We start from the raw sequence: 55,626 nt of genomic DNA, 5'->3' as shown, positions 1-55,626 counted from the left end.
GCTGTGGCGCGACATTCGCGACGGCGCGGTGGACCTGCTCTATATCGCGCCCGAGACGCTGCTGCGGCCGGAAATCCTCCAGCGTCTCGAAGACACGCGCCTGTCGCTGATTGCCATCGACGAAGCGCATTGCCTGTCGCAATGGGGGCACGATTTCCGCCCCGCCTACCGTCAACTCGACGCGCTGGTGCGTCAGTTTCTGGGCACGCCGCGCATGGCGCTGACGGCGACGGCCGACGAACCGACGCGCGCGGAGATCCTCGCCCATCTCGACATCGCCGAGGCCAACGCCTTCATCGCCGGCTTCGACCGGCCCAATATCCGCTACGCCATCGAGGAGAAGGACAATCCGCGCGCGCAGCTGAAGGATTTTCTCAAGCGCCACGCCGGCGAGAGCGGCATCGTCTACTGCCTGTCCAAGCGCAAGACCGACGAGACCGCCGCCTGGCTCAGGGACCAGGGCCATGACGCGCTCGCCTATCACGCCGGCATGGACAAGGCGGCGCGCGAGGCAAACCAGGCGCGCTTTCAGCACGGCGAGGCGGTGATCATGGTCGCCACCATCGCCTTCGGCATGGGCATCGACAAGCCCGACGTGCGTTTCGTCGCTCATATCGACCTGCCGGGCAGTATCGAGGCCTATTATCAGGAGACCGGCCGCGCCGGCCGCGACGGCCTGCCCGCCGAGGCGCTGATGCTCTACGGGTCCGACGACATCGCGCTGCGCAGCCGCTTCATCGAAGGCTCGGACGCGCCCGAACCACGCAAGCGCGTTGAGCGCGGCAAGCTGGACGCGCTGCTCGGCCTGACGGAAACCGCCGGCTGCCGCCGACAGGCGCTTCTGGCCTATTTCGGCGACACGGGCGCGCCGTGCGGCAATTGCGACACCTGCGCCGAGCCGCCAAAACTGTTCGACGGCACCATCGCCGCGCAGAAGGCGCTGTCGTGCATCTACCGCACCGGCGAACGGTTCGGGCAGGCCTATGTCGTCGACGTGCTGCTGGGGACGGAGAGCGATCGCATCGCCCAGTTCGGCCACGACCGCATCTCCACCTTCGGGATCGGCACCGAACACGACAAGCGCACATGGCGGGCGGTCCTGCGCCAGCTGATCGCCTTGCGCCTGGTCGACGTCGACCTTGCCGGTCACGGCGGCCTGTCGATCGCCCCGGCCGGCCGCGATTTTCTGCGCGACAAGCCCACGCTGATGCTGCGCGTGCCCGCCCCGCCGCGCGCGCGGCGCCGCGGCGCTGTTGGTGGTGCCGCCCGGCCGGCGATCTCCGAAGCCGACCAGGCGCTGTTCGAGGCGCTGCGGAAAAAGCGCATGGAGATCGCGCGCACGCAGAACGTGCCGCCCTATGTGATCTTCCACGACAAGACGCTGATCGAGCTCGCGGCCGCAAAGCCGTCGTCGCGCACGGAAATGGCGAGCGTGCCCGGCGTCGGCGAAGCCAAGCTCGACCGCTACGGCCCGGCCTTTCTGAGCGTCATCGCACAGCACGGTTGACCGGGGCCGCCGCACGCGGTTCAGCCCGTCCTGCGCGACGCCGTCCAGCGCGCCTAGCCGGCGGCCTTTCTTGGACGTGCCGGCTCCCTTCGTGCGATCCGCCTTGCGCCTTCCAGCGCAAGGCCCGCCATCAGCCCCCAGAAGGCGGCGCCGATGCCCAGCAGTGTCAGTCCCGATGCCGTCACGACGAAGGTCACGATGGCGGCAAAGGCGTCGTCGGTGGTCGAGACGGCCGCCGACAGCGCGCCGATGAACGGCCCCGTCAGGGCAAGGCCGGCAAGGATCAGGATCAGTTCGGCCGGAAACGCGGCGAAGAGCGCGACCACCGACGCGGCAACGGCCGCCAGCACGATGTAACCGCCGGCATAGACGAGCCCGCCCAGCCAGCGGCGGGCGGGATCGGGATGGGCGTCGGGCCCTGTGCAGATCGAGGCGGTGATGGCGGCAAGCGACGTGGTATGGGCGCCGAACGGAGCGCTCACAAGCGAGGCCAGCCCGGTGACGCCCAGGATCGACCGGACGGGCGGATCGTAGCCGTCGGCGCGCAGCACCGCGAAGCCCGGCAGGTTCTGCGAGGCCATGGTGACGATGTAGAGCGGAAGCGCCAGCCCGATCAGCGCCGCGGCATCGAAGCGCGGCGTGGTCCAGACGAACTCCGACAGCACCGGCGCCGGCAGCGGATCGTTCAGACCGAAGGCGAGCGCCGTGCCGAAGCCGGCGACAAGCGCGCCGATCACCGCCCAGCTCGGCGACCACAGCCGGACCGTCACGAAGATCGCGATCATCGGCACGCCGATCAGCGGCAGCGTGGCCGAGCGGGTCACCGCGCCAAGAACGAAGTCGAACAGCACGCCCGCCAAGACGGCGGTCGCGAGCGAGGTCGGGATGCGGCGCACCAGGTCGCCCAGCGGGCGGACCAGCGCTGTCAGCAGGATCAGAATTGCGCAGGCTGCAAACGCGCCGACGGCCTCGGCGAAGCCGATGCCCGACGAGGTGGCGACCAGCGCCGCGCCCGGGGTCGACCAGGCCAGCACGATCGGCATTCGGTGGCGCGTGCTGAGATAGCCCGATGCGATCGCCTTCGCCAGACAGACCGCCGCGAGCCAGGACGAGGTGGCGGCGGGCGACGCGCCGACCGCCTCGGCGGCGGCGATGACGATGGCGACCGAACCGCCGAAACCGACGATGACGGCCACCAGGGCCGAGACTATGAGGGACAGGCGCATGGCGCTCCTTCGCGTCCATTTTCGTAATGTTGGATACAATTTTATGATCTGGATATTAAGTCAACTGTGGATTATGTGTACCGAGGCGGGTCGAAGGGCGGAGCACGCCATGAGGGACGGACAGCAGCGCGGCGCACAGGCCGGCGAGATCGCGGCAAGGCTGCGCGACGAGATCGTCTCGGGCGCGATCGAGGGCGGCGCGCGGCTCGGTCAGGACGCGCTCGCCGCGCGGTTCGGCGTCAGCCGCATGCCCGTACGCGAGGCCTTGCGCCTTCTGGAAGCGCAGGGGCTGGTCGATGTGCCGCCCAACCGCTCGGCCATCGTCGCGCGGCTGAGCAGGGACGATCTTCTCGACATTTTCGACATGCGTGCCAGCGCCGAGCCGCTGGCTCTCGGGCTCGCCCTGCCGCACCTGACCAACGCGCAGATCGACCGCGCCGCCGGGATCCAGCGCGACATCGAGGCGGCGCCGCTCGACCGGTTCGGCGACCTCAATGCCGAATTCCACCGAACGCTGCATGCGCCCTGCGGCCGGCCGCGTCTGCTCGCCCATATCGACAGCCTGAACGCGCTCGCCGACCGCTATCTGCGGCTCGCCATCGGCACGATGGACCATCAGGGCCCGTCCGACGCCGAACACCGGGAACTGCTGGACGCCTGCCGCGCCCGCGACGAGGCCAGCGCCCGCGCGGTCCTGATGGCCCATATCGTCCGAGCGCGCGATACGCTCGCGGCGGCTTTCGAAAATCGAACGCCGCAATCCGGCAAGCCCGGCAAAGGAACGTGAATGGCGAACGCAAAGAGCACCGACGCCTGGCATCAGCACCGCAGGCGGCGCCGATGAACGCACCGTCGGTCCCTGCATTGGGCAGCGTGTTGCTGGTTGCCATAGCGGCCGCGCTTTGGGGCACGGTCGGCGTCGCCTCGAAGCTTCTTTACGGCACGGTCGAGATTTCGCCGGTCTTCGTCGGCTTCGTGCGGCTGGCGCTTGCCGCGCCGCTGCTGCTGGTCCTGTCGCTGGCCACGGTCGGCCGGCGCACCTTCGCCTTCGCCGGCCGCGAACTGGGCGCCATCCTGATGATCGGCGTCTCGATGGCGCTCTACCAGCTTTTTTACTTCACCGCCGTCGCCACCACCGGGGTCGCCATCGCCACGCTGGTAACGATCTGCACCGCGCCCTTGATGGTGGCGCTGCTCGCCGGCGGTTTTCTGGGCGAGCGTCTGACCGCGCCGATCATCGGTGCGCTGGCCATCGGCATCGCCGGCACCGCCATGCTCGTCGGTGTGCCCTCCGACGTCGGGGTGACGCAGGCCGCCGTCCTGGCCGGCACGGCCTGGGCGCTCGGTTCGGCGGCGAGCTTCGCCGTCTTCACCCTGTTCAGCCGCGTGCTGGCGCCGCGCCATCACCCGTTCACGCTGATCGGCATCGGCCTTGGCGCCGGCGCGCTGATGCTGCTGCCCGTCGCCCTGCTCACTATACCCGCGTCGGTCTCGACAGACGGAATGTGGCTGTTGCTCTATATCGGGCTGGTGCCGACCGGGTTTGCCTATATCGTCTTCTTTGCCGGCATGAAGCGTGCCGGCGCAACAGTCGCCAGCATCGCCGCGCTGACCGAGCCGCTGACGGCGACGCTGCTGGCCTGGCTCATGTTCGACGAGCGGCTCGGCGCCCTCGGTCTCTTGGGCGCGGCCCTGCTCGTTGCCGCGATGGTGTTGCTGACGCGCGCATCGCGCTGAGGCCCTGCCCACAGGGCGAAATCTTAGCGCCGTTCGTGCCGGCCCGCCTGCGCGATCAGCCAATCGCGCACACGGCGCACCGGCTGCGAAAGATGCCGCGTGTCGGGCACCAGCATGAAATAGCGCTCGCGGCTGGCCATCACCGGTTCGGGCAGGCGCACGAGCGTACCAGATCGAAGCGCCTCGTGGCAGATCACATCATCGCCGATGGCAATCCCGATGCCGCGCATCGCCGCATCGACGCACAGGTGCGAGCGGTTGAAGTAAAGGTGTCCGGCCGCGTCGTCGAGCGACAGGCCGAGTGCCTCGAAACAGCGCCGCCACCAGAAGATACCGCGCTCGTGGATCAGCCGATGCACCAGGAAGAAGGCCGGATCGTCGAGCGCCGGGCCTTTTTCGATCAGCGCCGGCGCGGCGACCGGAAAGCCGTCGAAATCCAGAAACGGCTCGGTGCGAAAGCCCGTGCACTGCGCCGGCCCCCAGGTCAACGCCAGATCGGCGTCGCCAAGCACCGCGCGCGGCGGGTCGGGCCGCACGCGGATGTCGAGATGAACGTTGAGTTCGACCAGCGCCGCCTCCGTCAGCAGCGGCATCAGCCAGCGTGTGGCAAGATCGGACTCGATATCGAGCACCACCGTGCGACGACCGACGCGGCGGCGCAGACGCCCGGTGTCGATCTCCAGCGCCGACAGCGAATCGGCCACGGTGCGGGCAAGCAGGCTGCCCTCGCCGGTCAGCACGACATGGCGGGCATGGCGCTCGAACAGGGCGACGCCCAGTTCACTCTCCAGGTTGCGCACCTGTCGGCTGACGGCGGCATGGCTGACGCCGAGCTCGTCGGCGGCGCGGGCGAAGCTGCCCTGTCGGGCGGCGGCGTCGAAGGCGCGCAGGGCGTTGAGATTGGGAAGTTTGCGCATGCCCCAGCGTAACAAAAACGTACGCTGGAGCAAGAATCCATCGCTTGAGCTTTATCCCTGCTTTCTCTTGTGTGCATGCACACAATCGGAGCGCCGCGGACATGACGTCATCCAGGATCGAAGCCACCAGCATCATCGCCGCCCTTGTTTTCGGCGTGCTGATCTACGGGCTGGCCATGGGCACGACCTATCCGCTGCTCGGCGTCGTCTTGTCCGGTCAGGTTTCGGACGCCCTCAACGGCCTCAATGCGTCCGCCACGGGCCTCGGCCTGGTCGCGGGGGTTCTTGTCATGCCGCCGGTGGCCCGCCGCGTCGGCGCCGGCACGACCGCGATGGTCGGCGTGGGCGTGATGACGGCCGCACTCGTGGTGCTCGCCTGTGTCCGGGATTTCTGGACCGTCTTTTTCGCCCGCATGGTGCTCGGGATCGGCGCCAATCTGATGTTCATCGTCGCCGAAGCCGCGCTCAATACCTTTGCCGACCCGGCACGTCGCGGCCGGGTCATGGGGCTTTACAGCACGGCCGTGGCGGTTGGCTTCGTGCTCGGTCCGGCGGTCGTCGCCGCCCTGCCCGACCGGCCGCTGCCGATCCTGGCCGCCTGCGCCCTCATCACCGCGCTCGCGGCACTGCCGTTCGCCCGCGCGCGGCAACCGGTCGATATGGCGGTCCGGCCCGCTTCGGCGCGCGGCATCCTGCCGGCGGTCATCGGCTATCCGTCCGCTTTCGCCTTCGTCTTCATCGGCTCGTCAATCGACGCGGTGGCGATCAGCCTTTTGCCGGTGATCACGCTCGGTCAGGGATTTTCGCTGCAACAGGGGGCGCTGTTCGTCACCGTTTTCCATGTCGGCCTTCTGGTCGGACAGCCGGTCGTCGGCTTCGCGCTCGACCGTATCGGCCGGCGCCGCAGCGTGCTTGTCTGCGGCGCGCTGTCGCTTGCCTGCACGCTTGCCATCGCAATCGGCGGACCACTCGGCTTCTGGCCCGTCGCCGCGTTGATGCTGATCTGGGGCGGCGCCAATTACGGGCTCTACACGGCGGGGCTCGCGCTGATCGGCGACCGGTTCGCCGGCGAGGCGCTGACGGCAGCCACGATCGCCTTCGCCGCCGTCTATGCCATCGCCTCGACGATCGCTCCCGCGCTCGCCGGCGGGACGACGACATTGCTGGGCGCAGCCGGTTTTTACGCCCTCGTCGCAGGCATCTATCTTACGGCGACGCTTATCGGCGCCATCGCCTTCCGGCCCGCCGAGCCGACCCTTGCCGGCCAAGAGGCCGAAGCGCAGTGCGATTGAGCGGTCTATCGGTGCGGGCCGTCACGACAGGGCCTTTTTGCCCTGACGGTGCCGCGCATCGGCGATGGCGGGCGAGACGAACCGGATCATCGCCACCAGGCCGACCAGCGCCAGCGGCAGGCTGCCAAAAAACACCCAGCGGGCCGGCGGCAGGAACGCTTCAGCCGTGTCCGCCTGCGCGAAGCCGGTCGCATTGGCGATGATGCCGATATAGGCCGCGCCGAGCGCATAGCCGAGTCGCTGCACCGTGGGGATCGCACCGGAGATGCGTTCGGTCTCGGCGGGGTCGGAAAGCGTCGTCACCCGGCGCAGGACGAAGGTCCAGGCGATACCGAATCCGCCGCCCTCAAGGATCGCGACGAGCGCGATCAACCAGACCGGGCCGGCCGGCACGGCGAGCGCGAACCCGGCGATGCTCGCCACCACCATCGCCATGCCCACGGCTATGTATTTGGGGTCGTGGCGCGGATCGGCACCAGACACGAGGATCGCGAACACCGTCCAGCCGACCGCCGAACAGGCGACCAGATAGCCGGCGACGATCGCCGACGCCCCATGGATGGCGACGACCAGCAAAGGGCCGTAGGCGGTAATCGCGATGGTCGCCGCCGACATCGCCAACACCATGGTGAGCGCGCTGGCATGAGCCGTTCCGAGACCGAACGGCACCGACGGCAGCAGCCGGTCGGGTCCGGCGCGCCCGTCGAGGACGAGAAAGACGATCAGCAAAGCCGTGCCGGCGGCGATGAAGGTCGGCGTCGCCACCGGATCGATATCGATGCCGGCATAGGCAACGGCGACCACGCCGGCTGCCAGAACGGCAAGCCGGAGCAGTGGCACATTATTCGACAGCTCCGCCGCCGGCGGCCGTGCCCCGAGCCTGGCCACCAGTCCGATCCACAGCGCAAGCGCCAGCGCCTGCGCGGCGAAAAAGACGAACCCGGCCCGCCAACTGGCATATTCGACGAACAGTCCGCCGATCAGGGGACCGAGAAAGGACGATACGCCCCACAGCGCCGAGATCGCCGCCATGGCCCGCGCCATCAGCCGCTTGGGGAACAGGATGGAGACAGCGACGAAGGACAGCGCCATCAAACCGCCGCCGCCGAGCCCTTGCAGGAGACGGCCGGCGAGCAGCGCCGGCATGGTCGGCGCAAACGCGCTGACAAGGCAGCCGATGGCGAACAGGAGGCCGGCAAGCGTCATCGGCAGGCGCAAGCCGGAGCGCAGGACCAGGAAACCGCCGGTGGCGCCGGCAACGATGGAGCCGATCTCGTAAAGCGCCACCGACCAGGCGACCAGCGCCCCGCCACCGATCTCGGCGACGATCGCCGGCAGCATGGTCGCCACGATCAGCCCGTCGGCGGCGTGCAGCCAGACGCCGAGGCACACCAGCGCCAGCGCCGGCGCATGATCGCGCGTCAGGACCTCGGACCAGGTGACGCGGCTGTGGGAGGCGTGTTCGGCCATTGACGGCGGCCTTTCGGTCGATATTATATAAAGTGATTACTTTCTAAAAAGAGACCGATGTCAAGGCCGACCGACGAACGACTGCTCTATCTGATCAAGAGTCGGGGTCCGGTGACCGCCCGGGATGCCGGGGCGGCGCTCGCCATGACGCCGGCCGGCGCGCAGCAATGGTTCGCCAAACTGGCCGAGGCCGGCCTTGTCGCGCCGGAGGATCGCCGGCACGGGCGCGGCCGCCCCCTGCGCTACTGGGCGCTGACGGAACACGGCCATCGACGCTTCCCAGACCGCCATTCGGACCTGACGCTGGATATGCTGGCCTCGACCAGGGCCGTGTTCGGTGCCGACGGGCTCGAGCGGCTGATCGCCCATCGCGAGGCGCAAACGCTTTCCAAGTACGAAGCGGCGATGGCCGGCTGCGCGACGCTTCAAGCGCGCGTGGCGAAACTCGCCGCGTTGCGCAGCGCCGAGGGCTACATGGCCGACTGGCAGCGGACGGACGATGGCGGCTTCGTGCTGGTCGAAAACCATTGCCCGATCTGCGCGGCGGCCGCCGCCTGTCAGGGCCTGTGCCGATCGGAACTGGCGATCTTCCGCGCCGTTCTCGGCCCCGGCGCCACGGTAGAGCGCACCGAGCACGTGCTCGACGGCGCCCGCCGCTGCGCCTATGCGATCGGCCACGCCAGCCAACCCGCCGAAGTGTAAGCAAGACTGTCCGGCGCGGCCGTGCATTCGTCCCGTCCCGGGCCTGATGGAAGCGGCTATCCTCATGCGGCGACCAGCGCCAGCCCGACCGAGGCGAGCAGCATCAGCGCGAACGCGATATTGGCCGCGCGGCCGATTCTCGGATGGCGCAGGAGCCGCGAGAAACTCGCGCCGAAGGCCAGCCAGGCGGTGTTCACGATGACGATGACGAGGGCGAGCGCCACGAGCTTTGCGCCCGTATCCGCGCCGAGATGGCCCGGAACCAGCGTTTGGCTGGCATAGACCGCGCCGATGGCGGCAAAGGCCTTCGGATTGGCGAGCGCCAGCAGAAAGCCCGGCACGAAGGCGGGTGCGCTGGCGCCGTCAAGGGCTGCCCGTCCGACCGGGGCCGTCGCGATCTTCCAGGCGAGATAGACGATATAGGCCGCCGCGATCCCGGTCAGCACCACCACGAACTCCGGCCGCGCCAGGATCAGCGCGGTGACGCCGGTTGCGATCATCAAGAGCACCCCGGTCGTGCCGGCGACGATGCCGGCGAGATAGGGCAGGCCCGGCCGGAAGCCGTAGGCGGTGCCGATCCCGGCAAGACTGAGCGTTGCCGGGCCAGGGCTGCCCATCAGCGGGAAAGCGGCGAGCCAGAGCAGGCCGAGCGCGTTTGCAAGATGCGGCAGATCCTCCATCATCGGACCATGATCGCCGCCGCGCTTCCCCCTGTCTTGAACGATCGTGCGCCATGACCGGCCCCGGCGCCGGCCTGATCCGCTCCCGCCCCGTCGCGACCGGTCTGGAGATCGTCGAGACGGCGGGCCTGAGAACCGGCTACCGCCCCCACCGCCATGACAGCTACGTCATCGGCACGACGGCGCACGGCGTGCAACGCTTCCGCTACCGGGGCGAAGAGCGCCACGCTTTGGCCGGCCAGGCCTTCATCCTCCATCCCGACGAGAGGCATGACGGGCGGCCCGGAACGGAGGACGGCTATGGCTATCGCGCGCTCCACATCGCGCCCCGGCTTATCGCGGAGGCCAGCGGGCTGGGCCCGCTGCCCTTCGTCGCCAGCCCCGTCCTGACCGATGCCGGGTTGATCCAAGCGATCGGCGCCCTGATCGAGGCGCGTGTTGATGCACCATCGGACACGGCCCTCGTCAGCGCGCTCGCCGATCTCACCGCCGCTCTGGAGCGCCTTGCCGGCCGGCCGCGACGCAAGACGCCCATCGCCAAGGAGACGCTGCGCCGCATCAAGGTCGAGCTCGACGACACGCCCGGCGCCGCCGTCTCCATGTCGGCGCTCGAGGCCGCATACGGTCTCAGCCGTTTTGCGATCGCGCGCCAGTTCCGCCGGGTCTACGGCGTCAGCCCGATGCGTTACGGCCTGATGCGGCGGCTCGATGTGGCGAAACGGCGGATCCTTGCGGGCGAAAGCCTGGCCGATGCGGCGCTCGCCGCCGGGTTCAGCGACCAGAGCCACATGACGCGGCACTTCCTGCGGGCCTTCGGCATGACGCCCGGACGCTGGCAGGCGCTCCACGAGAGCCGGTGAGCCCAGGGCCTCTGCCCGGTTGGCCGGCCTGCACCACGGCCGGCAGCGAGGTTCCAGCCCGTCGCCATGAAAAAACTTAGCTAATCGACAAAGTGTTCGTTGTGCGCCGAAGCAATCGATGATAGTTAGCATCATGGCTAAGCATCATCAGGAACTCTCGCTGCTCTTCCATGCGCTGAGCGATCCGACCCGTCGATCGATCCTGACCCGACTGGCCGAAGGGCCCGCCCGGGTCACGGATTTGTCAGAACCCACGGGCCTGCGCCTGCCCACGGTGATGCGGCACATTTCGGTGCTCGAGGAGGCCGGACTGATCACCACCGCCAAGGACGGGCGGATACGCACCTGCGCCATCGTGCCGGAAGCGCTCGACCCGGTTCGCTCCTGGCTCGACCAGCAGCGGGCCATGTGGGAAGCCCGGCTCGACCGGCTGGAGGCATTTGCGATCAAGGCAATGAAGGACCGTACGCAATGACATCGAAACCGAACCCTCACGGCATGATCCCAGCGCGCGATCCCCTGCCGGGCCGCTTCGCGACACTCACTTTCGAGCGGGACGTGGCCGCGCCCTTGTCCGTGCTGTGGCAGGCCTGGACGGTTCCGGCGGCGCGGGCGATCTGGGCCGCCCCCACGCCCGCCGTCACCGTGGAATTCCTGGAAGCCGACACCCGGGTGGGCGGACGCGAAGTTTCGCTGTGCAAGGTCGCGGGCGAGCCCGACATACGCTGTGAATGCGGCTGGCTGGATCTGGAGCCGGCGGTGCGCAGCGTGAACTACGAGGTGATCTCATCACGCGGCGTGACGCAATCGGTGGCTTTGGTGACGGCCGATTTTTCCGGCACCGACGAGGGCAGCCGTGTGGTCGTTACCGTGCAGCTTTCCGCCCTCGCAGAGGATATCGAAGCGGGGTACCGGCAGGGTTTCGATGCGGCCCTTGCCAATCTCGACGGCGTGGCCGGGCGCACCATGGTGCTGCAGCGCACGATCGAGGCGCCGCGAGCCGTCGTCTGGAACAGCTGGATGCACCCCGATGCGCTGCCGCAATGGTGGGGTCCGGACGGGTTTTCCTGCCGCACGCGGAGGATCGATCTGCGAACCGGCGGCGACTGGGTTTTTGACATGATCGCGCCGGATGGAACGGTTTTTCCCAACCATCATCGTTATGGCGAGGTGCGACCGGAGGAAAGGATCGGCTACACACTGTTGTGGGGCGAGAACGGGCCGAAACACGCCGACGCCTGGGTCGCGTTCGAAGACCAGGACGGGGCGACCGCGGTGACCCTCGGCATGGTGTTCTCCACCGAGGCGGAATTTCAGCAAGCAAAAGGCTTCGGCGCCATCGAACTTGGCCTGCAGACGCTGGGCAAGCTGGAGCGCTTCATCGCGTCCCGACCGGGCACTGCGGCCTAGCACATACGATCGGGGTTCTCTTCCCGGAGCAGCGGCGGGACGTCGGTTCCTCCCTTCCGAACCGCCGGCCGCGGGCCGGAACGCCGGTTCGGCTCAGGTCGGCGAACCCTGTTTGGCGGCCTCCCGCAACCAGCCGGCCAATGAGGCGACATCCGGATTGGCGAGGCTGCCGGGCGGAAAAGCCAGATAATATCCGTACTCCTCGAGCATGTGCGGCGACAGGCGCTGCAACAGTCCCGCGGCCAATTCGGCCTCGACGAAGCGATCGAACAGGGCGATGCCCTGGCCGTCGATGACGGCCTGAACACGCACGTTCGGATCGCGGATCGTCAACGTCGTCGCCCTGTCGTCAAGCGAAAGCCCGGCAACCGCAAACCAGTCCCGCCAGGCGCGGCTGTCGTCGCGGTCGTGCAAAAGCGGCAACCGCGTCAGCACGCGCGCCGGCTCGTCGGTGCCGAGCGCGTCCAGGACCTTTGGCGCCACCGCCGGAAAGGCGGGACACGAAAACAGGCGCTCGCTGGCCATGTCGGTCCATTCCCCCCTGCCCCAGCGAATGGCAATGTCGATCCCATCGCGCTGGAGATGGTGGAGGTCGATCGTCGGCTGGAGACGCAGGCGGATCGCCGGATGGGTGTGCAGGAAATCCATCAGCCTGGACGACAGCCATCGCGACGCCAGATAGGTCGACAGGCCGAGCGTCACCGAGCGACGTCCGTCGGCGCGCAGGCCATCTATCTGCCGGTCGATGGCGCCGAAGGCCACGCGCGCCACGTCGAACAACGCCTCCCCCTTTTCCGTGAGCATGACGCCACGCGGCATACGTTCAAAGACTTTAAACCCGAGCTGATCTTCCAGCGTGCGCAATTGATGGCTGACCGCCCCCTTGGTCAGCCCCAGATCGGCGGCAGCGGATGTAAAAGAGCCTTCGATCGCCACCGTGACGAAGGTGCGCAGCGCGTCGTAGTGCCTGAACCGCATGGAACGAGTTTAACTTCATTAGACGGTCGGTGAAAAGAACTGGTTTGCGCGACGGCGCGTTGCGGTCAACTCTGCAGCCCGACCGATCAGGGCGCAAACACCATGGCAGCAGACGCGATCGCCACTCCCCACGCCTCACCGCGGGCCGACCGCCGCACCCGGCGGCAACCAAGAAACGGCGGCGAGGCCGTGTTGGAATGCGGTGCCGCGCTGCGGCGCATTCCGGCCTACGCGTTGCTCGACGACGACGCGCTTGCCGCCATCGAGGAACAGGCGGACTGGATCCTGTCGGAAATCGGCATCGAGTTTCGCGGCGACGAGGAGGCGCTGACGCTGTTTCGCCGGGCCGGCGCCACGGTGAACGATGCCCGGGTGCGTTTCGATCCCGGCCACACGCGCGCCCTGTGCGCCACGGCGCCGCGCACCTTCACTCTCAACGGGCGCGACCCGAAAAACAGCCTGGTGCTGGGCGGCGACCATCTGGTGTTCATGCCCGGCTACGGCTCGCCATTCGTCAGCGACCTCGACCGCGGACGCCGTTACGCCGAGCTCGAAGACTTTCGCAACTTCGTCAAACTGACCTTCATATCGCCTTATCTGCACCATTCCGGCGGCACGGTCTGCGAACCGACGGACATTCCGGTCAACAAGCGTCACCTCGACATGGTCGCGACGCATCTGACGCTTTCGACCAAGCCGTTCATGGGCAGTGTCACCGCGCCCGAAAGGGCCGCCGATTCCATCGCCATGGCCAGAATCGCGTTCGGCGCGGAGTTCATGGCGCAGAACGCCGTCATCCAGGCCAATATCAACGTCAATTCGCCGCTGGTCTTTGACGATACCATGTCCGGGGCGCTGCGCGCCTATGCGGCAGCCGGCCAGAGCGTGGCGGTGTCGCCGGCGATTTTCGGCGGCGCCATGGGGCCTGTCAGCCCGGCGGCGGTGGCTGCCCAGACGCTTGCGGAAGGCATGGCGGGCATCGCGCTCGCCCAGCTTGTGCGCCCCGGCTGCCCGTGCGTTCTCGGCAGTTTTCACTCGACGATGAACCTGAAGTCCGGCGCGCTGACCTTCGGCAGCCCGGAAGCCGGCCTCGCCACGCTGGCGCTCGGCCAGCTCGGCCGCCGCCTCGGCGTGCCGGTGCGCTCGGGCGGCGGCCAGATCACGGCCGCCAACGCACCCGACGGCCAGGCCATGGCCGACAGCGCCAGCGCGATGTGGGCCACCGTGCTCTCCGGCGCCAACATGGTCTGGCATGCGGCGGGCTGGCTCGAGGGCGGGCTGACCATGTCCTACGAAAAGTTCGTGATGGATCTCGATCAGTGCGGCGCGATGCTGCGGCTGATCCGGGGCTTTGCCACCGACGCCGAGGCGATGGGGCGCGACGCCTATCGCGAGACCGGGCCCGGACAGAATTTTCTGTCGACAAGCCACACGCTGCGCCACTTCCGAACCGCCAACCACCAGCCCGATATTCCCGAAGCCGGGCCTTACGAGACCTGGGTCGAGGCCGGACGACCGGACCTGGCGCAGCGCGCGAACCGGCGCTGGAAAGACATGCTCGCCGCCTACGAGGCCCCGCCCATGGATCCCGGCGCCGCCGAAGCGCTGGCCGATTTCGTCACACGCCGCAAGGCTGAAATGCCCGATGCCTGGTATTGAGGAGTGACCCGCAATGACCGATCCCCTGAGCCGCACCTCCGCCCTCGCCGACCGCCACAGAGCGCTCGGCTCCGGTCTGGAGGACTGGAACGGCATGGGCACCGCGTGGAGTTACGCGACCGATCCCAACGACGAGCACGACGCGGTGCGCGAAAAGGTCGGCATGTTCGACATGTCGCCGCTGAAGAAGATTTTGGTGCGCGGCCCCGACGCGATGGCGAGCCTCGATCACCTGACGACACGCGACCTGACCAGATTGGCGCCGGGCCAGGCAGCCTATCTGTCGGTGCTGACGGAAAAGGGCACGATGGCCGACGACGCGATCGTCTACAATCTCGGCGAGGACGAGTGGATGATCGTGCACGGCTCTGGCGACACGTCGGCGCTGCTGGACGCCTCCGCGAAAGGGCGCGACGTGACGGCCGTCTTCACCGACGCGCTGCACAACATCTCGGTGCAGGGACCGCTTTCGGCAACGCTGCTGCAAGCGGCCGGGGCCGACGACATCGCCTCCTTGGCTTATTTCCATCACCGCGCCTGCGAGCTGTTCGGATGCTCCATCCGCATTTCGCGCACCGGCTATTCCGGCGAGCGCGGTTACGAGCTGTTCGTCGACGAAGCCGATGCCGGCGCGGTCTGGGACGGGCTGGCGGCGGCCGGCGCGATGCCGTGTTCCTTCAGCGCGCTCGACATTTTGCGGATCGAGGCCGGATTGCTGTTTTACGGCTACGACATGAACGACACCCACACCCCATGGGAGGTCGGCCTGGGCTTTACCGTCAGCCGCAAGAAACCGGCTTTTCGCGGCCGATCCGCCCTGTTTGCGGCCGAAGGCAGCGAGGCGCTTCGCAATGTCGGCCTGCGCGTCGACATGGCCGAGGCCGCACCGGGCGGCGCACAACTCTATCAGGACGAGCGCCCGGTCGGCGTCGTCAACAGCCCCTGCTGGTCGCGCCGTCTCGGCCAATCGCTCGCGCTCGCCCATGTCACGCCCGGCATCGCCACAGGCGGGAGGCTTACTCTTCGCGGCGACGGGGTGGAGGCCAGCGCGACGGTCATTGCCCTGCCCCTTCACGATCCACAAAAATCGCGCACGCGCGGCTAGAGCCGGTCCTCGTGAGACGGGAAGGATTTGAGGCGCCCCCGCCTGCCCCTTGACCGCCACGGGCCGCGCATCGAAGGTTTCAACGACGGGACCGGTTGACACGCGGCCGCTCACACGTTGATATCAACTCATATCAAACCGTCGACCGGGCTTCGTCGCCGCCGCAATCGCAACGCCGCGCGGAAGCGACAAAGACGCGGACCAGGCGGCGCAGAGTATCCGACGCGGCATTGAAAACGCGAAACCGGCGCCGGCCAGCGTCGTGATCGGACCCGAAACCGGCCCGCCCCGCCATGACGGCGCCGTTTGCGGCGTCGCCTCCCACGCCCGAGAATGGAGTTGCCGAATGGCCGACCTGGTCCTGACCACCTTCGATTGGGTTCCCGAAACACCGCGCGGTTATGTGCGCGACCTGCGCCTGCGCTGGGCCCTCGAAGAGGCCGGCCTGCCCTATCGCGTCGACAGCACGCCGTTTCGCGAGCGCAAGCCCGCGCATTTTGACCACCAGCCCTTCGGCCAGGTGCCGTGGCTGACCGACGGAGATCTGTCGATCTTCGAGAGCGGCGCGATCCTGCATCACCTGGGCATGCGCAGCGAGAGAGTGTTGCCGACCGACCCGTACGGTCGCAACGAAGCGATAAAATGGCTGTTCGCCGCGCTCAATTCCGTCGAGGCGGCGAGCCTGCCCTGGTCGATATTCGTATTTTCCGGCTTGACCGGCGACACGCCGGGCTGGAAACGGCTGGACGAATTTCTCGAATCGCGCCTCCAGCACGTGGAGCCGGTCCTGGCGGCTCGCGAATGGCTGGCCGGAGATTTTTCCGTCGCCGACATCGCCATGGCCGACGTGCTGCGCCTCGTCGACCGGTTCGACAGGCTGGAAAACCATCCGGCCTGCCGCGCCTATGTCGCGCGCGCCACGACGCGCCCGGCCTTTGTCAGGGCGCATGCCGACCAGATGGCGCATTTTTCGGCGGCGGACTGATCGCGGCGAAACCGACTGCGGCCACAGATCTCGTCCCGCGCCGGCGCCCCGAGATCGGGCCGTCCGGCGCGTGACCCGACCTTACCGCACCACCACCCGCGCGCCGACCGGCACGCGCTGATAGAGATCAATCACGTGCGCGTTGATCATGCGGATGCAGCCGTTCGACACCGAACGGCCGATCGAGCCGGGCTGGTTGGTGCCGTGGATGCGATAAAGCGTGTCGCGCTGGCCGTGATAGAGATAAAGCGCCCGCGCGCCGAGCGGATTGCCGGGTCCGCCCGGCACCCCACCGGCGAAACGCGCATATTTGCCCGGTTCGCGGCGGATCATGTTCTTGGTCGGGGTCCAGCGGGGCCATTCCGCCTTGCGCCCGACCGTCGCTTCGCCGCGAAAGGCGAGTCCGGCCCGACCGACACCGACGCCATAGCGGCGCGCGCGCCCGCCGGGCAGTTGCAGGTAGAGATAATAGTTGCGCGGATCGACCACGATCGTGCCGGGCGCGTAACCGGAGAAGGAAACCGTTTGCGGCGCGAACCGCGGCTCCAGCGATATCTTGTTTGCGTTCGGATGCCCCCAAGCGGACGAAACCGGAACGAACAGGCCGGCGCACGCGCCGAACAGGAAACTGCGTCTTGAAAACATGAAACAACCTCGATCGATGATGAACCTGACGCCGCTCGGACGTCGTTGCGGTCCATTCAGATCGGAGGTCGATCGCGCCGCCGTGCCAGTTGGCGAGGCACGTCAGCGCCGCGCCCAGGCAGAAATCTGTCCCCCCGCACCGGCGCCACCGCGCCGGTGGCTTCGAAAAGCCCCTTGCAGTCGAGTGCGCAATGACTGGCGGCATCGATCGTATCGCCGCTTGCGGCGTCACAACAGTCCAGCCCCGCGGTCTCGGCCGCGACGCCGTCATCGCCGATGCCGGCCGCCGAAACCGGGCCATGCGGCGGCACGGTCGCCACCGCGAACATCAACGCCAGGATCCAGGTCGCCACCAGCCTCATGCAAAATTGGTACGTCAGCGCAGGCGGCAAATCCAGCCCCGCCCCGAACACGGGGGGCGCCCTTGCATTGCACCGGGCCGCCCGCCTGTCACGGCGTTCCCGACAGCCGCGTGTCACGAGCCATATGTCGGTCGAACGAAAAAGGGGCACCCTGCGGGCGCCCCTTTCGAATGCGTCGGCAAGGCCGATCTTACTGCGGCAGCTTGTCGTCAACGCCCTTGACGTAGAAATTCATGCCCAGAAGCACGCCTTCCTCGGCAACTTCGCCCTCCTTCAGCCATTCGCTGCCGTCCTGCTTCATGATCGGCCCGGTGAACGGGTCGAATTCGCCGGATTTGATCTTGGCCTCGGTCTCCTCGGCCGCCTTTTTCACCTCATCGGGCATGTTGGCGTAGGGAGCCATGACGACATGGCCCTCGGCCATGCCGTGCCAGACGTCGTGCTGCTCCCAGGTGCCGTCCATCACCGCCTTGACGCGCTCGATGTAATAGGGCGCCCAGTCGTCGATGATCGAGGTCAGCTGCGTCTCGGGGCCGAACTTGATCATGTCCGACGCCTGACCGAAGGCCTTGATGCCGCGCTCTGCGGCGACCTGCATCGGCGCGGTGGAATCGGTGTGCTGGGTGATGATGTCGACACCCTGGTCGATCAGTACCTTGGCCGCGTCGGCCTCCTTGCCCGGATCGAACCAGGTATTGGCCCACACCACCTTGACCTTGAAGTCGGGATTGACCGACTGCGCGCCGAGCACGAAGGCGTTGATGCCCATCACCACTTCCGGGATCGGGAAGGAGGCGATGTAACCGGCCACACCTTCCTTGGACAGGCTGGCGGCGATCACGCCCTGGACGTAGCGACCCTCGTGGAACTTGGAATTGTAGGTCGCGACATTGGGATGCTCGCGCTTGAAGCCCGTGGCGTGCTCGAACTTCACGTCCGGAAACTTGGCCGCCACCTTGTTGGTGGCGTCCATGTAGCCGAACGAGGTGGTGAAGACGATGTCGCAGCCGGACCGCGCGAAACGCTCGATGGCGCGTTCGGCATCGGCGCCCTCCGGCACGCTTTCCAGATAGGCGATCTCGACCTTGTCCTCGCCGCCGAGATTCTCTTGCATCTCGAGCACGCCCTGATGATGCTGATACGACCAACCGAAATCGCCGATCGGACCGACATAGATGAAACAGGCCTTGGTCTTGTCCTGGGCCATGGCGCCGGTGGCGACGAGCATCGCCGCCGAAGCCGTCAGTGCAAGCAGTACTCTTCTCATCACTGGATACCTCTCTGTTGAGTCCTCTGGAGGACGTTTCCGCCTAGTTGCCGTTTTCGGGTGTCAGCGGTCCGGCACGAAGGGTCTGCCCAATGAAGCCGGTGTGTTCATCATCGTCAATCGCCTGTTGCGCGAGATTAGGACGAGTACGACCACCGTGGCCAGATAGGGCAACGCGGACAAAAACTGCGACGGGATCGACTTGACCAGTTCGGCCAGCCAGTAGAGCGGGGCCGGCCAGGAGGCCAGGTCGCTCAGATTGGTCGCCTGAATATGGAGCTGGGCGATGGTTATGGCGCCGAACAGATAGGCGCCGGCAAGCACCCGCCACGGTCGCCAGGAGGCGAACACCACCAGCGCCAGTGCGATCCAGCCACGTCCGGCGGTCATGTTCTCGATCCATTGCGTTGTATAGACCAGCGAAAGCTGCGCCCCGGCGAGCCCCGCGCAGGCGCCGCCGAACATGACCGCCAGATAGCGGATCGCCACCACCTTGATGCCGAGCGCGTGCGCGGAGGAATGGCTGTCGCCGACCGAGCGCAGGGTCAGTCCGGCGCGGGTGTGGAACAGGAACCACATCACCCCGCCGGTCAGAAGCAGCGAGATGTAGAACATCGGATCCTGGCCGAACAGGAGCCGGCCGACCAGCGGCAGATCCGACAGAACCGGAATGTCGAGCGCGCCGAGCTTCACGCCCGGCTGGCCGACAAAGGCCTCGCCGATCATGCCCGACAGGCCGATGCCCAGCAGGGTCAGGGCCAGCCCGGTCGCCACCTGGTTGGTGACCAGGGTGAGCGCCAGAAAGCCGAACAGCAGCGAAAACAGCGTGCCGGCGAGCGCCCCGGCCAGGATGCCCAGCCAAGGCTGGCCGGTGGTGAGCGCCATGCCGAAGCCGGCGACCGCCCCCATCAGCATCATGCCCTCCACCCCCAGGTTGAGGACGCCAGAGCGCTCCACGACGAGTTCACCGATCGCCGCCAATAGCAGCGGCGTGGCCGCCGTGGCGATCGTCAGCAAGATGGCTTCAGTGATGCCCATGAGCGGCCTCCGTAGCGAGCGGTTTTGCGGCCGTCGCCGGCGCGGGGCGAACGAGGCGGACCCGATAGTGGATCAGCGTGTCGCAGGCGAGCACGAAGAACAACAACATGCCCTGGAAGGCGCGCACCGTCTTGTCGGTCACGCCGATTTCGATCTGCGCCGCCTCGCCGCCGAGATAAGACAAGGCCAGCACGAACCCGGCCGCGACGATGCCAAGCGGGTTCAACCGTCCCAGAAAGGCGACGATGATCGCGGCAAAACCGTAGCCGGGCGATATTTGCGGCTGCAGACGGCCGATCGCCCCGGAGACCTCGGTGATGCCGGCGAGACCGGCGAGCGCGCCCGACACCAGAAAGGCGAAGACAATGGTGCGGGCGGTCGAAAACCCGCCGAAGGCACCGGCGCGCGGGCTCTGGCCGACGACCTTGACCTCGAACCCCTTCAGTGTGCGCGCCAGCATGAACCAGACCGCGAACGCGGCAACGAGCGCGAACACGATCCCCCAATTGGCGCGGCCCGAGGCCGGCAGCAATTCGGGCAGCACCGCCCAGGAATGGAAGGCCGGCGCCTGGGGAAAGCTCATCGCGGCCGGATCGCGCCAGGGACCCCTGACCAGCCAGTCCAGGACGAGCTGGGCGACATAGACCAGCATCAGCGAGGTCAGTATCTCGTTGGTGTTGAAACGCGCCTTCAACAGGGCCGGGATCGCGGCGTAGAGCGCGCCGCCGGCGGCGCCGAACGCCAGCATCAGCGGCAGCACGGCCACGTTGTGCATGTCGGGAAAATAGAGCGGCAGCGCCGCGCCGGTGATCGCGCCGATGGTGAACTGGCCTTCCGCGCCGATGTTCCAGTTGTTGGACAAAAAGCACACGCACAGCCCGACCGCGATCAGGATCAGCGGCGCCGCCTTGATGGCCAGTTCATGCAGCGACCAGATCTCGGTGAGCGGCTGGACGAAATAGGCATAAAGCCCGGTGACCGGGTTCTTGCCGAGCGCCAGGAAGATGATCGCGCCTGCGATCACCATCAAGGCGAAGGCGATGAACGGCGACAGCGCCGAAAACAGCACCGATTGCTGTGGTCGCTTGACGAGTTCGACCCGCATCACGCCACCTCCATCCGCTGCTCGTGCGGCACGTGACCGGGCTCCGCGCCACCCATCAAAAGGCCGATCTTTTCGAACGTCGCGTCCGCGATCGGGATCGGCTTGGACAATTCGCCGTTATGCATGACCGCGATCGCATCGGAAATCTCGAACAGCTCATCGAGATCCTGGCTGATGACCAGCACCGCCGAACCGGCCCGCGCCAATTCGATCAAGGCCTGGCGGATATGCGCCGCCGCCCCCGCATCCACACCCCAGGTCGGCTGGTTGACGATCATCACCGCCGGCTTGCGGTCGAGCTCGCGCCCGATGATGAATTTTTGCAGGTTGCCGCCCGACAGCGCCGAAGCGGCCGGGTCCTCGGCGCTCTTGCGCACGTCCATCATCTCGTTGATGCGCCGCGCCGCCGTCGCCAGCGCACCGGTCAGCACCGTGCCGGCGCTGCCCAGAAAGGCTTTGTCGTCGGTGGCGTGCCGGGACAGAAGCAGGTTTTCCGACAAGGTCATCGCCGGCGCCGCGCCGTGGCCGAGTCGCTCCTCGGGCACGAAAGCGGCCCCCGTCAGCCTGCGCCCGGAGATGCCCATCAGGCCGACATTTTCGCCGCGGATGCGCACCGTGTCGGCGCGCGCCTGGGTCGCCTCGCCGGAGATCGCCTCGAAGAACTCGCCCTGGCCGTTGCCGGCCACGCCGGCGATGCCGATCACCTCGCCCGCCCGCACCGACAAAGAGACGTCGCGCAACGGGATCGAAAACGGTGTCGCCGGCGCCCGGTCGAGATGGTCGACCTCAAGCAGGACGGCGGCCGCTTCGGCGCCCTTGGCCGGCTCGCGGACGATCTCGTGAACCTCCGAGCCCACCATCATCCGCGCCAGCGAGGCGGCCGTCTCCTGTTGCGGATCGCAATGGCCGACCACCTTGCCGTGCCGCAGCACGGTGGCGCGGTCGCACATGCGTTTCACTTCCTCCAGACGGTGGGAGATATAGAGGATCGACTTGCCCTCGCCGCGCAGCCGCTCCAGGGTCTCGAACAGCCGGTCGGCCTCCTGCGGCGTCAGCACCGAGGTCGGCTCGTCGAGGATGATCAGGTCCGGCGTTTGCAGCAGGCAGCGAATGATTTCGATGCGCTGGCGCTCGCCCACAGACAGATCGCCCACCAGCGCATAGGGATCGAGCGGCAGACCATAGCTGTGCGACAGCGCCTGGGCCTTGGCCGCGATGGTGGAAATCGGCGTGTCGGAGGCCAGCGACAGAGCGATGTTTTCGGCCGCCGTCAGCGCCTCGAACAGCGAAAAATGCTGGAAGACCATGCCGATGCCGAGTTGGCGCGCGGCGTTCGGGCTGGTGATGCGCACCGGCTTTCCCCGCCACAGGATCTCGCCCGCATTCGGTTCCAGCGAGCCGAACAGCATTTTCACCAGCGTCGATTTGCCGGCACCGTTTTCGCCGAGAAGCGCGTGGATTTCACCTTTCGAGATCGTCAGGTCGACGCCGTCGCAAGCGCGCAGGGTCCCGAATATCTTGGTGAGACCGCGGACGTCGAGAAGGGCTTCGCCCAGCCGAGCGTGATCACCCGTCACAAGAATTCCCCTTAATGTGTTCTTTTGTTCCCGGCTTCGATCGTAGGCGCGCCTTTCGCCTCACGCAAAGTGTTTTGCGCCTTGAAAGTGCTTCAACAATTCAAGCGCAATCCAAAATCACGGCAGCAGAATACTTGTGCCCGTCGTCTTGCGACCTTCAAGGTCGGCATGCGCCTTGGCCGCGTCTTCCAGGGCATAGCGTTGATTGATCTCGATTTTTACCGCACCGCTGGCCACGATCGAAAACAGGTTGGCTGCCGCCGATTCAAGGTTCGCGCGCTCGGCGACGTAGGTGAACAAGGTCGGCCGGGTCGCAAACAATGATCCCTTTTGTGAAAGTATCGCGAGGTTAAACGGGGGAATCGGGCCCGACGACTGGCCGAAACTGACGAACATGCCCATCGGCCGCAGGCAATCGAGCGAGGCGGGAAACGTGTCCTTGCCCACCGAATCATAGACCACGTCGCACATGCGCCCGCCGGTGATTTCCTTCACCCGCTCGACGAAATCCTCCCTGGTATAGTCGATGACGTGGTCGTAGCCGTGCGCGCGCGCCAGCGCGATCTTTTCCGGCGTGCTCGCCGTGCCGATCACCGTCGCGCCCAGATGCTTGGCCCACTGGCCGACGATCAGGCCGACGCCGCCTGCCGCGGCGTGATAAAGAATGGTGTCGCCCGGCTTCACCTTGAAGGTCCGGCACAACAGATATTCCGCCGTCATGCCCTTCAGCATCATCGCAGCCGCCTGCTCGTCGGAGATCGCCTCCGGCGTCCTGACCAGCCGGTCGGCCGCGATCAGGCGCTCCTCGGCATAGGCGCCCAGCGTACCGGCATAGGCAACCCGGTCGCCCGGCCGCAAATCCTCCACACCCGCGCCGACGGCGACGACTTCGCCCGCCCCCTCGTTGCCCGGCGTGAACGGCAGACCGTTCGGTGCGGGATAAAGCCCGGTGCGAAAATAAACGTCGATGAAGTTCAGGCCCACGGCATGGTTGCGCACCCGCACCTCGCCCTTGCCGGGTTCGGCCGCGGCAACATCCTCGTAGGACAAGACCTCCGGCCCGCCATGGGCGTGGACCACGATCGCTTTAGGCATTTTCGATTTCCCTTGCGCCGAGTTTTGGAAAAAGCTGCATGACGCCGCCGACGAAGAACAGATAGATGCCGGTGGCCGCGATGCCGGCCTGGACCCAGAACTGGGCCTGCATGGCCTGCAGAAGCGCCACCGCGCCGAAAAAACACCAGGCCAGGAACACCGGCAGATTGATCTGCCGCAGCCGCTTCACCCGCACGGGGTGAAGGAAATTCATCGGCACGAAGGTCAGGACGCCGGAAATCACCACGACCGCGAAGGAAACCCATTCGCCCGGCTCGGTCACGAACAGGGTGAACACGATCATGTTCCAGACCACCGGAAATCCCTTGAAAAAGTTCTCCTTGGTCTTGATGCCGGTATCGGCGTAATAAATCGCGCTCGAAACCACGATGATTGCCGCCGACAGGAAGGACAGGCCCTCGCCCATGAAACCGCGCTGGTAAAGCGCAAAGGCCGGGATCAGCACGTAGGTGACATAGTCGATGATGTTGTCGAGCATGTCGCCGGACCAGGTCGGCAAGATCTCCTTGACCTGAAGCTTGCGGGCGATCGGCCCGTCAATGCCGTCGACCAAAAGCGCCAGGCCGAGCCACCAGAACATGGCCGTCCAGCGCTGCTCGCTGGCCGCCACCAGCGACAAGAAGGCCAAGAACGAGCCCGACGCCGTCAACAGGTGGACGGAAAAGGCACGCGCTTGCGGCCAGGTAATCTTCTTTTTCTTCACGGGCCGCGCCAATCGAGCTTGCACACTTCGGCCGAGCGGCCGGCGAAATTCCAGTTGCGGCCAAAGGCGCGCATACGGCTCTTGTCCGAGCGGGCGACGGTGATCTCGGGCGCGATCCAATATTCGGAATTGGAGATGACGGTGTCGGTGTCGCGATCCTTGCCGCGGATCGGCGTGACCGCCCCGTCGATAATGTCGGGAATCTGGAAGAGGCGCGTCTTGTTCTCGATGGCGTAGCTGATCGGCGCGCGCTCAATACCGAGGAAATTGCCGACCAGGATCGACAGCAGCGCCGTCGTGCCGCCGGCTTTGCCGGAAAAGATCTTGCCGAACGCCTTTTGCGCGTAGATCGAGGCGCGCTCGTCGACGAACAGCCCCGCCGTCCAGTTGCCGCGGCTCATATAGCCGGGAATCTCCATCACCAGGCCGAGATTGAGACCCGACAGGTCGACATCGCCGAAATGGCCGGCGTCGATTCGGAAACCGGCCCAGGTCTGGCAATAGCCTTCCGTCGGCGGATGATAGCCGAGCGACAGCACGCACGGACAAAACACCGTGCAGTTGCACGACAGCACCAGTTCGCCTTTCAAGGTCCAGCTTCGATCCGCCATCGGCCTTGCCGTCATGCTCCGCTTTCCATCGACACTACAAGCAGGGCTCCCGCCCAGACAAGCAGTATCGCACCCGAAACATGCTGGAATTTCCGGCCTGTCGCCTGTTTTTCAACAAGCGCGAAAACCGCCAGCAACGCCATCCAGAACGGGTTCATGATGCCGACGGCAAACATCACCAGCATCAGCGCCCAGCAGCAGCCGAGGCACCACACGCCCTGGGCGAGCCCAAGGCGAAAGACCGCTGCCGGCCGGTCGCTCCAACGCGCAAACAGCGTGGAGAAGGGGTCGCGGCAACGGGTGAGACAGGCATCCTTGAGGCCGGAGAACTGGTAAAATCCCGCGATCGCCAGCGCGCCGGCCCCGGCGGCACCGCGCGCGGGCGCGAGCCCGGCCTGCGGCGACAGGAACGACACGATTGCGGTCAAGCCCGCGAACGCCAGGCAGGCCACCAGCCAAACGGCGAGATAGCCGGCAAGCAACACGATGGGATGGACCACCGGCTTCGCCCCCGCGCGTGCCGTGTCGGCGATCTCGCAATAGGTGCGCATCATCGGCGCGGCCGACGGCAGCATCATCGCGAGCGACATCAAAAACCACATCGCCGCCAGCGCGAAAAACCGTCCCGCCCGCCCGGCGCCCGCCTCCACTGGCTGGGCGCATAATTGCACGAACCAGGCAAGACCGGCTGGCCACTCGACGCGCGGCAGCCAGCCCAGCAAAGCCGCCCCCGGACCGACCGCATCCGGCGCGGAGACCCGCGCCAGTTCGATCGCCATCATGCCGAGCACGGCCCAGGAGGTGGCGATCAGCAGCACCAGCGCGGCATAGACGGCAGCCCTCGGCCGGCCGGCCAGCGCCGCGACGGCGCGGCCGGCGCCGTCGAGATGGGAGAAATCGTCGGTGCGGTCCGGCAAAACAGCGCTCCCTGGGGCATTCGGTCCGATTGATCGCAGGCGCGGCTCTGCCATATAGGATGGGTCGACGTCGCACCAGACGCATGCCGTCGCCGCGGCGCCGACGCGGCGGAAACCAAGGAGTCCCGGCCATGGACAGGCAAAGCTCGACACCGATCCTCGTCGCCGGCACCGGTCCGGTCGGGCTGATCGCCGCGCTGGCGCTGGCGCGGGCCGGCTTCGGCGTGCAGCTCGTGGGACCGCCTGCGCGCGAGGACGACCGGCGCACGACCGCGCTGATGGTCCCGTCGCTGGACTTTCTCGGCGGGCTGGGCGCCGGCGAGCGGCTGCGCGAGGACGCGGCGCCGCTGAAGACGATGCGCATTGTCGACGCCACCGGGCGCCTGGTGCGAGGTCGTCCCGTCACCTTCCGCGCCTCCGAGATCGGCGAGGAGGCGTTCGGCTACAACATCCCCAACACCGTGCTCAACCGCGAATTGACGGCGGCGGTCGCGGCCGAGGACGGCATTGATTGGATCGACGCGCTGGTCGACACGTGGCGCCCCGGGCCGGACACCATCACCGCCCTGCTCGACAATGGCGCCAGCCTCGAAGCCCGGCTTGCCGTCGCCGCCGACGGCCGCAATTCCGCGGCGCGCCAGGCGGCCGGTATCCGCGCTCTGCGGCATCGCTATCAACAGGCCGCGCTGGTGCTGAATTTTGCCCACGGCCGCGACCATGCGTTCACGTCGACCGAGTTCCACACCGAAACCGGGCCCTTCACCCAGGTTCCCCTGCCCGGCCGCCGCTCGAGCCTGGTATGGGTGGTACGCCCGCAAGAAGCTGAGCGGCTCTCGGCGCTTCCCGACGCCGAGATTGCCGCCCTGATCGAGGACAAGATGCAGTCGATGCTCGGCCGCGTCACCGTCGAGCCGGGCCGCCAGGTCTACCCGCTCTCGGCCGCCCTGCCCGCGCGCTTCGCCGACAACCGCATCGCGCTGGTGGGCGAAGCCGCACATGTGTTTCCGCCGATCGGCGCCCAGGGGCTCAATCTGGGCATTCGCGACGTGCGCGACCTGATCGCGGTGGCCGGCGCGCACGCCGGCGATCCCGGTTCCCGCCAGGCGCTGGCGCGCTATTCGGTCCGGCGCCGGCCCGACATCGCCGCGCGCACGGCGGCGGTCAACGCGCTCAACGCCTCGTTGCTGTCGGCGTTCCTGCCCGCCCAGATCGCACGCACGGCCGGCCTTGGCCTGCTGTCGGCGATCGCGCCGCTGCGCGCCTTCTTCATGCGCGAGGGCATGGAGCCGGGCAGCGGCTTTTCGCGGCTCTTTCAGCCGCCCGGAAACAGGTCCGGCGGCAGCAGGCCGGATTTGACCAGGTAAAGAAGCCCGGTCACGGTGGCGACGGACAGGATGGTGGTGATCAAGACGCTGGCCGAGGCCCGCTCGACCCAGACACCGTATTGCTGGGCGATGACGAACACGTTGGTGGCCGTCGGCAGGCCGGCAAGCAGCACCGCCGTCCACACCCAGACCGGGTCGAAATCGCCGACGGCGCTCAAGACCAGGTAGCACACCAGCGGGTGCAGGACGAGTTTCAGGACGGCGATCGGCGCGAGCTCGCGCGGCACCCGTTTCAGCGGTCGCAGGGCGAGCGTGACGCCCATGGCAAACAGCGCGCAAGGCGCGGCCGCGCGCGCCAGCATCTCCAGCAACCGCGCCACCGGCGCCGGCGGCGCGAAGGAGAGTGCCGCCGCCGCCACCCCGACCGCCGTGGCGATGATGAAGGGATGCAGCGCGATCCGGCGCACGACATCGAGCGCCACCGCGCCGGGACGGCGACGATCGTCGCCGGCAAGCGCCATCATCATCGGCGTGATGGCGAAATGCATGATGTTTTCGAAACAGAAGATCAGCGCCACGGGAACAGCCGCCTGCTCGCCGAAGGCCAGCAGCGCGATGCCCGGCCCCATATAGCCGATATTGCCGTAGGCGGCGGCCAGGCCCTTGACCGTGCTTGCCGCGATCTCGCCGCGCGACACGATCACCGACACCACGAACATCAGCGCGAACACGACATAGGTGGAAAACACCGCCGCGAAGATGAAGCTCCACTCGGTGAGTTTTTCGATCGGCGTGCGGCTCAAAAGCTGGAAGAACAGAGCCGGCAGCGCGACATAGATGATGAAAATGTTCATCCAGCCGAGCGCGTCGAGTGGCTGGCTTACGACGCGGGCGACGAAATAGCCGAGGAAGATCAGGCCGAAGAAGGGAAGAACGAGGCCGAGTATGTCTGCCATCAGCGCGCGGTCCGGTCACAAGCCTTGGCCGCTAATGGCTCCTCACCGCCGCGTCAACCCGCCGCGCTATTGAACTGACGCCGTTGCTGCGCCAAATAAGGGCCAGGGCGGTATTTTTGATGACTGACGTAAAAAAAGCGAAATTTCAGATCGGCCAGGTGGTCAGCCACCGGATTTTTCCGTTCCGGGGCGTGATCTTCGACGTCGATCCCGAATTCGACAACACCGAGGAGTGGTACCAGGCGATCCCGGAGGATATCCGGCCGTCGAAAGACCAGCCCTTCTACCATCTGCTGGCCGAAAACGAAGAAACCGAATACATCGCCTACGTATCGGAGCAAAACCTGGTGCCCGACACGTCGGGCGAGCCTGTACGCCATCCCCAGATCGGTGAACTGTTCGACAAGACCCCGGACGGGCGCTACGAGCCGAAAGCGGCCGCGCTGCACTGAGCCGGACGGCCGCAGATCGGCCGACATCCAACAAAACACTCCCGAACAAGCATGAAAAAGGCGGGCATGAAAAAAGCGGGGTCAGGCCCCGCTTTTTCCGTCGCCGCCGTCAAAGCGGCCTGTTCGCTAAGCCGGCCTATTCGCTGGCCTTCGCCTTTTCCTGCTCTTCCTTGAGCTTCTTGGCGAAATCCTCGTTGTTCTTGGACACGAAGTCCTGCAGCTTCTTCTGCCGCTCTTCGATATCGGACTGCTGCAGCGGCGGCCCGTCGAAAGCGTCGGTGAAGCCCTGCAGCGATACCTTGATCGGGTTCGGCTTGTTCTGGAAATTCACCGAAGTCAGCGTGAGTTCGCCGCCTTTCTTGAAGGAAGCGACGATCGAGTCGGTCAGCGGCACCTCGGCCACGCAGCGATCCGGCAAGCAGACCGCGTAGTTGACCTTCTGCGCCTTGCCGCCGTCGACCTGAAGGCCCACGCCCGGCGCCATCAGGCGGCCGGTCGGCACCGTCACCTGAAATACGTTGCGGTTCACCTTGCCCTTGATCTCGATCAGGCTGACACCGGTGATGAGCTGGCCGGAATCGGCCAGAACGATGTTCTGCACATTGCAGATATCGACGTCTTCCTGCTTGGAGCAGGCCTTGAACCAGCCGCGCGGAATCTGCGGCTGCTGCTGCGCCTGCTGGGCGAAGGCCGGGATGGCGTTGGCAGCGAGGAAACCCGCCGCCGCGACCGCCAGCACTGCCGTGCGTCTCGCGCTGGTGCGGTTCATCTTCATTCTGTCGTGATCCTTTCGAGTGTTCCGGTTCCGGCTCGTCCCGCGCTACCTGTTCGCCAAATGCGGCGACAGGATGGCTTTGCGCCCCGGACGGCCATTGCGCGTTTCTGCGCCGTGTTACACCGCCGCCGTCCGCGAATCCAGTCATTCGCACCCTTTTCGTGGTGATTTGCCGCGATACGGACATGGAAGGCGGACATGCTAGGGTCGACGCGAATCGATCCCTTGTCATCACGCCGGAACGCCATGAAACGTCTCTTCCATCTGTCGATCGGCCTCGCCGCCGGCCTCGCCGCCGCCGTTCTGCCCGCCGTCGCAGAACCGCGCCATGCCATCGCCATGCACGGCGATCCCGCCCTGCCGGCCGATTTCCAGCATTTTTCCTACGTCGATCCGGACGCGCCCAAGGGCGGCACGGTCAACTATGCGGTGCAGGGCTCGTTCGACAGCCTCAACCCATTCATCATCCAGGGCTCGGCGGCACGCGGCACGCTCGACCTGGAATTCGGCTACAACGTCTTCGAAAGCCTGATGCAGCGCTCCTACGACGAACCGTTCACGCTTTACCCGCTGATCGCCGAATCGGTCGAGACCGACGCCGAGCGCACCTTCGTGGAATTCAGGCTCGACGCGCGGGCGCGGTTTTCAGACGGCGAGCCGGTAACGGCCGACGACGTCATCTTCACCTTCAAGCTGCTGCGCGACAAGGGTTTTCCGCGCTATAAGCGCACCGTCGACAAGATCGCGACAATGGAAAAGCGCGACGAGCGCACAGTGCGTTTCGTCTTCGGCGAAGGCGACCGCGAGCTGCCGCTGATCATCGGCCTGATGCCGGTCCTGCCCGAACACGCCACCGACGCTGACACTTTCGACAAATCGACACTGAAACCGATGATCGGCTCAGGCCCCTACACGATGGGAACGGTCAGACCGGGCGAATTGCTGGTGCTCGACCGCAACCCCGACTACTGGGCCAGGGACATTCCCTCCAAGCGCGGCTTCGACAATTACGACCAGATCCGCATCAATTATTTCCGCGACGACAACGCTCTGTTCGAGGCCTTCAAGAAGGGGCTGATCGACGTCCACGTCGAAAACAACTCCAACCGCTGGACCGGCGAGTACGACTTTCCCGCCGTGACGGAAGGCGACATCGTCAAGGACAGTTTCGACAGCGGCCTGCCGTCGGGCATGTACGGGTTCGTCATGAACACGCGCCGCGATGTCTTCGCCGATCAAAAGCTGAGGGCGGCGCTGGCCGGACTGTTCGATTTCGAATGGGCCAACCGCAATCTGTTTTCCGGCGCCTACAAACGCACCAAAAGCTATTTCGACGGCTCCGAACTGTCGTCCAGCGGCACCCCCGCTACCGATGCCGAAAAGGCGCTGCTCGCCCCCTTCCCCGACGCCGTTCGCCCCGAGATCATGGCGGGCAGCTGGGCGCCGCCGGTATCGGACGGAAGCGGGCGCGACCGCGCCTTCCTGCGCCGCGGCTTCGACGCGCTCAAGGCGGCCGGCTACGCAATGCGCGACGGCACGCTGGTGACCCCCGACGGGGCGCCGGTCACCTTCGAGATCATGCTCAAGGCCAAGGGCGGCCAGGAACTGGCGCTTGCCTGGCAGCGCACGCTCGCCCGGCTGGGCATCAAAGCGGAGCTGCGCTCCGTCGACGCCGCGCAATACCAGCAGCGGCTCTTGACCCATGACTATGACGTCATCCTGCACCGCTACCCCTCCTCGCTGTCGCCCGGCGTCGAGCAGATCGGCCGCTGGGGCTCGGCCTCGCGCGACGCGCAGGGGTCATGGAATTTCGCCGGCGCCGCCGATCCCGCCATCGACGCCATGATCGACGCCCTGCTCAACGCGCGCGAGCGCGACGCCTTCATCGACGCCGTCCGCGCCTATGACCGGGTGCTTTTGAGCGGGTTTTACGTCGTGCCGCTCTACCATCGGAACGACAAATGGGTGGCGCGTTGGAAACGGATCCGCCATCCCGACACCGCACCGCTCTATGGCTACCAGTTGCAAAGCTGGTGGAGCGCCCCAAAATAAGGGCAAACAGGAGACCGTCATGAGCGAACCCCAAACGGTCCAGGTCGACGTCGTCTCCGACGTCGTGTGCCCCTGGTGCTATATCGGAAAGAAACGGCTCGAGCGGGCTTTGCAAGCGGTCGGCGACATTGAGGTCGAACTGCGCTGGCGTCCCTATCAGCTCGACCCGACCATTCCCGCCGAAGGCCACGACCGCAAGGCCTATATGCTGGCCAAGTTCGGCAGCCGCGAAAAGCTGGCCGAGGCCCATGACGCGGTCAAGGCCGCCGGCGCCGACGAAGGCATCGCCTTCGACCTCGGCGCGATCGCCGTCTCTCCCAACACGCTCGACGCCCACAGACTGATTCGTTGGGCCCAGACGGTCGGCGCCGAGGCCCAGACCCGGCTGGTCGGCCTGCTGTTCAAAGCCTATTTCGAGGACGGCAAGGATATCGGCGAGCGCACGGTTCTGATCGAGGCGGCAACCGAGGCCGGCATGGACGCCGCGCTTGCCGAGACCCTGCTTGCCACCGACGCCGACCGCGACGCGGTGCGCAGCGAGATCGACACCGCCCAGAACATGGGGATTCGCGGCGTGCCCTGCTTCCTGATCGAGAATAAATACGCCGTCATGGGCGCGCAGGATCCGGCCACGCTGGCCGACGCGATCCGCCAGGTGGCGGCGATGAAGGCGCGCGGCGAGCTGGAAACCGCGTCATAAGCACACCCGCGTCCGGTTCGGCGCTCAGGCGGCCGCCTTGTCGGCCAGCCGCGACAACTGCGTCATCACCACGGCCGCACCCGCCAGCCGCTTTTCGGCCGTCGGCCAGTCGCGCGACAAAACCACGGAATGGTCGGAGCGGATCTTGGCCAGCGATCCCTGCTCGGCGATGAACCGCACCAGCCCGGCCGGATCGGCGAATTCGTTGTCGCGGAACTGCACGACCACGCCCTTCGGCCCGGCATCGAGCTTGGCCACGTTGGCACGCCGGCACAGCGCCTTGATGTAGACGATCTTCAACAAATGCTGCACCTCGACCGGCAGCGGCCCGAACCGGTCGATCAGCTCGGCCCCGAACGCGTCGATCTCCTCGGTCGTTTCCAGTTCGGCCAGCCGCCGGTAGAGCGCCAGACGAAGCTGCAGATCGGGCACGTAGTCTTCGGGGATCATCACCGCGGTGCCGACCGTGATCTGCGGCGACCAGCCGGTGTCGACCGTCTCGCCAGCGCCGCGCAGTTCGGCCACCGCCTCCTCCAGCATCTGCTGATAGAGCTCGAAGCCGACCTCCTTGATGTGGCCCGACTGCTCCTCGCCCAAAAGATTGCCGGCGCCGCGAATGTCGAGATCGTGGCTGGCGAGCTGGAACCCCGCGCCCAGCGTGTCGAGCGACTGCAGCACTTTCAGCCGCCGGTCGGCATTGGCCGTCAGCGTGCGGTTGGCCGGCAGGGTCAGCAGCGCGTAGGCGCGTACCTTGGAGCGGCCGACCCGGCCGCGCAGCTGGTAGAGCTGGGCCAGTCCGAACATGTCGGCCCGGTGCACAATCAGCGTGTTGGCGGTCGGAATGTCGAGGCCCGATTCCACGATCGTGGTCGACAACAGCACGTCGTACTTGCCGTCGTAAAACGCGTTCATGATGTCGTCGAGCTGGCCGGGAGGCAATTGGCCATGCGCGGTCGCCACCTTCAGTTCCGGCACCGATTCGCGCAGGAAATCAGCGATTTCGGCGAGATCGCTGATCCGCGGCACGACATAAAAACTCTGCCCGCCGCGATAGCGCTCGCGCAGCAGCGTCTCGCGCACCACAAGCGGATCGAAGGGCGAGATGAAGGTGCGCACCGCCATCCGGTCGACCGGCGGCGTGGCGATCAGCGACAGTTCGCGCACCCCCGTCAGCGCGAGCTGCAGCGTGCGCGGGATCGGAGTTGCCGACAGGGTCAGCACATGCACGTCGGATTTCAGGTCCTTGAGCCGCTCCTTGTGCTTGACGCCGAAATGCTGTTCCTCGTCGATGATCAACAGGCCGAGATGCTTGAAATGCACCGACGCGCCGAGCAGCGCATGGGTGCCCACCACGATGTCGACCGTGCCGTCTGCCAACCCCTTCTTGGTCTCGGCAAGCTCCTTGGCGCCGACCAGGCGCGAGGCCTGGCGCAGCCGGATCGGCAGACCGCTGAAACGTTCCGAAAACGTCTTGAAATGCTGGCGCGCCAAAAGCGTGGTCGGCACCACCACGGCGACCTGGAACCCTTCCATGGCCGCCAGGAACGCGGCGCGCAGCGCGACCTCGGTCTTGCCGAAACCGACATCGCCGCACACCAGCCGGTCCATCGGCCGTCCGGCGGCGAGGTCGTCCATCACCGCGTCGATGGCGTTTTGCTGGTCCTCGGTCTCCTCGTAGGGGAAACGGGCGGCGAACTCGCCGTAAAGCCCGTCGGGCGGGCGGACCGCCGGCGCGCCGCGCATCTCGCGCTCGGCAGCGATCCGGATCAACTGGCCGGCCATCTCCAGCAATTTCTTCTTCAGCTTGGCCTTGCGCGCCTGCCAGTTGCCGCCGCCCAGACGGTCGAGCGGCGTGTCGGCCGCGTCCGAGCCGTAGCGCGACAGGAGATCGATATTCTCGACCGGCAGAAACAGCCGGCCGTCGCCGGCATAGTGGATTTCCAGGCAGTCGTGCGGCGCCCCCGCCGCTTCGATCGTCTTCAAACCGACAAAACGGCCGATTCCGTGATCGGCGTGCACGACGATGTCGCCCGACGAGATCGCCGACAATTCGGTGATGAAATCGGCATTGCGCTTGCGTTTCGAGCGACGCACCAGCCGATCGCCGAGAATGTCCTGTTCGCAGACCAGCGCAAACCCCTCAGCCTCGAACCCGGTCTCGATCGGCAGCACCGCCGCTCCCGCCTCGCCGACCGCCAGCCGGTCGGCCTCGGCAAGGTTCTTGACCCGGGTCAGACCGCCGAGCCCGTGCTCGGCCAGGATCTGACCGAGCCGGTCGAGCGAGCCTTCCGTCCAGCCGGCGACCAGCACGCGCCGGCCGGCGCTCCTGAGACCGGCTATATGGCGAACCGCGTGATCGAACACATTGGCCGAGGGATCGGCGCGTTCGGCGGCAAAACTCCGCCCGGCCTTGGAATGGGCGTTGACGATCCGGCGGCCGGCCGATTCGGGCGTGTCGAACGGGGTCAGGTCGCAGACCAGGCGTTCGGCCCCCGCCGCCGCAACCTCCTCGGCCGTCAGATAGAGCAAATCCGGCGGCGCGGGTTTGTAAGGGGTCGAATCGGCGAGCCCGCCGCCGGCGGACTGGCTGCGACGGGCCTCGTAGTGGTCGTCGATCACGCCGCGGCGCTCGGCAAGCGCGTCATGGGCGAGCGCGTCGAACACCACCGGCCCCGCGGGCACGTAATCGAACACCGTTTCCAGCCGGTCGTAGAAATAGGCCAGCCAGTGCTCCATGCCGGCGAAACGCCTGCCTTCGCTGATTGCGGCATAAAGCGCGTCGTCGCGCGAAGGCGCGCCGAAAGCCTCGATATAGGTGCGGCGAAAGCGGCTGATCGCCTCCGGCGTCAGCGTAACCTCGCTCGCCGGCTGCAAGACCATCTCGGCCCGCTGGCTGGTTGTGCGTTGCGTGGCGGGATCGAAAGCGCGAACCGATTCCAGCGTGTCGCCGAAGAAATCGAGCCTGAGCGGCTCGGGCGCGCCGGGGGCGTAGAGATCGACGATGCCGCCGCGCACCGCGTATTCGGCCACGTCGCGCACCGTGCCGACGCGCTCGAAGCCGCTGGTCTGCAGCCGTTCGATCAGCGCCTGCATGTCGACCTGATTGCCGGGCCTGGCCGAAAACAGCTGCGCCTCCAGCATCTCGGCCGGCGGAATGCGTTGCAGGACCGCATTGACGGTGGCCAGGATCACCGCCCGGTGCGGCGCCTTCTTCAGCGCGATCATCGCCGCGAGCGCATCGAGACGGCGCGCGGCCGCGTCCGCGCCCGGCGACACCCGGTCATAGGGCAGGCAGTCCCAGGCCGGCAGCTCCAGCACCGGCAGGTCGGGCGCGGCGAAGGCGAGCGCGTCGCGGATCGCGGGCAGGCGCTGGCCGTCGCGGGCGATGAACAGAAGCGGCCGGTCGGACGCCGCTTCCGAGACGATGCGCGAAAGCACGAAGGCCTCGAAACCGTCGGCGACGCCGGCGACGGTCACCTTGCCGGCATAGTCCGGCTTCAGGCCGAATGTGGGAAGCAACGTCATGGTGTCCGTGTTATCCAAACGGCATGACCCGGCAAAACGCCTGGATCCTGCGAAACAAGTCGGTGTCGTGGGCGGATGGAACCGGCACCTCGCCGGTGAGCCATTTGAACAGCTCCGCATCGGGCACTTCGAGCAGATCCTCGAACAGATCGAGATCCGCCGCCGGCAGCGCGTCCAGCCGCGCATCGGCATAGGTCCCCAGCAAAAGGTCCATCTCGCGCATGCCGCGGTGCCAGGCGCGAAACCGTGCCTTGCGCCGGCGGATGTGGAGTGGTCCGGTGCTTCTCTTCGATCCGCTCATCGCCTGCAATTCCCTTCGCGGGCGCATATATCGTGGAACAATGCCGGTGTCAGCCTTGCGCACGGCCGGCGCCCCCATATTGTTGCCGCATGCGACCGTCCCTGCTCGATCCCCTGTTTGCCTCCGCCACCACGCTCGACGGGGTCGGGGCCAAAATCGCCGGCCTTTTGGAAAAGATCGTGCCGGCCGACCTCGCCGGGCGCGAGCTGCGGGTCGGCGACCTGATTTTCGTTTTGCCGCACACGCTGATCGACCGCCGCAACCGGCCAGGCATCGCGGCCGCACCCGAGGGAGCGATCGTCACCCTCGACCTTCGCGTCGACCGCCACCAGCCTGCCCCGCGCGGCCGCAAAAACGTGCCCTACCGGGTCTTTGCCAGCGACGAGACCGGCGAAATCGCGCTGACCTTCTTCCACGCACGCCAGAACTGGCTCGAACAGATGCTGCCGGTCGGCGAACAGGTCGTCGTCAGCGGCCGCATGGAATGGTTCAACGGCCGCCCGTCAATGGTCCATCCCGACCATATCGTGGCCGCCTCCGAGGCCGCCAGCCTGCCGCTGGTCGAGCCGGTCTATCCGCTGACAGCCGGCCTGTCGCCGCGCTTGCTGCGCCGCGTTGTCGAGCAGGCGCTGGACAAATGTCCCGATCTGCCGGAATGGCTCGACCAGGAATTGATGCGCCGGCAGAGCTTTCCCGCCTTCGCCGCCGCGCTGCGGCGCCTGCACCACCCCGCCGACCCGGTCGACGTGGCGCTCGACAATCCGTCCCGGCGGCGACTTGCCTATGACGAATTTCTCGCCAACCAGCTTTCGCTTGCGCTGGTGCGGGCAAAAATCCGCCGCCTGTCCGGTCGCCCGCTCGCCGGCGACGGCCGGCTGGTCTCGGCGGTGCTGGCCGCCCTGCCCTATGCCCTGACGCGCTCGCAGGACGAGGCGTTCGCCGAGATCGCCGCCGACCTTGCCCGTCCCGAACGCATGCTCAGACTCCTGCAGGGCGATGTCGGCGCCGGCAAAACGGTGGTAGCGCTGCTTGCCATGGCACGCGCGGCCGAGACGGGCGGGCAGTCGGTACTAATGGCGCCGACTGAAATCCTGGCGCGGCAGCATTTCGCCACCATCGCACCGATCGCGGAAAAGGCCGGCCTGCGCGCCGCCATCCTGACCGGACGCGACAAGGGCCGCGAACGCCAGAGAGTGCTCGACGCGATCGCGGACGGTACGGTCGATCTGGTGGTCGGCACCCACGCGCTGTTCCAGGAGGAGGTCAGCTACCGCGAACTGGTGCTGGCGGTGATCGACGAGCAGCACCGCTTCGGCGTGCATCAACGGCTGGCGCTGACGGCCAAGGGCGCGGCGCCCGACATGCTGGTGATGACGGCAACCCCGATCCCGCGCACGCTGGTGTTGACCGCCTTCGGCGACATGGACGTGTCGAGACTGACCGAAAAGCCGGCCGGGCGCCGGCCGATCACCACCGTCACGCTGCCGAGCGAACGACTGCAGGATCTGCTTGGCCGGCTGGATAACGCACTCGCCGAAGGCCAGAAAATCTACTGGATCTGTCCGCTGGTCGAGGAATCCGAGGACGTTGACTTAATGTCCGCGCAAGAGCGCTTCGCCACCTTGCAGCCGCGCTTCGGCGCCGCGCTCGGCCTCGTCCACGGCCGCATGAAAGGAGCCGAGAAAGACGAGGCGATGCGCGCCTTCAAGGCCGGCGAGACGCGCCTGCTGGTCGCCACCACCGTGATCGAGGTCGGGGTCGACGTCCCCGACGCCACCATCATGGTGATCGAGCACGCCGAGCGTTTCGGGCTGGCCCAGCTTCACCAGTTGCGCGGCCGGGTCGGGCGCGGCGACAAGCCGTCGACCTGCGTGCTGCTCTACAAGGGCCCGCTCGGCGAAACGGCCGGCCGGCGGCTGTCGGTCATGCGCGACAGCGAGGACGGCTTCCTGATCGCGGAGGAGGATCTGAAACTACGCGGCGAAGGCGAGCTTTTGGGCACGCGCCAGTCCGGCACGCCCGGTTTCCAGGTCGCTCGCGTGGAAGCGCATGCCGATCTCCTGGAAACCGCGCGCAACGACGCGCGGCTGGTTCTGGAACGCGACCCGCAGCTGACATCGACGCGCGGCGAGGCGCTCAGGCTGCTGCTTTACCTGTTCGGCCGCGACGACGCGATCCGGCTGCTGCGGGCCGGATAGGCCGCTACTCGGCCGCCGGACGTTTCGGCTCGCCGGCGAGCGCGTCATCGGCCAATTGCTGGGTCATCTTCTGGTATTCGGGCGTGACCAGCCCGGCCGAGATCACCAGCTTCGCCGCCTCTTCGACCGACATCGACAATTCGATCAGCTCGGTCTTTGGGACATACATCAAAAACCCGGTCGTCGGATTGGGCGTCGACGGCAGGAACACGGCGATGGTGCGCCCGGCATGCGGCTCGAGCAGATGGTTGACCTCCGATTCGCGCTCGCTGGAGATGAAGACGATCGCCCAGGCACCGCGGCGCGGATATTCGATCAGGCCGACCTTCTTGAACACGTCCGACTGATGCGACAGCACCGTCTCGAAGATCTGCTTCAGGCCGCGATAGATCGAGCGCACGAGCGGCATGCGCCCGAGAAGGTACTCGCCGTAGGACACGATGGTGCGGCCGATGAAATTCGCGGTCAGGAAGCCGATCAGCGTGATCAGGATGATGGCCACGATCAGGCCGAAGCCGGGAACGGCGAACGGCAGATAGCTGTCGGGATTGTAGCGCCCGGGAATATAGGGCTTGACCCAGGAATCGACCCAGCCGATCAGCGACCACGACAGATAGGCGGTGATCGCCAGCGGCGCGCACACGACGAACCCGGTCAGGAAATAGTTGCGCAGGCGGGTCATGCCGCGATGCTTGGTTGTGTCGGACATCGGCTCCAGGAACGCTCTTGGTCAAACGATGCACGATACATAGGGCAACACGACCAAATTATGAAATCGCGGCCGCGCGGCCGCGCGAACCGTCAGAGCGCAGCGGCTTTTGCCCGCACGCCGTCGGCGTAGATTATTCCACCGTCACCGATTTCGCCAGATTGCGCGGCTGATCGACGTCCGTGCCCATGAAGACGGCGGTGAAATAGGCCAGCATCTGGATCGGCAGCGCGTAGACGATCGGCGCGATCATTTCCGGCACGTCGGGCATGACGATCGTTTCCAGCGTCTCGATGCCGGCCCTGGCCGCCCCCTCGGTATCGGTGATCAGGATGATCTTGCCGCCACGCGCGGCGACCTCCTGCATGTTGGACACGGTCTTCTCGAAGATGTGGTCGTGAGGCGCGATCACGATCACCGGCATGTTCTCGTCGATCAGTGCGATCGGCCCGTGCTTCAATTCGCCCGCCGCATAGCCTTCGGCGTGGATATAGGAGATTTCCTTGAGCTTCAGCGCGCCTTCCATGGCGAGCGGATAGTTGGTGTCGCGGCCGAGATAAAGCGCGTGCTTGTAGTGCGAGAGCTCGCGCGCGACCTTTTCGATCTGCCGGTCGAGCTTCAGCACCTGGCTGGCGATCCGTGGCGTTTCCGACAGCGCGCGCACCAGTGCTTTTTCCTCATCCGCCGAAATCGTGCCGCGTTCCTTGGCCGCACGCAGGGCGAGCGAGGCGAGCACCGAGAGCTGGCAGGTGAAGGCCTTGGTCGAGGCGACACCGATTTCCGGGCCGGCGAGCGTGGGAAAGACACAGTCGGATTCGCGCGCCATGGTCGATTCGGCCACGTTGACGATCGCGCCGATGGGAATGCCTTCCTTGCGGCAATAGCGCAGCGAGGCCAGCGTGTCGGCGGTCTCGCCCGACTGGGAGACGAAAAACGCCGCGCTGTTCTTCACCACCGGCATTTCCCGATAGCGGAATTCCGAGGCGATATCGATGTCGACCGGCAGGCGCGCCAGGCGCTCGAACCAATATTTGCCGATCAGACCGGCAAGATAGGCCGTGCCACAGGCCGAGATCGCGATCCGGTCGAGCGTGGCGAAATCGAACGGCAGCGGATCGGCGCGCGTCGTATGGTCGGAAAAATCGACATAATGCGCCAGCGTGTGCGAGATCACCTCGGGCTGCTCGTGGATTTCCTTTTCCATGAAATGGCGGTGATTGCCCTTGTCGACCAGGAAGCGCGTGCCGATCGATTGCTGCTGCGCCCGCTCGATGCGCTGGCCGTTCATGTCGTAGATTTCCATCCCGCCGCGGCGCAGCACGACCCAGTCGCCATCTTCCAGATAGGTCACGATATTGGTGAAGGGGGCGAGCGCGATCGCGTCGGAGCCCAGATACATCTCGCCGTCGCCGTGGCCTATCGCCAGCGGCGGACCGCTGCGCGCACCCACGATCAGGTCCTCGTCGCCGCGAAACAGGATGGCGAGCGCGAAGGCGCCTTCCAGGCGCTTCAACGCGGCAAAGGCCGCGTCGACGGGACCCGCCCCGCGGCCCATCTCACGCGAGATCAGATGCGCGACCACCTCGGTATCGGTCTGCGAAGCAAAATTGTAGCCGTCGGCCTGCAATTCCGCCCGGATTTCGGCGAAATTCTCGATGATTCCGTTATGGACGATGGCGACATCGTTGGAAAAATGCGGGTGGGCGTTGGTTTCGTTGGGCACGCCATGCGTGGCCCAGCGCGTATGGCCGATGCCGATCGTGCCGTCGAGCGGACTTTCGGCGATGCGCTGTTCGAGATTGACCAGCTTGCCCTCGGCGCGGCGTCGGTCGAGGTGGCCGTCCTGGATCGTGGCGACGCCGGCCGAATCGTATCCGCGATATTCAAGGCGTTTGAGCGCATCCACGATAAGCGGTGCGACCGGCGCGCGGCCGACGATTCCAACGATTCCACACATAGGCGATCAAGTCCCCGCGTTGTTTCCCACCTTCGGTGATCGACGATTTAGGTGCTTCCGAGGCAAAGCGGAAGTAAAAAGACTTTTCAGTCAATGACAGTGGCCAAAAAAGGCTATGGGTAAACGGTTCTACGAACGGCCGGTCCAGTCAGCGCATCGACTGGCGGGCCGCGCCCAGCAACGTCTCGATGCCCAGCGCCATATAAACATGCTCGCTGCCGAGCGCGAACAGGCCGTAGCCCATCGCCGCAAAGCGCCCGCACAGCGCCGGATCGACCACGTAGATGCCGGCCATCTTGCCGGCCCGCGCCGCGCGCGCCGCGATGTCGGCGATCGCCTCCATCATCGCATCGAGGCCGGGATCGATCGCCGCGCCTTCGCTCCAGGCGATGGAAAAATCGGACGGACCGACGAACACGCCGTCAATGCCCGGCACGGCGAGAATGTCGTCGAGCGCGGCCAGCGCCTCGCGGGTCTCGATCATGGCGAAGGCGGTGGTGGCGCGGTTCTGCGAGCGCAGCCAGTCCTGCGCGCCGGCCGGACCGCGACGCGGCATGGCGAAGGTCGGGCCCCAGGAGCGCCGCCCGACCGGCGGATAGTTCATCGCCTCGGCAAAGCGACGGGCGTCCTCGACGGAATTGACCATCGGCGCGATGACCGCCTCCGCGCCGAAGTCGAGCGCACGGCTGGCCATGTCGAAGCGTCCAACCGGGATACGCACGATCGCGTGCCGGCCTGCCGCCAGCACCGGCGCGATCGAGCGCACGACGCTGTCTTCGTGATGGCCGCCATGCTGCATATCGAGTGTGACGGCATCGAACCCCTGCCCGGCAACGATTTCCACGGTCAGGGCGTCGGGAACCGACGACCAGGCCGTAAACAGTTTTTCGCCCCCTGCGAGGCGTTCGGCAAGGCTCGTCGACATGCTTTCCCCCCGGCTTTTCAGCGCACCGCACGGGCCGCCCGCGCGCCGCGGACGGCCTGTGCGGCGGCTTCACGCCAAAAAATCAGCCCTGCTTGACCTGCTCGATGGCGACGGCCAGCAATTCCTCCATCGTGCGGCGGATCTGATGGTCCGACTGCTCGACGCCGGCCGCGTCGAAATCCCTGCGCACCTTGCGGAACACGTCCTCGTCGCCGGCCTCCTCGAAGTCGGCATTGACGACTTCCACGGCATAGGCGTCGGCGTCGGAACCGGTCTTGCCGAGTTTCTCGGCCGCCCACAGACCCAGCAGTTTGTTGCGACGCGCCATCGCCTTGAATTTCAGTTCTTCGTCATGGACGAATTTCTTTTCGAACGCGTCCTCGCGATCTTTCATGCTGGCCATTTACGGTCCTCCGGTCGGGGGATTGAATCTCGGTTCTCCATAGGGCGACTGGCCCGTGAAATCAAAGGCTTTCGCCCCGATCAACCGCCAAACCGCGTACCGGTGCGCCGTGAAACCGGTTGATCCGCGCCATTTGCCGATTGAGTAGAAGGGGCAGTTGCGCTAGAGCACGCGGACGATAAACCGACAAGGCGGCCGGTTGGCTGCATCCCGACCGGTTCGCGCTTATCCATTCAAGGACCCGAGCCATTTCCATGAATCGTCGCCGCCGCATTTATGAAGGCAAGGCAAAGATCCTTTATGAAGGACCGGAGCCGGGCACGCTCGTCCAGTTCTTCAAGGACGACGCCACCGCCTTCAACAAGAAGAAACACGACATTGTTGACGGCAAAGGCGTTCTCAACAATCGCATTTCCGAACACATCTTCACCCATCTGAACCGGATCGGCATCCCGACCCATTTCATCCGGCGTCTCAACATGCGCGAGCAGTTGATCAAGGAAGTGGAGATCATCCCGCTCGAGATCGTGGTGCGCAACATCGCCGCCGGTTCGCTGGCCAAGCGTCTCGGCCTCGAGGAGGGCACGGTGCTGCCGCGCTCGATCATCGAGTTCTACTACAAGGCCGACGCGCTCGACGACCCGATGGTCTCGGAAGAGCACGTCACCGCGTTCGGCTGGGCCAGTCCGCAGGAAATCGACGACATCATGGCGCTGGCGATCCGCGTCAACGACTTCCTATCGGGTCTATTTCTGGGAGTCGGAATCCAGCTCGTCGACTTCAAGATGGAATGCGGCCGGCTGTGGGAGGGCGACATGATGCGTGTCATCGTCGCCGACGAGATTTCGCCCGATTCGTGCCGGCTGTGGGACATCGGCACCCAGGAGAAGCTCGACAAGGACCGGTTCCGCCGCGACATGGGCGGCCTTGTCGAGGCCTATCAGGAGGTCGCCCGCCGGCTCGGCATCATGAACGAGAACGAGACGGTGCGCCCGAGCGGCCCGACTTTGGTCAAGCACTGACAGACATTTCCGCCGTCGTGGTCGCATGACCGCGCCGGCGGGCACCGGAGACAGATCGACGATGATAAAGGCCCGCGTCACCGTAACGCTCAAGAACGGTGTGCTCGACCCGCAAGGCAAGGCCATCGAAGGAGCGCTCGGCACGCTCGGTTTCGCTGATGTCGGCCATGTGCGCCAGGGCAAGGTGTTCGATCTCGAGCTGAACAGCGCCGACAAGGCGAAGGCCGAGGCCGATCTCAAGGCGATGTGCGAAAAGCTGCTGGCCAACACCGTGATCGAGAACTACGCGGTGGAAATCGCGTGATGGGCTCGGCGCTGTGGCTCGACAAGGATATGCGCCAGGCCGCGCCGCCCCCGGCGCTATTGCCCGGCGCCGCGGAGAAAGAACGATGAAATCCGCCGTCGTCCTGCTTCCAGGCCTCAACCGCGACCGCGACATGATCGCGGCCCTGACCAAGATCGGCGGCACGCCGCCCGCAACCGTGTGGCAGACCGACACCGACATTCCCGATGTCGACCTGATCGTCATTCCGGGCGGGTTTTCTTATGGCGACTATCTGCGCTGCGGCGCGATCGCGGCCCGCATGCCGGTCATGCGTGCGGTCGCCGAAAAGGCCGAACAGGGCGTGCGCGTCATCGGCGTGTGCAACGGGTTCCAGATCCTGCTCGAGGCCGGCCTGCTTCCCGGCGCGCTGATGCGCAATGCCTCGCTCCGCTTCGTTTGCCGCGAGGTCAGGCTCGAGGTCACGAACGCCGACACCGTTTTCACGCGCGGCTACCAACCCGGCCAGATCATCCGCTGTCCCGTCGCCCATCACGACGGCAATTATTTCGCCGATGCCGAAACGCTGGCGCGCCTGGAAGGCGAAGGCCGCGTCGCGTTCCGCTATGCCGAAGGCACCAATCCCAACGGCTCGCTGAACGACATCGCCGGCATCGTCAACCAGGCCGGCAACGTGCTCGGCCTGATGCCGCATCCCGAAAACCTGATCGAGGCCGCTCATGGCGGCACCGACGGCCGCGCCCTGTTCGAACGCGCGCTGCGGCGCGAGGCTGCCTGAAGCCGGCAAGCGACGGCGCGCAAACCGGAGACCGGAACGATACCGACCATGACCCCGCAAGCCAGCCCGACGAACCGCCTCATGGGCGGAGCGCCCGGCTGCGGCGGCGTTATGGCGCGCCTTGCGGTGCTGTTCGCCGGGTTGGTTCTGATCGCCATCGCGCTGATGGCCGGTGCGCAGGGCGCACGGGCGCAGGCGCGCGATGCCACGCAGGTCTATTTCGTGCGCGGTTTCATGGGCATCTTCTCCACCGGTCTCGATGCGCTGGAAGCCAGCCTCGATGCGCGCGGCATCAATGCCGAGACCTACAGTCACCTGAGCGGCCCGGCCATGCGCGACGACATCGTGCGCAGCCGCAAGGAGGCCCCCGGCCTGCCGGTCATCCTGGTCGGCCACTCCTTTGGCGGCAACGCCGTTCTCCAACTCGCCGCGCTGCTGGCGCAGGACGGCATCAAGGTCGATCTCGTCATCACCGTCGACCCGACCCGCGACGGACCGATCTCGCCCGACGTGCGCCGCTACATCAACTATTACCTGTCGGCAAACGCCATCGGTTCCGAACTCGACACCGACGGCGTGGCCGCACGCGTCGTCAATATCGACATTCGCGACCGGACCGATATCGCCGGCCTGACGGCGGGACACTGGACCATGACGGCCAACCGGAAGATCCAGGCCGAGATCCTGCGCGCCGTCCTGCGGGTCGCGCGTCAGCCGGCCGCAACGCCGCGCTCCCGGCTCAAGACCCCGCGACGCGATGCCCAGCCTGGAGGCGCGGGCGCGCTCGGCCGATAGCCTTGCCGATCTCCCGCTTATATTCGTGAAAGTCGACCTCGATGGCGTGGCGGCGGCTGCGCACGAAGCGTCGCCGGTCGCGGGCGTTCTCCTCGCGGATGTGGCCGGCGAGATCGGCAGGCGGGCTCCAGCGACCGGCGATCTTTTCGGCGACCAGTTCGGCCTGGCGGTCGGCCAGCGCCCAGATGCAGCCGATCGGCTGGATCAGGCCGACGAAATAGAGAGCGTCGACATCCTGCGGCAGGATTTTCAGATAAAGCGGTAGCTCGAGCGCGTCCGCCCAGTCGCAAAACCCGTCCTCGAAGAACGGAAAGTCGATCCGGTAGCCGGTCGCATGAACAATGGCGTCGAACCGCGCCGCGCTGCCGTCGGCAAAGCGCACGGTCTGCCCCTGCGCGCCGGTCACGTCCGGTCGCGGCTTCACCCGGCCATGGCGGAACTGCTCGAGAATGTCGCTATTGAGCGTGGGATGCATGCCGACCGGCGAAGCCTGCGGTTCGGCCAGACCGTATTTGCGATAGGGACCGACGGTAAGGCGCAGGCCGAGCGAAACGAACAGCCGCCGCACAAAGGCCGGCAGGCGCTGCAACTTGGCATATTGCGTGTCCACCGGCCGGCCGAACATCAGCTTCGGAATGATGTATTGCGGGCTGCGCATGCTCAGGCTGACATGGTCGGCCACACGTCCCAGCGCGGCGGCGATGTCGCAGGCAGAGTTTCCGCCACCCACCACCAGCACCCGCTTGCCCCGATAGGCGTCCGTGGTACGAAACGCGGCCGAATGAATGCGGTGTCCGTTAAACCCTTCGGTGTTCTGCGGCAGCGCCGCCGCGCGGTGATGCCCCGAACACACGATCAGATGGTCGGCGGTATCGCGGAACGGGCCGGCCTCGTTTTCGCCTTCGATCACCCAGCCCCCATCCACGCCGCGCCGCGCTCGCGTCACCCGCGAGCCGAAGCGTATATGACGGTCCAGGCCGAAACGGTCGGCGTAGGCGCGCATATAGGCAAGCACCTGGCGATGAGAGGGAAAGTCGGGATAGGCCTCGGGCATCGGAAAATCGCGGAACTGCGACAGATGCTTGGACGAGATCGTGTGCGCGGCGTCATAGACGCTGGCGCGCTGCGGATCGGCGCTGTAGGCCCACAGACCGCCCGGCTCGCGCTGCGCTTCATGGCATATGATGTCGGTGACGCCGGCCTGAACCAGATTCTTGACCGTCGTCAGGCCACAGGGCCCGGCACCGATGACGCAGACCACGCTATGAGCCATCGCCCACACGTCCCCTTTCAACCAAAGCTCTTAACCCGGTGAGGCGGGACGCTGTCAAGATGATGCTCCAAGCCGGGCCGCATCCGCTTTCACGGCCGGCGGCTTTGGTGCATGGTCGCCGGCACAAGCAGCCGGATTCGGGGGTGTCGCAGCACCCGCTCTTCGACAATTTGGGATTGAGACGCCATGAGACAGGACCGTGCGGATCGAGCAAGCCAGGCCGCGCTATCCGCGCTGCGCCTGAGCGCCCTTGGCCTGGCGCTTGCCGCTGCCGCCTGCCAGGCGGGGCCGGCGGGTCCCGGTTCGCTGTCGACGCCCGGCAAGTCGGCCGCCCTCAGGACGATGGAACATATCGCCGCGGCCGTGCAGGCCTGCTGGTTCGCCAGCCGCGACCCGGCCTTCAAGCCCTATCGCATGGCCGACGAGTTGAACTCCTTTTCCGGGCGCCCGCGCATCCTGCTGGTGCCGGCGCGCAACCCCGAGGCGCGTCCGTTGCTGGTCGTCCAGGCCGAAGGCGACCCGGCCAAGGTCGACGCTTTCGGGCCGTTGATGGACGACAAGCTCGGCAACCGCGCCGCCGCCGATCTGCGCCGCTGGACGGCCGGTTCCAAAGCCTGCGCCTGACGTGCGGAACGGCTCGGAAAGGCCGCATGCACTAACCGGCGCGACGCATGGCTACACGCGCCCGAACGACGAAGCTCAGTTCCAGAAGTAGCGGTCGGCTTCGCGCCGGGCTTCCTGTTCGCTCAGCCCGATATCGCGCAATTGCTCCGGGGTAAGCTCGCGCAGTGCGCGGCGACTGCGCTGGCGCTCGGCCAGCCGATCGAGACGCAACCACACCGACACCAGGCGGACGGTGATACGCCGGACGTAATCCGCACGGTAACGCCGAACCGCGCCGATCCAATGCAGACTATCCACTTTAATTGTATCAATTGCACCCTTCATTGGTGCCTCCTCAGGGTTTGCTGTCAAAGCCTCCCGAGGCGCTTTTCTGAATTGACTCAATCTGGATGACAATATTAATATTGATACCATGACAAATTGGCTCCCCGAGCTCGATCACGGTGCGGCGCCGCTTTATGTGCGCCTGGCCGACCGGATCGAGAACGACATCGCCTCCGGCGCCCTGCCCGCCGGAGCCAAGCTGCCGCCGCAACGCAATCTCGCCTTCGACATCGGCGTCACCGTCGGCACGGTCGGCCGGGCCTACGCGCTGGTGCGCGAACGCGGGTTGGTTTCCGGCGAGGTCGGCCGCGGCACCTTCGTGCTTGGCCGGTCTGCCGAGACGGGCGCCCCCGCCGCGATCAGCGAATTTTTCGGCGGCACCCGCGCGCTTCCGGCACCGGGCATGACCCGCATGGATTCGACCGCGGCCCCCGATATCGGCCAAGACCGCGCCATCGGCGAACTGGTCGCGCGGCTGGGACGGGAGCGTTTTGCCGAAAATCTCGACTATGTGCGCGCGCCCTGCCCGGCCTGGCTGGAAGCGGGAAGCCGCTGGCTCGCCCATGCCGGCTGGCGCCCGGCCGAAGACACGATCGTGCCCGCGCTCGGCGGGCACGCGGGCATCCTTGCCGTGATCGCCTCGGTGACGGCGCCGGGCGACCGGATCGTCTTCGAGCACCTGACCTATTCCTCGATCGCGCGCAGCGCCAACCTGATCGGCCGCCGCCCCGTGGCGATCCCGGCCGATGCCGACGGACCGGTTCCGGAAGAGTTCGAACGGCTCTGCGCCCAACAGCATCCCAAGCTCGCCTTCTTGATGTCGGCGTTGCAGAATCCGACCCTGTCGACCTTGAGCGAGGCGCGCAAACGCGCCATCGTCGACATCGCCCGCAAGCACAATGTCTGGCTGATCGAGGACGCGATCTACGGCGCACTGCTGGAAAATCCGCCGACCCCGCTGGTCACGCTGGCGCCGGAGCGGACGTTTCACATCGGTTCGCTGTCGAAGACGGTCGCCGCCGGCATTCGCGGCGGCTGGGTCGCCTGCCCGCCGCATTTCGCCCCGCGCGTCCAGATGGCCTACAAGATGCTGACCGGGGGCAAGCCCTATCTGCTCGCCGAACTCGCCGCACAGCTGGTGTTGTCGGGCGAGGCCGACGCGATCCGCGCGCGCGTGCGCACAGAAATCGAGGCCCGCGAAAGGCTGGCCCGCTCGATCCTGGACGGCTTCGACTTCATTTCCCATCCGCGCGCGCCGTTTTTGTGGCTGAAACTGCCCGAGCCGTGGCATTCGGGAACCTTCAAGAAGGCGGCGGCCAATGACGGCGTGCTGATCGACGACGAGGACGAATACAAGCCCGCCCGCACCGACACGGTTCATCACCGTGTCCGGGTCGGCTTTTCGGTTCCCCCCAGCCGTGAGGCGGTCGGTGCCGGTTTCCGGATCCTGCGCCAACTCCTGGAAGGCGGCGTGGCCGGTTACGACAGTTTCGGCTGAACCGTGGAAGGCCCGGCCCGCCGGGCGGATTTTTCGCTTTTTGCTGTGTCATGCCCGACGCGCTTGCGCTAAGGGAGCCTGACCAAACGGCTTTGCGAAACACGTTTCATGACCATCCCCAACACCATCCCCATCACGCCCGAGCTCGTGGCCGCCCACGGCCTCAAACCGGACGAATATCAGCGCATCCTCGATCTAATCGGCCGCGAACCGAGCTTCACCGAGCTCGGCATCTTCTCGGCGATGTGGAACGAGCATTGCTCGTACAAATCCTCCAAAAAATGGCTGCGCACCCTGCCGACCGACGGACCGCGCGTCATCCAGGGACCGGGCGAGAACGCCGGCGTGGTCGACATCGGCGACGGCGACTGCGTCGTCTTCAAGATGGAGAGCCACAACCATCCCTCCTATATCGAGCCCTACCAGGGGGCGGCGACCGGGGTCGGCGGCATTCTGCGCGATGTCTTCACCATGGGCGCGCGCCCGGTGGCGGCGATGAACGCGCTGCGCTTCGGCGCTCCCGACCATCCCAAGACGCGCCATCTGGTCGCCGGCGTGGTGGCCGGCGTCGGCGGCTACGGCAATTCCTTCGGCGTGCCCACGGTCGGCGGCGAGGTCGAGTTCGACGCCCGCTACAACGGCAATTGCCTGGTCAACGCCTTCGCCGCCGGCTTGGCCAGATCGGACGCGATTTTCTACTCCAAGGCCGAGGGCGTCGGTCTGCCGGTGGTCTATCTCGGCGCCAAGACCGGCCGCGACGGTGTCGGCGGCGCCACCATGGCCTCAGCCGAGTTCGACGACGCGATCGAGGAAAAGCGCCCCACGGTCCAGGTCGGCGATCCGTTCACCGAAAAATGCCTGTTGGAAGCCTGCCTGGAGCTGATGGCCTCCGGCGCGGTCATCGCCATCCAGGACATGGGCGCGGCCGGGCTGACCTGTTCGGCCGTCGAGATGGGCGCCAAGGGCGATCTCGGCATCCGGCTCGATCTCGACCGCGTGCCCGTGCGCGAGGACGCCATGTCGGCCTACGAGATGATGCTTTCGGAAAGCCAGGAGCGCATGCTCATGGTGCTGAGGCCGGAAAAGGAAGAAGAGGCCGAGGCGATCTTCCGCAAATGGGGGCTCGATTTCGCGATCGTCGGCACCACCACCGACGATCTGCGCTTCCGCGTCCTGCACCAGGGCGAGGAGGTCGCCGACCTGCCGATCAAGGAACTCGGCGACGAGGCGCCCGAATATGACCGGCCGTGGACGGCGCCCGCCGCGCCGAAGCCGCTGCCGGCGGATGCGGTGCCAGACGCCGACGTCGCCGAGGCGCTGCTGGCCCTGCTGGCCTCGCCCGACCAGTCGAGCCGGCGCTGGGTGTGGGAGCAATACGACACGCTGATCCAGGGCAATTCGCTGCAACTGCCGGGCGGCGACGCCGGCGTGGTGCGCGTCGAAGGCAGCGCGTACAAGGCGCTTGCCTTTTCCTGCGATGTCACGCCGCGCTATTGCGAGGCCGACCCGTTCGAAGGCGGCAAGCAGGCGGTAGCCGAATGCTGGCGCAACCTGACCGCCGTCGGCGCCGAGCCGCTGGCGGCGACCGACAATCTGAATTTCGGCAATCCCGAGCGTCCCGACATCATGGGCCAGTTCGTGCGCGCCGTTCAGGGCGTCGGCGAGGCCTGCCGCGAGCTGGCTTTTCCGATCGTCTCGGGCAATGTCTCGCTTTACAACGAGACCAACGGCCAGGCGATCCTGCCAACGCCGACGATCGGCGGCGTCGGCCTGATCCGCGACTGGCGGAAAATGGCCCGCATCGCCTTTGCCGGCGAAGGCGACACCATCGTACTGATCGGCGCGCCGGAAAAATGGGGCACGCATCTCGGCCAGTCGGTTTTCCTGCGCGACGTCTGCGGCCGCGTCGACGGCCCGCCGCCGCCGGTCGACCTTGCCCACGAAAGGCGGGTCGGCGCCTTCGTGCGCGGCCTGATCGCCGACGGGCTCGCCACGGCGGTGCACGACCTCTCAGACGGCGGCCTGGCGCTCGGATTGGCGGAGATGGCGATCGCGTCGGGCATCGGCGCGCGCATCGATCTTCCCGACGGCATCGCCGTCCTGCCCGCTCTGTTCGGCGAGGACCAGGGCCGTTATCTGATGACGATACCGGCCGCCGAGACCGAGCGTTTCTTTGTCGAGCGCATCGCCAAGGCGCAGGTTTCCGGGGTCGCCATCGGCGTGACCGGCGGCGATGAATTGAAACTGGGCGGCACGCGTGCCATATCCGTACAGCAATTGAAGACAGCCCACGAATCGTGGTTCCCACGTTTCATGAACGGTGCCGACTGAGGATCTTGCCATGGCCATGGATGCGAACGAAATCCGACGCATGATCCTGGAGGCGATCCCCGACGCCGAGGTGACGATCCGCGATCTGGCCGGCGACGGCGATCACTACGCGGCCGAGGTGGTGGCGGAGAGTTTCCGCGGCAGAAGCCGGGTTCAGCAGCACCAGATGGTCTACGAGGCGCTGAAGGGCAAGATGGGCGGCGTTTTGCATGCGCTCGCCCTGCAGACCAGCGCCCCGGACTGAGCACACCGGCGCAAGCGCTCCTGACGGCAGTGCGATTGCGAAGGACGGTTTTGTGCAATAGATAGGGCAAAGCAAGTGATTTCGCCGGGCCTTGAACCCGGGTGAGAAAGGACAAGCAATGACCGCCATCAACGAATTCATCAGCAACGAAGTGAAGGCCAACGACGTCGTCGTGTTCATGAAGGGCACGCCGGGTTTTCCCCAGTGCGGCTTTTCCGGCCAGGTCGTGCAGATCCTCGACTATCTCGGCGTCGACTATAAGGGCGTCAACGTGCTGACCTCCGACGAGCTGCGCCAGGGGATCAAGGAATTCTCCAACTGGCCGACGATCCCGCAGCTCTACGTCAAGGGCGAATTCGTCGGCGGCTGCGACATCATCCGCGAAATGTTCCAGGCCGGCGAGCTTCAGTCCTTCTTCGGCGAAAAAGGCGTCGCGGTGAAGGGCGCCGCCTGACCCCATCGTCCAGTGATGGCCGTCCGGACCCGCCGGACGGTCGCCCCAGCCATGTTTCATGCGCCGGCCTTCCGGCGCATTTTCATTTCCGCCTCTCGACAGGACCAAAGGTCATGGACCAGCAAACGAGCAAAGAGCCGGGCTACGCGCTCGCCATCCCGCGCTGGGAATTCATCGCCATGGCCGCCGCCCTGATGGCGATCAACGCGCTGGCCATCGACATCATGCTGCCGGGCCTGCAACAGATCGGCGCCAGTCTCGGCGTGGCCGACGAGAATGCGCGCCAATATGTGATCACCGCCTACATTACCGGTTTCGGGCTCACGCAACTCGTCTTCGGTCCCGTCTCCGATCGCTTCGGCCGCCGCGTGCCGTTGCTGGTCGGACTTGTGATCTATGTCGCGGCGGGTTTTGCCTGCGCCTTCACGCCGAATTTTTCCGTGCTTCTGCTTTTGCGTTTCATCCAGGGCCTGGGCGCGGCGGCCACGCGCGTCATCGCTGTCTCGATCGTGCGCGATTCCTTCGGCGGGCGCGCGATGGCGGAGGTCATGTCGCTGGTTTTCATGGTCTTCATGATCGTGCCGGTTCTGGCCCCCGGCGCCGGTCAACTGATCATGCTGTTCTCGGAATGGCGGGCGATCTTTCTGCTGATGGCGCTGATGGCGCTGATCATCACGGCATGGATCTGGCTTCGGCTGCCCGAAACCCTCAAGCCGCAATATCGGCGCCCCTTCACCGCCAGTTCGATCATCGAGGGTTTCCGCATCGTCGTCACCAACCGGCTTTCGGTCTGCTATTCGATCGCCGTGACCGGGATTCTGGGGGCACTGTTCGGCTTCATCAATTCCGCCCAGCAGATCTATGTCGGCCTCTACGATGTCGGCGCGATGTTTCCGGTCTATTTCGCGGTCGTGGCCGGGTTGATGGCGGTCTCGTCCTTCATGAACTCGCGCCTCGTCGGCCGCTTCGGCATGCGCCGTCTCGCCCATGGCGCGCTGCTCGGCTTCCTCGCCGCGACCGGCCTCGCCTTCGGGCTGTCGCTGATCGGCCCGCTGCCGTTCTGGCTGTTTTTGCTGCTGTTCGCCGCGGCCATGGTCCAGTTTTCGTGGATCATGTCGAATTTCAACGCATTGGCGCTGGAAGAGCTCGGGCATGTCGCCGGGACCGCATCGTCCACGCAAGGCTTCGTGCAGACGCTCGGCGGCGGCCTCGCCGGCGCGGCGATCGGTCAGGCCTTCGACGGCACGGTGACGCCGCTTTCGGGCGGTTATTTCTTCGCCGCCCTTTTGGCGCTAATCATGGTGCTGATCGCCGAGCGCGGCCGGCTGTTCCGCACCCTCAACCCGCCTGTGTAAGCGCCAGGCCGGGTTCTGGGTCGGCCGGCTGCCGAACAATATCCAGTCCGGCGAAGTCGAACAGGCTGCGGTCGAGAAGATGCGACGGGCGCACATGGGTGAGCGCGCGGATCATCGTATCCTTGCGCCCGGGCATGCGCCGTTCGATATCGTCCAGCATCGTCTTCATCGCGTTGCGCTGCAGCCCGTCCTGGCTGCCGCACAGATCGCAGGGAATGATGGGAAAAGCCATCGCTTCGGCGAAGCGGGCCAGGTCGGCCTCCGCGCAATAGCTGAGCGGCCGCAGGACGAACAGGTCGCCCTCGTCGTTGACGAGCTTGGGCGGCATCGCCGCCAGCCGGCCGCCATGGAAGAAGTTCATCAAGAACGTTTCCAAAATATCCTCGCGATGGTGCCCGAGCACCAGCGCCTGGCAGCCTTCCTCGCGCGCGATCCGATAGAGATGGCCGCGCCGCAGGCGCGAGCACAAGGAACAATAGGTGCTGTTTTCACCGATCTTGTCGGTAACGACGGAATAGGTGTCCTGATATTCGATGCGATGGGCGACGCCGATCGAGGCCAGATAGTCCGGCAGGACGTGTTTGGGAAAATTCGGCTGGCCCTGATCGAGATTGCAGGCCAGGAGTTCGACCGGCAGCAGGCCGCGCCATTTCAGATCGAGCAGCAGCGCCAACAGCCCGTAGGAATCCTTGCCGCCCGACAGGGCGACCAGCCAACGTTCGCCGGCACGCGCCATGGCGAAATCCTCGATCGCCTGGCGCATGTGCCGCAACAACCGCTTGCGCAGCTTATTGAACTCGACCGAGGACGGCGCCTCGTGAAACAACGGGTGGCAGCCTTCGCCGCCGGCGTCGGGCATGTGCGCGCTCACACTCATCGGCCGCTCCAAATCCCTCTCCCGCTCGTTTGCATGCGGTTTTGACTATCCGACCCGCCGCCCAAAGAAAAGGCCGCCAGAGCGGCGGCCTTTTCAAATCCGGGTGCGGACAAAAATCAGCGCGAGTAGAACTCGACCACCAGATTGGGTTCCATCTGCACCGCGTAGGGTACGTCGGCGAGCTGGGGAACGCGGGTGAAGGTCGCCTTCATCTTCGAATGGTCGGCCTCGACATAATCCGGCACGTCGCGCTCGGCGAGCTGCACGGCTTCCAGCACCATGACGAGCTCGCGCGACTTCTCGCGCACCTCGATCACGTCGCCGGGCCGGCAACGATAGGACGGGATGTTGACCCGCCGGCCGTTCACCTTGACGTGGCCGTGGTTGATGAACTGGCGCGAGGCGAAGATCGTCGGCACGAACTTGGCCCGGTAGACCACCGCGTCGAGCCGCGACTCCAGAAGGCCGATCAGGTTTTCCGAGGTGTCGCCCTTGCGGCGGTTGGCCTCGTCATAGATGCGGCGGAACTGCTTTTCGGAGATATCGCCGTAATGGCCCTTGAGCTTCTGCTTGGCGCGCAGCTGGACGCCGAAATCCGACAGCTTGCCCTTGCGGCGCTGGCCATGCTGGCCGGGCCCGTATTCGCGGCGGTTGACCGGCGATTTCGGGCGGCCCCAGATATTTTCGCCGAGACGGCGGTCGAGTTTGTATTTGGACGATTCGCGTTTGCTCATCGCATTTCCTTTCACAACGTCGTGCCCGCAACGCCTGCGTTGCGGGCCAAGGAAACGCGCCCTCCTCTGGTCCCGTTTTCGGAACCTGACAGGGGTCTTGCGCACGCTGGAGCCAAGACACCCACGGGACACGTCATGGAAAACACCGGCTCTCGCGACCCGGTGTTGCGGCTAGCTAGGAGATCGGCGGCAGAAAGTCAACGCCCGCCGCGATGAACCGATTTGAGTGTCGCCAGCTCGGAGGTCTGCGTCGCCGCCGACTCGGCGGTCGCGCCGTTCTTCTTCGCCGCCGCTCCGGCCTGCTGGCGCACGAAGCGCTTGAAGATATAGCCCGTGCGTCCGTCATGCACGACCTGGCACCAGGCCTTGCACGCGACGATGCCCACCTTGGCGCCTTTGGGGATCACGGAAATGATCCCGGCACCGTTGGCGGGGCCGCGACGCATATTGACGGCGGTGGTGATGCGGCCGGTAGACTGCGCCGCCGGCGTGGCGGCCGGTGCAGACGCGCGCGGCTCGGACACTTCGCTCGCCTCGGCCGGGTTTTTCTCCTGCGTCTCGCCCGGCGGCTGGTCGCGTGGCTCCGGCTCGATCGTCAAGGCCGGCTTGGCGGCACCCGGCAGATAGGCGAGCGCGTCGGGCGCGGACACCTCGTCCGCGCGCGCGTCATCGCCGGCCAGCGCGGCGATCGCAGCCTTGGCGGCAACACCGCCGGTTGCGGCGGCCCAGCGCGGATTGTCCTTGGAAAGCGGTTCTTCGTCGGGCGCGGCCCGGGCACTGACGACCGGCGGCGTCTGCGCGCTGCCCTCGTCGGGCGCGATCGCGGCGGTCGTCCCGGCGTCCGCGTCGACGGCGGTTTCTTGTGGCGGCGCCGGCTTCACATCGGC

Annotated in this window: 54 protein-coding genes (2 of these 54 running past the window's edge); 26 read left to right on the top strand and 28 right to left on the bottom strand. The window is 66.3% G+C overall.

Annotated elements, in window-relative coordinates; genetic code table 11:
- Positions 1-1,507 carry the 3' portion of a DNA helicase RecQ gene (gene recQ / locus C7T96_RS01110; protein WP_106569331.1) on the top strand. Its footprint begins 293 nt before the window's first position, so only the last 1,507 of its 1,800 coding nucleotides appear in the window; the start codon falls outside the window, past its left edge; its stop codon occupies positions 1,505-1,507.
- 53 nt (positions 1,508-1,560) lie between these two features.
- Here recQ and C7T96_RS01105 read toward each other — a convergent pair whose 3' ends face one another.
- Positions 1,561-2,772, bottom strand: coding sequence for a benzoate/H(+) symporter BenE family transporter (locus C7T96_RS01105; RefSeq protein ID WP_280951709.1), 1,212 nt, complete (start codon positions 2,770-2,772; stop codon positions 1,561-1,563).
- A 70-nt stretch (positions 2,773-2,842) separates the two neighbouring features.
- On the opposite strand from C7T96_RS01105, the gene C7T96_RS01100 reads away from it, so the two are divergent.
- Both C7T96_RS01100 and C7T96_RS01095 read left to right on the top strand, forming a co-directional pair.
- Entirely contained in the window at positions 2,843-3,520 is a 678-nt protein-coding gene (locus tag C7T96_RS01100) for a GntR family transcriptional regulator (protein WP_106569329.1), read from the top strand.
- A gap of 53 nt (positions 3,521-3,573) precedes the next feature.
- Positions 3,574-4,470: a DMT family transporter gene (locus tag C7T96_RS01095; protein WP_106569933.1), complete on the top strand. Its 897-nt coding sequence runs from the start codon at positions 3,574-3,576 to the stop codon at positions 4,468-4,470.
- Between the two features lie 23 nt (positions 4,471-4,493).
- Here the strand turns inward: C7T96_RS01095 and C7T96_RS01090 are convergent, their stop codons facing one another.
- Complete coding sequence (locus C7T96_RS01090) at positions 4,494-5,387, bottom strand: LysR family transcriptional regulator (protein ID WP_106569328.1); 894 nt, start codon at positions 5,385-5,387, stop codon at positions 4,494-4,496.
- A 101-nt stretch (positions 5,388-5,488) separates the two neighbouring features.
- On the opposite strand from C7T96_RS01090, the gene C7T96_RS01085 reads away from it, so the two are divergent.
- Positions 5,489-6,679, top strand: coding sequence for an MFS transporter (locus C7T96_RS01085; RefSeq protein WP_106569327.1), 1,191 nt, complete (start codon positions 5,489-5,491; stop codon positions 6,677-6,679).
- A 21-nt stretch (positions 6,680-6,700) separates the two neighbouring features.
- Here the strand turns inward: C7T96_RS01085 and C7T96_RS01080 are convergent, their stop codons facing one another.
- Entirely contained in the window at positions 6,701-8,149 is a 1,449-nt protein-coding gene (locus C7T96_RS01080; protein ID WP_106569326.1) for an MFS transporter, read from the bottom strand.
- A 57-nt stretch (positions 8,150-8,206) separates the two neighbouring features.
- Here C7T96_RS01080 and C7T96_RS01075 point away from each other — a divergent pair, with 57 nt between their 5' ends.
- The gene (locus tag C7T96_RS01075) at positions 8,207-8,851 is read left to right on the top strand and encodes a metalloregulator ArsR/SmtB family transcription factor (RefSeq protein WP_106569325.1); all 645 of its coding nucleotides are present in this window, start codon (positions 8,207-8,209) and stop codon (positions 8,849-8,851) included.
- A gap of 62 nt (positions 8,852-8,913) precedes the next feature.
- On the opposite strand, the gene C7T96_RS01070 is transcribed toward C7T96_RS01075, so the two are convergent.
- The gene (locus C7T96_RS01070; RefSeq protein WP_245414032.1) at positions 8,914-9,534 is read right to left on the bottom strand and encodes a LysE family translocator; all 621 of its coding nucleotides are present in this window, start codon (positions 9,532-9,534) and stop codon (positions 8,914-8,916) included.
- Positions 9,535-9,584: 50 nt separating this feature from the next.
- Here C7T96_RS01070 and C7T96_RS01065 point away from each other — a divergent pair, with 50 nt between their 5' ends.
- From C7T96_RS01065 to C7T96_RS01055, 3 genes are all read left to right on the top strand, one after another.
- Entirely contained in the window at positions 9,585-10,391 is an 807-nt protein-coding gene (locus C7T96_RS01065; protein WP_106569324.1) for an AraC family transcriptional regulator, read from the top strand.
- Between the two features lie 133 nt (positions 10,392-10,524).
- Positions 10,525-10,866 carry a metalloregulator ArsR/SmtB family transcription factor gene (locus tag C7T96_RS01060; RefSeq protein WP_199190387.1) on the top strand — a complete coding sequence of 114 codons (342 nt, stop codon included), beginning with the start codon at positions 10,525-10,527 and terminating at the stop codon, positions 10,864-10,866.
- Entirely contained in the window at positions 10,863-11,801 is a 939-nt protein-coding gene (locus C7T96_RS01055) for an SRPBCC domain-containing protein (RefSeq protein ID WP_106569322.1), read from the top strand. Before C7T96_RS01060 ends, C7T96_RS01055 begins: the two co-directional genes overlap by 4 nt.
- Positions 11,802-11,894: 93 nt before the next feature.
- On the opposite strand, the gene C7T96_RS01050 is transcribed toward C7T96_RS01055, so the two are convergent.
- Entirely contained in the window at positions 11,895-12,779 is an 885-nt protein-coding gene (locus C7T96_RS01050) for a LysR substrate-binding domain-containing protein (RefSeq protein WP_106569321.1), read from the bottom strand.
- Positions 12,780-12,881: 102 nt separating this feature from the next.
- Between C7T96_RS01050 and C7T96_RS01045 the strand changes: the two genes are divergently transcribed.
- The 3 genes from C7T96_RS01045 (at position 12,882) to C7T96_RS01030 (ending at position 16,528) form a co-directional block, all read left to right on the top strand.
- Positions 12,882-14,438: a trimethylamine methyltransferase family protein gene (locus tag C7T96_RS01045; protein ID WP_106569320.1), complete on the top strand. Its 1,557-nt coding sequence runs from the start codon at positions 12,882-12,884 to the stop codon at positions 14,436-14,438.
- A gap of 13 nt (positions 14,439-14,451) precedes the next feature.
- Entirely contained in the window at positions 14,452-15,543 is a 1,092-nt protein-coding gene (locus C7T96_RS01040; RefSeq protein WP_106569319.1) for an aminomethyltransferase family protein, read from the top strand.
- Positions 15,544-15,889: 346 nt separating this feature from the next.
- A complete protein-coding gene (locus tag C7T96_RS01030; protein WP_106569317.1) occupies positions 15,890-16,528 on the top strand; it encodes a glutathione S-transferase family protein in 639 nt (212 codons plus the stop codon).
- An 81-nt stretch (positions 16,529-16,609) separates the two neighbouring features.
- Here the strand turns inward: C7T96_RS01030 and C7T96_RS01025 are convergent, their stop codons facing one another.
- From C7T96_RS01025 to C7T96_RS00980, 10 genes are all read right to left on the bottom strand, one after another.
- Positions 16,610-17,173 carry a L,D-transpeptidase gene (locus C7T96_RS01025; protein ID WP_106569316.1) on the bottom strand — a complete coding sequence of 188 codons (564 nt, stop codon included), beginning with the start codon at positions 17,171-17,173 and terminating at the stop codon, positions 16,610-16,612.
- Between the two features lie 56 nt (positions 17,174-17,229).
- Positions 17,230-17,526 (bottom strand): hypothetical protein, encoded by a 297-nt coding sequence (locus C7T96_RS01020; protein WP_146149122.1) that lies wholly within the window; start codon positions 17,524-17,526, stop codon positions 17,230-17,232.
- 199 nt (positions 17,527-17,725) lie between these two features.
- Positions 17,726-18,802 carry a BMP family ABC transporter substrate-binding protein gene (locus C7T96_RS01015; RefSeq protein ID WP_106569931.1) on the bottom strand — a complete coding sequence of 359 codons (1,077 nt, stop codon included), beginning with the start codon at positions 18,800-18,802 and terminating at the stop codon, positions 17,726-17,728.
- Between the two features lie 63 nt (positions 18,803-18,865).
- Entirely contained in the window at positions 18,866-19,840 is a 975-nt protein-coding gene (locus tag C7T96_RS01010) for an ABC transporter permease (protein WP_106569314.1), read from the bottom strand.
- Positions 19,827-20,945 (bottom strand): ABC transporter permease, encoded by a 1,119-nt coding sequence (locus C7T96_RS01005; RefSeq protein ID WP_106569313.1) that lies wholly within the window; start codon positions 20,943-20,945, stop codon positions 19,827-19,829. Before C7T96_RS01005 ends, C7T96_RS01010 begins: the two co-directional genes overlap by 14 nt.
- Complete coding sequence (locus tag C7T96_RS01000; protein WP_199190386.1) at positions 20,945-22,522, bottom strand: ABC transporter ATP-binding protein; 1,578 nt, start codon at positions 22,520-22,522, stop codon at positions 20,945-20,947. Before C7T96_RS01000 ends, C7T96_RS01005 begins: the two co-directional genes overlap by 1 nt.
- A gap of 117 nt (positions 22,523-22,639) precedes the next feature.
- Positions 22,640-23,617 carry a quinone oxidoreductase gene (locus C7T96_RS00995; RefSeq protein WP_106569312.1) on the bottom strand — a complete coding sequence of 326 codons (978 nt, stop codon included), beginning with the start codon at positions 23,615-23,617 and terminating at the stop codon, positions 22,640-22,642.
- Positions 23,610-24,341, bottom strand: coding sequence for a phosphatidylcholine synthase (gene pcsA / locus C7T96_RS00990; protein ID WP_164749831.1), 732 nt, complete (start codon positions 24,339-24,341; stop codon positions 23,610-23,612). Before pcsA ends, C7T96_RS00995 begins: the two co-directional genes overlap by 8 nt.
- On the bottom strand, positions 24,338-24,952 hold the full coding sequence (locus tag C7T96_RS00985; protein ID WP_106569928.1) for a DUF1326 domain-containing protein: 615 nt from the start codon (positions 24,950-24,952) through the stop codon (positions 24,338-24,340). Before C7T96_RS00985 ends, pcsA begins: the two co-directional genes overlap by 4 nt.
- 11 nt (positions 24,953-24,963) lie before the next feature.
- Complete coding sequence (locus C7T96_RS00980; protein WP_245414031.1) at positions 24,964-25,869, bottom strand: DUF2182 domain-containing protein; 906 nt, start codon at positions 25,867-25,869, stop codon at positions 24,964-24,966.
- 131 nt (positions 25,870-26,000) lie between these two features.
- Here C7T96_RS00980 and C7T96_RS00975 point away from each other — a divergent pair, with 131 nt between their 5' ends.
- Positions 26,001-27,233, top strand: coding sequence for a UbiH/UbiF family hydroxylase (locus tag C7T96_RS00975; protein ID WP_106569310.1), 1,233 nt, complete (start codon positions 26,001-26,003; stop codon positions 27,231-27,233).
- On the opposite strand, the gene C7T96_RS00970 is transcribed toward C7T96_RS00975, so the two are convergent.
- A complete protein-coding gene (locus C7T96_RS00970; protein WP_106569309.1) occupies positions 27,182-28,150 on the bottom strand; it encodes an AEC family transporter in 969 nt (322 codons plus the stop codon). The genes C7T96_RS00975 and C7T96_RS00970 overlap by 52 nt on opposite strands.
- Before the next feature lie 119 nt (positions 28,151-28,269).
- On the opposite strand from C7T96_RS00970, the gene hspQ reads away from it, so the two are divergent.
- Entirely contained in the window at positions 28,270-28,602 is a 333-nt protein-coding gene (gene hspQ, locus C7T96_RS00965) for a heat shock protein HspQ (RefSeq protein ID WP_106569308.1), read from the top strand.
- A 136-nt stretch (positions 28,603-28,738) separates the two neighbouring features.
- Here the strand turns inward: hspQ and C7T96_RS00960 are convergent, their stop codons facing one another.
- Positions 28,739-29,377 carry an invasion associated locus B family protein gene (locus tag C7T96_RS00960; RefSeq protein WP_106569307.1) on the bottom strand — a complete coding sequence of 213 codons (639 nt, stop codon included), beginning with the start codon at positions 29,375-29,377 and terminating at the stop codon, positions 28,739-28,741.
- A 246-nt stretch (positions 29,378-29,623) separates the two neighbouring features.
- Here C7T96_RS00960 and C7T96_RS00955 point away from each other — a divergent pair, with 246 nt between their 5' ends.
- Positions 29,624-31,429, top strand: coding sequence for an extracellular solute-binding protein (locus C7T96_RS00955; protein WP_106569306.1), 1,806 nt, complete (start codon positions 29,624-29,626; stop codon positions 31,427-31,429).
- A gap of 19 nt (positions 31,430-31,448) precedes the next feature.
- Complete coding sequence (locus tag C7T96_RS00950) at positions 31,449-32,129, top strand: DsbA family oxidoreductase (RefSeq protein WP_106569305.1); 681 nt, start codon at positions 31,449-31,451, stop codon at positions 32,127-32,129.
- 24 nt (positions 32,130-32,153) lie between these two features.
- Here the strand turns inward: C7T96_RS00950 and mfd are convergent, their stop codons facing one another.
- A complete protein-coding gene (gene mfd, locus C7T96_RS00945) occupies positions 32,154-35,654 on the bottom strand; it encodes a transcription-repair coupling factor (RefSeq protein ID WP_106569304.1) in 3,501 nt (1,166 codons plus the stop codon).
- Between the two features lie 10 nt (positions 35,655-35,664).
- Positions 35,665-35,955, bottom strand: a complete 291-nt coding sequence (locus tag C7T96_RS00940; RefSeq protein ID WP_106569927.1) for a succinate dehydrogenase assembly factor 2 — start codon at positions 35,953-35,955, stop codon at positions 35,665-35,667.
- 89 nt (positions 35,956-36,044) lie between these two features.
- Between C7T96_RS00940 and recG the strand changes: the two genes are divergently transcribed.
- On the top strand, positions 36,045-38,153 hold the full coding sequence (gene recG, locus C7T96_RS00935; protein ID WP_106569303.1) for an ATP-dependent DNA helicase RecG: 2,109 nt from the start codon (positions 36,045-36,047) through the stop codon (positions 38,151-38,153).
- 4 nt (positions 38,154-38,157) lie between these two features.
- Here recG and C7T96_RS00930 read toward each other — a convergent pair whose 3' ends face one another.
- The 4 genes from C7T96_RS00930 to C7T96_RS00915 form a co-directional block, all read right to left on the bottom strand.
- A complete protein-coding gene (locus C7T96_RS00930) occupies positions 38,158-38,862 on the bottom strand; it encodes a DUF502 domain-containing protein (protein WP_164749832.1) in 705 nt (234 codons plus the stop codon).
- A 133-nt stretch (positions 38,863-38,995) separates the two neighbouring features.
- Positions 38,996-40,819, bottom strand: coding sequence for a glutamine--fructose-6-phosphate transaminase (isomerizing) (gene glmS, locus C7T96_RS00925; RefSeq protein ID WP_106569302.1), 1,824 nt, complete (start codon positions 40,817-40,819; stop codon positions 38,996-38,998).
- Between the two features lie 148 nt (positions 40,820-40,967).
- Complete coding sequence (locus tag C7T96_RS00920; RefSeq protein WP_106569301.1) at positions 40,968-41,744, bottom strand: aldolase/citrate lyase family protein; 777 nt, start codon at positions 41,742-41,744, stop codon at positions 40,968-40,970.
- Positions 41,745-41,826: 82 nt separating this feature from the next.
- Complete coding sequence (locus C7T96_RS00915; protein WP_106569300.1) at positions 41,827-42,147, bottom strand: DUF1476 domain-containing protein; 321 nt, start codon at positions 42,145-42,147, stop codon at positions 41,827-41,829.
- 254 nt (positions 42,148-42,401) lie between these two features.
- On the opposite strand from C7T96_RS00915, the gene purC reads away from it, so the two are divergent.
- From purC to C7T96_RS00895, 4 genes are all read left to right on the top strand, one after another.
- On the top strand, positions 42,402-43,169 hold the full coding sequence (gene purC, locus C7T96_RS00910) for a phosphoribosylaminoimidazolesuccinocarboxamide synthase (RefSeq protein ID WP_106569299.1): 768 nt from the start codon (positions 42,402-42,404) through the stop codon (positions 43,167-43,169).
- Positions 43,170-43,230: 61 nt separating this feature from the next.
- Positions 43,231-43,473: a phosphoribosylformylglycinamidine synthase subunit PurS gene (gene purS / locus C7T96_RS00905; protein WP_106569298.1), complete on the top strand. Its 243-nt coding sequence runs from the start codon at positions 43,231-43,233 to the stop codon at positions 43,471-43,473.
- Between the two features lie 85 nt (positions 43,474-43,558).
- Positions 43,559-44,230: a phosphoribosylformylglycinamidine synthase subunit PurQ gene (gene purQ / locus C7T96_RS00900; RefSeq protein WP_106569297.1), complete on the top strand. Its 672-nt coding sequence runs from the start codon at positions 43,559-43,561 to the stop codon at positions 44,228-44,230.
- Between the two features lie 48 nt (positions 44,231-44,278).
- The gene (locus C7T96_RS00895) at positions 44,279-45,025 is read left to right on the top strand and encodes a hypothetical protein (protein WP_146149121.1); all 747 of its coding nucleotides are present in this window, start codon (positions 44,279-44,281) and stop codon (positions 45,023-45,025) included.
- Here the strand turns inward: C7T96_RS00895 and C7T96_RS00890 are convergent.
- Positions 44,970-46,298, bottom strand: coding sequence for an NAD(P)-binding domain-containing protein (locus C7T96_RS00890; RefSeq protein ID WP_106569295.1), 1,329 nt, complete (start codon positions 46,296-46,298; stop codon positions 44,970-44,972). The genes C7T96_RS00895 and C7T96_RS00890 overlap by 56 nt on opposite strands.
- A 186-nt stretch (positions 46,299-46,484) precedes the next feature.
- Between C7T96_RS00890 and C7T96_RS00885 the strand changes: the two genes are divergently transcribed.
- A complete protein-coding gene (locus C7T96_RS00885) occupies positions 46,485-46,922 on the top strand; it encodes a hypothetical protein (RefSeq protein ID WP_106569294.1) in 438 nt (145 codons plus the stop codon).
- Positions 46,923-46,997: 75 nt separating this feature from the next.
- Here C7T96_RS00885 and C7T96_RS00880 read toward each other — a convergent pair whose 3' ends face one another.
- The gene (locus C7T96_RS00880; RefSeq protein ID WP_106569293.1) at positions 46,998-47,246 is read right to left on the bottom strand and encodes a DUF1127 domain-containing protein; all 249 of its coding nucleotides are present in this window, start codon (positions 47,244-47,246) and stop codon (positions 46,998-47,000) included.
- Between the two features lie 88 nt (positions 47,247-47,334).
- On the opposite strand from C7T96_RS00880, the gene C7T96_RS00875 reads away from it, so the two are divergent.
- From C7T96_RS00875 to C7T96_RS00855, 5 genes are all read left to right on the top strand, one after another.
- Positions 47,335-48,744: a PLP-dependent aminotransferase family protein gene (locus C7T96_RS00875; protein ID WP_106569292.1), complete on the top strand. Its 1,410-nt coding sequence runs from the start codon at positions 47,335-47,337 to the stop codon at positions 48,742-48,744.
- Between the two features lie 108 nt (positions 48,745-48,852).
- Positions 48,853-51,075, top strand: coding sequence for a phosphoribosylformylglycinamidine synthase subunit PurL (gene purL / locus C7T96_RS00870; RefSeq protein WP_106569291.1), 2,223 nt, complete (start codon positions 48,853-48,855; stop codon positions 51,073-51,075).
- A gap of 10 nt (positions 51,076-51,085) precedes the next feature.
- Positions 51,086-51,319 carry a BolA family transcriptional regulator gene (locus C7T96_RS00865; RefSeq protein ID WP_106569290.1) on the top strand — a complete coding sequence of 78 codons (234 nt, stop codon included), beginning with the start codon at positions 51,086-51,088 and terminating at the stop codon, positions 51,317-51,319.
- 118 nt (positions 51,320-51,437) lie between these two features.
- Positions 51,438-51,773, top strand: a complete 336-nt coding sequence (gene grxD, locus C7T96_RS00860) for a Grx4 family monothiol glutaredoxin (RefSeq protein WP_106569289.1) — start codon at positions 51,438-51,440, stop codon at positions 51,771-51,773.
- A 113-nt stretch (positions 51,774-51,886) separates the two neighbouring features.
- Positions 51,887-53,128, top strand: a complete 1,242-nt coding sequence (locus C7T96_RS00855; protein ID WP_106569288.1) for a multidrug effflux MFS transporter — start codon at positions 51,887-51,889, stop codon at positions 53,126-53,128.
- Here the strand turns inward: C7T96_RS00855 and ttcA are convergent.
- From ttcA to C7T96_RS00840, 3 genes are all read right to left on the bottom strand, one after another.
- Positions 53,112-54,005: a tRNA 2-thiocytidine(32) synthetase TtcA gene (ttcA, locus tag C7T96_RS00850; RefSeq protein ID WP_106569287.1), complete on the bottom strand. Its 894-nt coding sequence runs from the start codon at positions 54,003-54,005 to the stop codon at positions 53,112-53,114. The genes C7T96_RS00855 and ttcA overlap by 17 nt on opposite strands.
- 116 nt (positions 54,006-54,121) lie before the next feature.
- Positions 54,122-54,739 (bottom strand): 30S ribosomal protein S4, encoded by a 618-nt coding sequence (rpsD, locus tag C7T96_RS00845; protein ID WP_106569286.1) that lies wholly within the window; start codon positions 54,737-54,739, stop codon positions 54,122-54,124.
- A 197-nt stretch (positions 54,740-54,936) separates the two neighbouring features.
- Positions 54,937-55,626, bottom strand: partial view of an SH3 domain-containing protein gene (locus C7T96_RS00840; RefSeq protein ID WP_146149120.1) — the 3' portion only. It continues 237 nt past the right edge of the window; the window shows 690 of its 927 coding nt (coding positions 238-927); its start codon lies beyond the right edge, outside the window; it ends in the stop codon at positions 54,937-54,939.

Source organism: Nitratireductor sp. StC3 (assembly GCF_003015025.1).
Taxonomy (GTDB): domain Bacteria; phylum Pseudomonadota; class Alphaproteobacteria; order Rhizobiales; family Rhizobiaceae; genus Mangrovimarina; species Mangrovimarina alexandrii.
The sequence above is the reverse complement of the archived record's forward strand: the minus strand, read 5'-3'. Positions and strand labels throughout refer to the sequence as shown.

What these genes read in the sequence shown, in the direction of transcription:
- C7T96_RS01070 (WP_245414032.1), bottom strand. Translation starts at nt 9,534, where the DNA reads ATGATGGAGGATCTGCCGCATCTTGCAAACGCGCTCGGCCTGCTCTGG.
- hspQ (WP_106569308.1), top strand. Translation starts at nt 28,270, where the DNA reads ATGACTGACGTAAAAAAAGCGAAATTTCAGATCGGCCAGGTGGTCAGC.
- grxD (WP_106569289.1), top strand. Translation starts at nt 51,438, where the DNA reads ATGACCGCCATCAACGAATTCATCAGCAACGAAGTGAAGGCCAACGAC.
- ttcA (WP_106569287.1), bottom strand. Translation starts at nt 54,005, where the DNA reads ATGAGTGTGAGCGCGCACATGCCCGACGCCGGCGGCGAAGGCTGCCAC.
- C7T96_RS00875 (WP_106569292.1), top strand. Translation starts at nt 47,335, where the DNA reads ATGACAAATTGGCTCCCCGAGCTCGATCACGGTGCGGCGCCGCTTTAT.
- purL (WP_106569291.1), top strand. Translation starts at nt 48,853, where the DNA reads ATGACCATCCCCAACACCATCCCCATCACGCCCGAGCTCGTGGCCGCC.
- C7T96_RS00975 (WP_106569310.1), top strand. Translation starts at nt 26,001, where the DNA reads ATGGACAGGCAAAGCTCGACACCGATCCTCGTCGCCGGCACCGGTCCG.
- C7T96_RS00865 (WP_106569290.1), top strand. Translation starts at nt 51,086, where the DNA reads ATGGCCATGGATGCGAACGAAATCCGACGCATGATCCTGGAGGCGATC.
- C7T96_RS01090 (WP_106569328.1), bottom strand. Translation starts at nt 5,387, where the DNA reads ATGCGCAAACTTCCCAATCTCAACGCCCTGCGCGCCTTCGACGCCGCC.
- C7T96_RS00895 (WP_146149121.1), top strand. Translation starts at nt 44,279, where the DNA reads ATGACCCCGCAAGCCAGCCCGACGAACCGCCTCATGGGCGGAGCGCCC.
- purC (WP_106569299.1), top strand. Translation starts at nt 42,402, where the DNA reads ATGAATCGTCGCCGCCGCATTTATGAAGGCAAGGCAAAGATCCTTTAT.
- C7T96_RS01045 (WP_106569320.1), top strand. Translation starts at nt 12,882, where the DNA reads ATGGCAGCAGACGCGATCGCCACTCCCCACGCCTCACCGCGGGCCGAC.
- C7T96_RS01100 (WP_106569329.1), top strand. Translation starts at nt 2,843, where the DNA reads ATGAGGGACGGACAGCAGCGCGGCGCACAGGCCGGCGAGATCGCGGCA.
- C7T96_RS00950 (WP_106569305.1), top strand. Translation starts at nt 31,449, where the DNA reads ATGAGCGAACCCCAAACGGTCCAGGTCGACGTCGTCTCCGACGTCGTG.
- C7T96_RS00920 (WP_106569301.1), bottom strand. Translation starts at nt 41,744, where the DNA reads ATGTCGACGAGCCTTGCCGAACGCCTCGCAGGGGGCGAAAAACTGTTT.
- C7T96_RS00985 (WP_106569928.1), bottom strand. Translation starts at nt 24,952, where the DNA reads ATGGCGGATCGAAGCTGGACCTTGAAAGGCGAACTGGTGCTGTCGTGC.
- mfd (WP_106569304.1), bottom strand. Translation starts at nt 35,654, where the DNA reads ATGACGTTGCTTCCCACATTCGGCCTGAAGCCGGACTATGCCGGCAAG.
- C7T96_RS00970 (WP_106569309.1), bottom strand. Translation starts at nt 28,150, where the DNA reads ATGGCAGACATACTCGGCCTCGTTCTTCCCTTCTTCGGCCTGATCTTC.
- C7T96_RS01030 (WP_106569317.1), top strand. Translation starts at nt 15,890, where the DNA reads ATGGCCGACCTGGTCCTGACCACCTTCGATTGGGTTCCCGAAACACCG.
- rpsD (WP_106569286.1), bottom strand. Translation starts at nt 54,739, where the DNA reads ATGAGCAAACGCGAATCGTCCAAATACAAACTCGACCGCCGTCTCGGC.
- C7T96_RS01065 (WP_106569324.1), top strand. Translation starts at nt 9,585, where the DNA reads ATGACCGGCCCCGGCGCCGGCCTGATCCGCTCCCGCCCCGTCGCGACC.
- purS (WP_106569298.1), top strand. Translation starts at nt 43,231, where the DNA reads ATGATAAAGGCCCGCGTCACCGTAACGCTCAAGAACGGTGTGCTCGAC.
- C7T96_RS01085 (WP_106569327.1), top strand. Translation starts at nt 5,489, where the DNA reads ATGACGTCATCCAGGATCGAAGCCACCAGCATCATCGCCGCCCTTGTT.
- C7T96_RS00885 (WP_106569294.1), top strand. Translation starts at nt 46,485, where the DNA reads ATGAGACAGGACCGTGCGGATCGAGCAAGCCAGGCCGCGCTATCCGCG.
- C7T96_RS01010 (WP_106569314.1), bottom strand. Translation starts at nt 19,840, where the DNA reads ATGGGCATCACTGAAGCCATCTTGCTGACGATCGCCACGGCGGCCACG.
- C7T96_RS00915 (WP_106569300.1), bottom strand. Translation starts at nt 42,147, where the DNA reads ATGGCCAGCATGAAAGATCGCGAGGACGCGTTCGAAAAGAAATTCGTC.
- C7T96_RS01075 (WP_106569325.1), top strand. Translation starts at nt 8,207, where the DNA reads ATGTCAAGGCCGACCGACGAACGACTGCTCTATCTGATCAAGAGTCGG.
- purQ (WP_106569297.1), top strand. Translation starts at nt 43,559, where the DNA reads ATGAAATCCGCCGTCGTCCTGCTTCCAGGCCTCAACCGCGACCGCGAC.
- C7T96_RS01050 (WP_106569321.1), bottom strand. Translation starts at nt 12,779, where the DNA reads ATGCGGTTCAGGCACTACGACGCGCTGCGCACCTTCGTCACGGTGGCG.
- recG (WP_106569303.1), top strand. Translation starts at nt 36,045, where the DNA reads ATGCGACCGTCCCTGCTCGATCCCCTGTTTGCCTCCGCCACCACGCTC.
- C7T96_RS01040 (WP_106569319.1), top strand. Translation starts at nt 14,452, where the DNA reads ATGACCGATCCCCTGAGCCGCACCTCCGCCCTCGCCGACCGCCACAGA.
- C7T96_RS01095 (WP_106569933.1), top strand. Translation starts at nt 3,574, where the DNA reads ATGAACGCACCGTCGGTCCCTGCATTGGGCAGCGTGTTGCTGGTTGCC.
- C7T96_RS00890 (WP_106569295.1), bottom strand. Translation starts at nt 46,298, where the DNA reads ATGGCTCATAGCGTGGTCTGCGTCATCGGTGCCGGGCCCTGTGGCCTG.
- C7T96_RS00955 (WP_106569306.1), top strand. Translation starts at nt 29,624, where the DNA reads ATGAAACGTCTCTTCCATCTGTCGATCGGCCTCGCCGCCGGCCTCGCC.
- C7T96_RS00930 (WP_164749832.1), bottom strand. Translation starts at nt 38,862, where the DNA reads ATGTCCGACACAACCAAGCATCGCGGCATGACCCGCCTGCGCAACTAT.
- glmS (WP_106569302.1), bottom strand. Translation starts at nt 40,819, where the DNA reads ATGTGTGGAATCGTTGGAATCGTCGGCCGCGCGCCGGTCGCACCGCTT.
- C7T96_RS00855 (WP_106569288.1), top strand. Translation starts at nt 51,887, where the DNA reads ATGGACCAGCAAACGAGCAAAGAGCCGGGCTACGCGCTCGCCATCCCG.
- C7T96_RS01060 (WP_199190387.1), top strand. Translation starts at nt 10,525, where the DNA reads ATGGCTAAGCATCATCAGGAACTCTCGCTGCTCTTCCATGCGCTGAGC.
- C7T96_RS00940 (WP_106569927.1), bottom strand. Translation starts at nt 35,955, where the DNA reads ATGAGCGGATCGAAGAGAAGCACCGGACCACTCCACATCCGCCGGCGC.
- C7T96_RS01055 (WP_106569322.1), top strand. Translation starts at nt 10,863, where the DNA reads ATGACATCGAAACCGAACCCTCACGGCATGATCCCAGCGCGCGATCCC.
- C7T96_RS01025 (WP_106569316.1), bottom strand. Translation starts at nt 17,173, where the DNA reads ATGTTTTCAAGACGCAGTTTCCTGTTCGGCGCGTGCGCCGGCCTGTTC.
- C7T96_RS00960 (WP_106569307.1), bottom strand. Translation starts at nt 29,377, where the DNA reads ATGAAGATGAACCGCACCAGCGCGAGACGCACGGCAGTGCTGGCGGTC.
- C7T96_RS01015 (WP_106569931.1), bottom strand. Translation starts at nt 18,802, where the DNA reads ATGAGAAGAGTACTGCTTGCACTGACGGCTTCGGCGGCGATGCTCGTC.
- C7T96_RS00880 (WP_106569293.1), bottom strand. Translation starts at nt 47,246, where the DNA reads ATGAAGGGTGCAATTGATACAATTAAAGTGGATAGTCTGCATTGGATC.
- C7T96_RS00995 (WP_106569312.1), bottom strand. Translation starts at nt 23,617, where the DNA reads ATGCCTAAAGCGATCGTGGTCCACGCCCATGGCGGGCCGGAGGTCTTG.
- C7T96_RS01005 (WP_106569313.1), bottom strand. Translation starts at nt 20,945, where the DNA reads ATGCGGGTCGAACTCGTCAAGCGACCACAGCAATCGGTGCTGTTTTCG.
- C7T96_RS01080 (WP_106569326.1), bottom strand. Translation starts at nt 8,149, where the DNA reads ATGGCCGAACACGCCTCCCACAGCCGCGTCACCTGGTCCGAGGTCCTG.